This window comes from Halovivax ruber XH-70, assembly GCF_000328525.1.
GTDB classification, from domain to species: domain Archaea; phylum Halobacteriota; class Halobacteria; order Halobacteriales; family Natrialbaceae; genus Halovivax; species Halovivax ruber.
Genome location: NC_019964.1, coordinates 1,983,818 through 2,038,435 on the forward strand (window position 1 = coordinate 1,983,818; position 54,618 = coordinate 2,038,435).

At 63.4% G+C, this 54,618-nt stretch carries 59 protein-coding genes, 2 tRNA genes and 1 pseudogene (2 of these 62 only partly in view); 15 read left to right on the forward strand and 47 right to left on the reverse strand.

The window, feature by feature from the left end:
* The 22 genes in view from HALRU_RS09415 to HALRU_RS09520 are tightly spaced (at most 7 nt apart) and all read right to left on the reverse strand, a layout consistent with a single transcriptional unit that may run on beyond the window.
* Positions 1-532, reverse strand: partial view of a 30S ribosomal protein S5 gene (locus HALRU_RS09415; protein ID WP_015301160.1) — the 5' portion only. 122 nt of this gene lie to the left of the window's left edge; only the first 532 of its 654 coding nucleotides appear in the window; it begins with the start codon at positions 530-532; its stop codon lies beyond the left edge, outside the window.
* Positions 525-1,076, reverse strand: coding sequence for a 50S ribosomal protein L18 (locus HALRU_RS09420; RefSeq protein ID WP_015301161.1), 552 nt, complete (start codon positions 1,074-1,076; stop codon positions 525-527). The genes HALRU_RS09415 and HALRU_RS09420 overlap by 8 nt, the downstream gene beginning before the upstream one ends.
* Positions 1,076-1,525: a 50S ribosomal protein L19e gene (locus HALRU_RS09425; protein ID WP_007704228.1), complete on the reverse strand. Its 450-nt coding sequence runs from the start codon at positions 1,523-1,525 to the stop codon at positions 1,076-1,078. The genes HALRU_RS09420 and HALRU_RS09425 overlap by 1 nt, the downstream gene beginning before the upstream one ends.
* Positions 1,522-2,265, reverse strand: coding sequence for a 50S ribosomal protein L32e (locus HALRU_RS09430; RefSeq protein WP_015301162.1), 744 nt, complete (start codon positions 2,263-2,265; stop codon positions 1,522-1,524). Before HALRU_RS09430 ends, HALRU_RS09425 begins: the two co-directional genes overlap by 4 nt.
* A 2-nt stretch (positions 2,266-2,267) precedes the next feature.
* Positions 2,268-2,804: a 50S ribosomal protein L6 gene (locus HALRU_RS09435; RefSeq protein ID WP_015301163.1), complete on the reverse strand. Its 537-nt coding sequence runs from the start codon at positions 2,802-2,804 to the stop codon at positions 2,268-2,270.
* A 4-nt stretch (positions 2,805-2,808) separates the two neighbouring features.
* Entirely contained in the window at positions 2,809-3,201 is a 393-nt protein-coding gene (locus HALRU_RS09440) for a 30S ribosomal protein S8 (protein WP_015301164.1), read from the reverse strand.
* Positions 3,198-3,374, reverse strand: coding sequence for a 30S ribosomal protein S14 (locus tag HALRU_RS09445; RefSeq protein ID WP_007704220.1), 177 nt, complete (start codon positions 3,372-3,374; stop codon positions 3,198-3,200). Before HALRU_RS09445 ends, HALRU_RS09440 begins: the two co-directional genes overlap by 4 nt.
* A complete protein-coding gene (locus HALRU_RS09450) occupies positions 3,367-3,900 on the reverse strand; it encodes a 50S ribosomal protein L5 (RefSeq protein WP_015301165.1) in 534 nt (177 codons plus the stop codon). The genes HALRU_RS09445 and HALRU_RS09450 overlap by 8 nt, the downstream gene beginning before the upstream one ends.
* Positions 3,897-4,661: a 30S ribosomal protein S4e gene (locus HALRU_RS09455; RefSeq protein ID WP_015301166.1), complete on the reverse strand. Its 765-nt coding sequence runs from the start codon at positions 4,659-4,661 to the stop codon at positions 3,897-3,899. The genes HALRU_RS09450 and HALRU_RS09455 overlap by 4 nt, the downstream gene beginning before the upstream one ends.
* On the reverse strand, positions 4,658-5,014 hold the full coding sequence (gene rplX, locus HALRU_RS09460) for a 50S ribosomal protein L24 (RefSeq protein WP_015301167.1): 357 nt from the start codon (positions 5,012-5,014) through the stop codon (positions 4,658-4,660). Before rplX ends, HALRU_RS09455 begins: the two co-directional genes overlap by 4 nt.
* Before the next feature lie 4 nt (positions 5,015-5,018).
* A complete protein-coding gene (locus HALRU_RS09465; protein WP_007704216.1) occupies positions 5,019-5,417 on the reverse strand; it encodes a 50S ribosomal protein L14 in 399 nt (132 codons plus the stop codon).
* Complete coding sequence (locus tag HALRU_RS09470; RefSeq protein ID WP_007704213.1) at positions 5,417-5,866, reverse strand: 30S ribosomal protein S17; 450 nt, start codon at positions 5,864-5,866, stop codon at positions 5,417-5,419. Before HALRU_RS09470 ends, HALRU_RS09465 begins: the two co-directional genes overlap by 1 nt.
* Positions 5,857-6,321, reverse strand: a complete 465-nt coding sequence (locus HALRU_RS09475) for a ribonuclease P protein component 1 (RefSeq protein ID WP_015301168.1) — start codon at positions 6,319-6,321, stop codon at positions 5,857-5,859. Before HALRU_RS09475 ends, HALRU_RS09470 begins: the two co-directional genes overlap by 10 nt.
* Before the next feature lie 2 nt (positions 6,322-6,323).
* Positions 6,324-6,536 carry a 50S ribosomal protein L29 gene (gene rpmC / locus HALRU_RS09480; RefSeq protein WP_015301169.1) on the reverse strand — a complete coding sequence of 71 codons (213 nt, stop codon included), beginning with the start codon at positions 6,534-6,536 and terminating at the stop codon, positions 6,324-6,326.
* Complete coding sequence (locus HALRU_RS09485) at positions 6,536-7,480, reverse strand: 30S ribosomal protein S3 (RefSeq protein WP_015301170.1); 945 nt, start codon at positions 7,478-7,480, stop codon at positions 6,536-6,538. The genes rpmC and HALRU_RS09485 overlap by 1 nt, the downstream gene beginning before the upstream one ends.
* A complete protein-coding gene (locus HALRU_RS09490; protein ID WP_015301171.1) occupies positions 7,480-7,956 on the reverse strand; it encodes a 50S ribosomal protein L22 in 477 nt (158 codons plus the stop codon). Before HALRU_RS09490 ends, HALRU_RS09485 begins: the two co-directional genes overlap by 1 nt.
* Positions 7,957-7,963: 7 nt before the next feature.
* Complete coding sequence (locus tag HALRU_RS09495; RefSeq protein WP_007704203.1) at positions 7,964-8,386, reverse strand: 30S ribosomal protein S19; 423 nt, start codon at positions 8,384-8,386, stop codon at positions 7,964-7,966.
* Positions 8,383-9,105, reverse strand: coding sequence for a 50S ribosomal protein L2 (locus HALRU_RS09500; RefSeq protein WP_015301172.1), 723 nt, complete (start codon positions 9,103-9,105; stop codon positions 8,383-8,385). The genes HALRU_RS09495 and HALRU_RS09500 overlap by 4 nt, the downstream gene beginning before the upstream one ends.
* Before the next feature lie 2 nt (positions 9,106-9,107).
* Entirely contained in the window at positions 9,108-9,362 is a 255-nt protein-coding gene (locus tag HALRU_RS09505; protein ID WP_015301173.1) for a 50S ribosomal protein L23, read from the reverse strand.
* Positions 9,359-10,111, reverse strand: a complete 753-nt coding sequence (gene rpl4p, locus HALRU_RS09510; RefSeq protein WP_015301174.1) for a 50S ribosomal protein L4 — start codon at positions 10,109-10,111, stop codon at positions 9,359-9,361. The genes HALRU_RS09505 and rpl4p overlap by 4 nt, the downstream gene beginning before the upstream one ends.
* 3 nt (positions 10,112-10,114) lie before the next feature.
* The gene (locus HALRU_RS09515; protein WP_015301175.1) at positions 10,115-11,137 is read right to left on the reverse strand and encodes a 50S ribosomal protein L3; all 1,023 of its coding nucleotides are present in this window, start codon (positions 11,135-11,137) and stop codon (positions 10,115-10,117) included.
* Positions 11,138-11,141: 4 nt separating this feature from the next.
* Positions 11,142-12,017: a putative RNA uridine N3 methyltransferase gene (locus HALRU_RS09520; RefSeq protein ID WP_015301176.1), complete on the reverse strand. Its 876-nt coding sequence runs from the start codon at positions 12,015-12,017 to the stop codon at positions 11,142-11,144.
* Positions 12,018-12,315: 298 nt separating this feature from the next.
* Between HALRU_RS09520 and HALRU_RS09525 the strand changes: the two genes are divergently transcribed.
* Positions 12,316-12,386 (forward strand) — tRNA-Gly (locus HALRU_RS09525).
* Positions 12,387-13,031: 645 nt separating this feature from the next.
* A complete protein-coding gene (locus HALRU_RS09530) occupies positions 13,032-13,826 on the forward strand; it encodes a zinc-ribbon domain-containing protein (RefSeq protein WP_015301177.1) in 795 nt (264 codons plus the stop codon).
* Between the two features lie 282 nt (positions 13,827-14,108).
* Here HALRU_RS09530 and HALRU_RS09535 read toward each other — a convergent pair whose 3' ends face one another.
* The 3 genes and pseudogenes from HALRU_RS09535 to HALRU_RS16260 all read right to left on the reverse strand — a co-directional run bounded on the left by HALRU_RS09535 (position 14,109) and on the right by HALRU_RS16260 (position 21,008).
* Positions 14,109-14,831, reverse strand: a complete 723-nt coding sequence (locus HALRU_RS09535; RefSeq protein ID WP_015301178.1) for a M48 family metallopeptidase — start codon at positions 14,829-14,831, stop codon at positions 14,109-14,111.
* Entirely contained in the window at positions 14,815-17,772 is a 2,958-nt protein-coding gene (locus tag HALRU_RS09540; RefSeq protein ID WP_015301179.1) for a type I restriction endonuclease subunit R, read from the reverse strand. Before HALRU_RS09540 ends, HALRU_RS09535 begins: the two co-directional genes overlap by 17 nt.
* 312 nt (positions 17,773-18,084) lie before the next feature.
* Positions 18,085-21,008, reverse strand: a pseudogene (locus HALRU_RS16260) (AAA family ATPase).
* A 382-nt stretch (positions 21,009-21,390) separates the two neighbouring features.
* On the opposite strand from HALRU_RS16260, the gene HALRU_RS09550 reads away from it, so the two are divergent.
* Positions 21,391-22,413 (forward strand): eCIS core domain-containing protein, encoded by a 1,023-nt coding sequence (locus tag HALRU_RS09550; protein ID WP_015301180.1) that lies wholly within the window; start codon positions 21,391-21,393, stop codon positions 22,411-22,413.
* Between the two features lie 2 nt (positions 22,414-22,415).
* Positions 22,416-23,372, forward strand: a complete 957-nt coding sequence (locus HALRU_RS09555; RefSeq protein ID WP_015301181.1) for a hypothetical protein — start codon at positions 22,416-22,418, stop codon at positions 23,370-23,372.
* 252 nt (positions 23,373-23,624) lie between these two features.
* Here the strand turns inward: HALRU_RS09555 and HALRU_RS09560 are convergent, their stop codons facing one another.
* The 3 genes from HALRU_RS09560 to HALRU_RS09570 form a co-directional block, all read right to left on the reverse strand.
* Positions 23,625-23,879 carry a hypothetical protein gene (locus tag HALRU_RS09560; protein WP_015301182.1) on the reverse strand — a complete coding sequence of 85 codons (255 nt, stop codon included), beginning with the start codon at positions 23,877-23,879 and terminating at the stop codon, positions 23,625-23,627.
* A gap of 377 nt (positions 23,880-24,256) precedes the next feature.
* Positions 24,257-25,657 carry a restriction endonuclease subunit S gene (locus HALRU_RS09565; protein ID WP_015301183.1) on the reverse strand — a complete coding sequence of 467 codons (1,401 nt, stop codon included), beginning with the start codon at positions 25,655-25,657 and terminating at the stop codon, positions 24,257-24,259.
* The gene (locus HALRU_RS09570) at positions 25,650-27,131 is read right to left on the reverse strand and encodes a type I restriction-modification system subunit M (RefSeq protein WP_015301184.1); all 1,482 of its coding nucleotides are present in this window, start codon (positions 27,129-27,131) and stop codon (positions 25,650-25,652) included. Before HALRU_RS09570 ends, HALRU_RS09565 begins: the two co-directional genes overlap by 8 nt.
* Positions 27,132-27,420: 289 nt before the next feature.
* Between HALRU_RS09570 and HALRU_RS09575 the strand changes: the two genes are divergently transcribed.
* From HALRU_RS09575 to HALRU_RS09585, 3 genes are all read left to right on the forward strand, one after another.
* Complete coding sequence (locus HALRU_RS09575) at positions 27,421-27,768, forward strand: HalOD1 output domain-containing protein (RefSeq protein ID WP_007704172.1); 348 nt, start codon at positions 27,421-27,423, stop codon at positions 27,766-27,768.
* Between the two features lie 108 nt (positions 27,769-27,876).
* Positions 27,877-28,191 (forward strand): MTH1187 family thiamine-binding protein, encoded by a 315-nt coding sequence (locus tag HALRU_RS09580; protein ID WP_015301185.1) that lies wholly within the window; start codon positions 27,877-27,879, stop codon positions 28,189-28,191.
* A 120-nt stretch (positions 28,192-28,311) separates the two neighbouring features.
* On the forward strand, positions 28,312-28,521 hold the full coding sequence (locus HALRU_RS09585; RefSeq protein WP_015301186.1) for a heavy-metal-associated domain-containing protein: 210 nt from the start codon (positions 28,312-28,314) through the stop codon (positions 28,519-28,521).
* A 122-nt stretch (positions 28,522-28,643) separates the two neighbouring features.
* Here HALRU_RS09585 and HALRU_RS09590 read toward each other — a convergent pair whose 3' ends face one another.
* From HALRU_RS09590 to HALRU_RS09615, 6 genes are all read right to left on the reverse strand, one after another.
* On the reverse strand, positions 28,644-29,936 hold the full coding sequence (locus HALRU_RS09590; RefSeq protein WP_015301187.1) for an MFS transporter: 1,293 nt from the start codon (positions 29,934-29,936) through the stop codon (positions 28,644-28,646).
* A gap of 93 nt (positions 29,937-30,029) precedes the next feature.
* Entirely contained in the window at positions 30,030-30,803 is a 774-nt protein-coding gene (dph5, locus tag HALRU_RS09595; RefSeq protein ID WP_015301188.1) for a diphthine synthase, read from the reverse strand.
* A 97-nt stretch (positions 30,804-30,900) separates the two neighbouring features.
* On the reverse strand, positions 30,901-31,296 hold the full coding sequence (locus HALRU_RS09600) for a RidA family protein (protein ID WP_015301189.1): 396 nt from the start codon (positions 31,294-31,296) through the stop codon (positions 30,901-30,903).
* 114 nt (positions 31,297-31,410) lie between these two features.
* Positions 31,411-31,764, reverse strand: a complete 354-nt coding sequence (locus HALRU_RS09605) for a four-helix bundle copper-binding protein (RefSeq protein ID WP_015301190.1) — start codon at positions 31,762-31,764, stop codon at positions 31,411-31,413.
* A gap of 155 nt (positions 31,765-31,919) precedes the next feature.
* On the reverse strand, positions 31,920-32,285 hold the full coding sequence (locus HALRU_RS09610) for an aldo/keto reductase (RefSeq protein WP_342661884.1): 366 nt from the start codon (positions 32,283-32,285) through the stop codon (positions 31,920-31,922).
* Positions 32,286-32,318: 33 nt separating this feature from the next.
* Complete coding sequence (locus tag HALRU_RS09615) at positions 32,319-32,765, reverse strand: Rieske (2Fe-2S) protein (protein ID WP_015301191.1); 447 nt, start codon at positions 32,763-32,765, stop codon at positions 32,319-32,321.
* Positions 32,766-32,889: 124 nt separating this feature from the next.
* Between HALRU_RS09615 and HALRU_RS09620 the strand changes: the two genes are divergently transcribed.
* Positions 32,890-33,942 carry a class I SAM-dependent methyltransferase gene (locus tag HALRU_RS09620; RefSeq protein ID WP_015301192.1) on the forward strand — a complete coding sequence of 351 codons (1,053 nt, stop codon included), beginning with the start codon at positions 32,890-32,892 and terminating at the stop codon, positions 33,940-33,942.
* Between the two features lie 104 nt (positions 33,943-34,046).
* Positions 34,047-34,120, forward strand: a tRNA-Thr gene (locus HALRU_RS09625).
* Between the two features lie 451 nt (positions 34,121-34,571).
* Here the strand turns inward: HALRU_RS09625 and HALRU_RS09630 are convergent.
* From HALRU_RS09630 to HALRU_RS09670, 9 genes are all read right to left on the reverse strand, one after another.
* A complete protein-coding gene (locus HALRU_RS09630) occupies positions 34,572-34,871 on the reverse strand; it encodes a HalOD1 output domain-containing protein (RefSeq protein ID WP_015301193.1) in 300 nt (99 codons plus the stop codon).
* An 87-nt stretch (positions 34,872-34,958) separates the two neighbouring features.
* Positions 34,959-35,639 carry a helix-turn-helix domain-containing protein gene (locus HALRU_RS09635; protein ID WP_015301194.1) on the reverse strand — a complete coding sequence of 227 codons (681 nt, stop codon included), beginning with the start codon at positions 35,637-35,639 and terminating at the stop codon, positions 34,959-34,961.
* A gap of 136 nt (positions 35,640-35,775) precedes the next feature.
* Positions 35,776-36,480: an energy-coupling factor transporter transmembrane component T family protein gene (locus HALRU_RS09640; protein ID WP_015301195.1), complete on the reverse strand. Its 705-nt coding sequence runs from the start codon at positions 36,478-36,480 to the stop codon at positions 35,776-35,778.
* Positions 36,481-36,483: 3 nt separating this feature from the next.
* A complete protein-coding gene (locus tag HALRU_RS09645; RefSeq protein ID WP_015301196.1) occupies positions 36,484-37,191 on the reverse strand; it encodes an energy-coupling factor ABC transporter ATP-binding protein in 708 nt (235 codons plus the stop codon).
* Between the two features lie 43 nt (positions 37,192-37,234).
* Positions 37,235-37,891: a biotin transporter BioY gene (locus tag HALRU_RS09650; protein ID WP_015301197.1), complete on the reverse strand. Its 657-nt coding sequence runs from the start codon at positions 37,889-37,891 to the stop codon at positions 37,235-37,237.
* An 83-nt stretch (positions 37,892-37,974) separates the two neighbouring features.
* Positions 37,975-38,265 (reverse strand): DUF7545 family protein, encoded by a 291-nt coding sequence (locus tag HALRU_RS09655; protein ID WP_015301198.1) that lies wholly within the window; start codon positions 38,263-38,265, stop codon positions 37,975-37,977.
* 105 nt (positions 38,266-38,370) lie between these two features.
* Positions 38,371-38,826, reverse strand: coding sequence for a DUF5799 family protein (locus tag HALRU_RS09660; protein WP_015301199.1), 456 nt, complete (start codon positions 38,824-38,826; stop codon positions 38,371-38,373).
* Between the two features lie 129 nt (positions 38,827-38,955).
* Positions 38,956-39,336 (reverse strand): OsmC family protein, encoded by a 381-nt coding sequence (locus HALRU_RS09665; RefSeq protein ID WP_015301200.1) that lies wholly within the window; start codon positions 39,334-39,336, stop codon positions 38,956-38,958.
* Between the two features lie 140 nt (positions 39,337-39,476).
* A complete protein-coding gene (locus HALRU_RS09670; RefSeq protein WP_015301201.1) occupies positions 39,477-40,199 on the reverse strand; it encodes a metal-dependent hydrolase in 723 nt (240 codons plus the stop codon).
* A gap of 104 nt (positions 40,200-40,303) precedes the next feature.
* Between HALRU_RS09670 and HALRU_RS09675 the strand changes: the two genes are divergently transcribed.
* The 3 genes from HALRU_RS09675 (at position 40,304) to HALRU_RS09685 (ending at position 44,745) form a co-directional block, all read left to right on the forward strand.
* Positions 40,304-40,567 (forward strand): hypothetical protein, encoded by a 264-nt coding sequence (locus tag HALRU_RS09675; protein ID WP_015301202.1) that lies wholly within the window; start codon positions 40,304-40,306, stop codon positions 40,565-40,567.
* Positions 40,568-40,754: 187 nt separating this feature from the next.
* A complete protein-coding gene (locus tag HALRU_RS09680) occupies positions 40,755-42,941 on the forward strand; it encodes a DHH family phosphoesterase (RefSeq protein ID WP_015301203.1) in 2,187 nt (728 codons plus the stop codon).
* An 88-nt stretch (positions 42,942-43,029) separates the two neighbouring features.
* Positions 43,030-44,745, forward strand: coding sequence for a tRNA uridine(34) 5-carboxymethylaminomethyl modification radical SAM/GNAT enzyme Elp3 (locus HALRU_RS09685; RefSeq protein WP_015301204.1), 1,716 nt, complete (start codon positions 43,030-43,032; stop codon positions 44,743-44,745).
* A gap of 50 nt (positions 44,746-44,795) precedes the next feature.
* On the opposite strand, the gene HALRU_RS09690 is transcribed toward HALRU_RS09685, so the two are convergent.
* Positions 44,796-45,032 (reverse strand): hypothetical protein, encoded by a 237-nt coding sequence (locus HALRU_RS09690; RefSeq protein WP_148680494.1) that lies wholly within the window; start codon positions 45,030-45,032, stop codon positions 44,796-44,798.
* 132 nt (positions 45,033-45,164) lie between these two features.
* Here HALRU_RS09690 and rqcH point away from each other — a divergent pair, with 132 nt between their 5' ends.
* The 3 genes from rqcH (at position 45,165) to HALRU_RS09705 (ending at position 53,075) form a co-directional block, all read left to right on the forward strand.
* Entirely contained in the window at positions 45,165-47,378 is a 2,214-nt protein-coding gene (rqcH, locus tag HALRU_RS09695; protein WP_148680495.1) for a ribosome rescue protein RqcH, read from the forward strand.
* Positions 47,379-47,447: 69 nt separating this feature from the next.
* Positions 47,448-48,515: an mRNA surveillance protein pelota gene (locus HALRU_RS09700; RefSeq protein WP_015301206.1), complete on the forward strand. Its 1,068-nt coding sequence runs from the start codon at positions 47,448-47,450 to the stop codon at positions 48,513-48,515.
* A gap of 492 nt (positions 48,516-49,007) precedes the next feature.
* On the forward strand, positions 49,008-53,075 hold the full coding sequence (locus HALRU_RS09705) for an integrin alpha (protein ID WP_015301207.1): 4,068 nt from the start codon (positions 49,008-49,010) through the stop codon (positions 53,073-53,075).
* Positions 53,076-53,208: 133 nt separating this feature from the next.
* Here HALRU_RS09705 and HALRU_RS09710 read toward each other — a convergent pair whose 3' ends face one another.
* The 3 genes from HALRU_RS09710 to HALRU_RS09720 all read right to left on the reverse strand — a co-directional run.
* Positions 53,209-53,946, reverse strand: coding sequence for an MBL fold metallo-hydrolase (locus tag HALRU_RS09710; RefSeq protein ID WP_015301208.1), 738 nt, complete (start codon positions 53,944-53,946; stop codon positions 53,209-53,211).
* A 211-nt stretch (positions 53,947-54,157) separates the two neighbouring features.
* Complete coding sequence (locus HALRU_RS09715) at positions 54,158-54,484, reverse strand: hypothetical protein (protein ID WP_015301209.1); 327 nt, start codon at positions 54,482-54,484, stop codon at positions 54,158-54,160.
* 4 nt (positions 54,485-54,488) lie between these two features.
* Positions 54,489-54,618, reverse strand: the final stretch of a protein-coding gene (locus HALRU_RS09720; RefSeq protein WP_015301210.1) for a helix-hairpin-helix domain-containing protein. It continues 758 nt past the right edge of the window; 130 of the gene's 888 nt are visible here — the last part of the coding sequence; its start codon lies beyond the right edge, outside the window — the gene reads right to left on this strand; the stop codon is at positions 54,489-54,491.

A 54,618-nucleotide genomic window follows, 5' to 3' on the forward strand; every position in this document is an offset into this window, starting at 1 on the left:
CGTGGCTCTGTGTCCAGGCGTTCTCGATACCCGCGAGTTCGAGGACGGCGCGAACGGTGTCGCTCGCGGCCAGTCCAAGCCCCTCGGGTGCCGGGATGACGTCGACCTCGACCGAGCCGGCCTTCCCGCTGGTTCGGTGGGTCAGCGAGTGTGGCCGGTCCGATCGGTCCTCCCACGACCCGGAGCCGCGGGGAACCTCGATGATGTTCAGTTTCGCGATCTCGATAGCCTTCTGGATGGCCGATCCGACCTGGTCGTCTCGCCCCTCGGCGTAGCCGACGAAGCCGTTTCGGTCACCGACGGTGACGACACAGCGGAACTTCACGCGTCGTCCGGAGTCGGTCATCCGCTGGACCATGTTGATGTCGAGTACCTCGTCGTCCAGCCCCGGCAGGAGCTGGTCGACGAGCTCCGGCTCCTTCAGCGGAAGCCCGGAGTCGAGTGCGGCCGACATCGTGTCGATCTCGCCCTCCTGTACCTTTCGCCCTAGTCGTGTGACGGGTTCCCACCCGCCGTCCTGTCGGTTACTCATTGCTGATCTCCTCTCGTACCGTATCGAAGTGCTCGGGGAGGTCGGCCGCATCGAAGTCACCGCTGTACAGCGGTTCGTCGAGCGACTCGGCGTACTCGGCGATGTGTTCGCCGCGCGTGCGCGACCAGTCGGCGAGGACGCTGTCGTTGTGCGGGATCTCGAGCCCCGCGTCGATCGCACCCTCCTGAACCGCGAACACCTTGTTGCCCGGCGTCGCCGTGTGGAGACCCAGATCGAGAACCGCTTCCTCGACACCGGCCTCGACCGCTCGCGTGCCGGCCAGGAGGCCGGTCAGATACGCCGCAGGCAGGTTACTCGTGGGTGCTTCCCAGCCGAACTCGGCTAAGTCACCCGAGTGTGCGCTTGCATGTGTTTCGTCGCCCTGGGGGCCGGGAGTGATCAGCTGCGCCCTGACGTGCGCGTTGGACGTCCGCGCGACGAGGCGCGGCTTGCCCGATTTCAGCAGGCGCAACCTCTGATGGTAGTCCGTCCGGACCTCCCGGCGACGTCGCATCGGTACCTTATATCGTGGTCCTGTTGCCATTATTCGTCACCGTATTCGTTCTCGATGAAGGTCAGCATGTACCGGACGCTGCGGAACTCGCCACCGCCAGCTTTGCGGTAGAGTTCGCGGTACTCGGTCGGCGTAAGCTCGTCCGAGTCACGCAGTTCGCGCAGTTTCCGTCGCTGAGCCCGAATCTGATTTCGCCACTGTTCCTTGCTATCCTGACGGGCACCCGCCTTCCCGCGTCGCTTGCCCGGCCCCTTCTGGTGGCCGTATGCTCGCTTCGCGTTCCGTTCGCGGGCTCGACCGCGGGAGTTACCGCGGGCGTCCTCGGCACGGATCGTGCCGTCGTCGACGAGTTCGCGGATCTCCTCGCGCGTGATCGCCTGGGAGATCTCTCCCTGGGCGTCCGGATCGAACCAGATACGATTCTTGCCGACGTCGAGGACGTCTGCTGCGAGTCGCTTCTGTGCACTCAGGTCCGTCATTCGTCTACCTCCACTTCGACGTAGGTCGGGTTGAGAACGCGAATGCCTGCGTCCTCGGCCTGTTCTTCGATGCGTTCGCGCTTGCGAGCACCGACCGACCCGGCGATACGAACAGCTTCGGTGTCGCCGTCGACGCCGTCTAAGTCGTCCGTGTTCTCGACGCGGATTTCCTCGAATCCGCTCGGGTGCTTGCCGCGCACCGTCGTCGGCGTCCGGTAGCCGGCCTCGACTTTCGGGCCCTTGCCCTTCACGCCGCGGCGCTGCTTCGAGAGACCACCACGCGGCTTTCGCCAGGATTCCGGCGTCCGCTTTTTCTTGTGGTAGTCCTGTCGATTGAACTGCGGTTTGCCCTCGTGGTGCCGCTCGGTCAGGAGCCGCCCCTCCTCGTCGGAGAGATCGGGCTCCTTCTCGGTCAGACCCCGGGGCTGCAGTTCGGTCTCGACGTCTTCGGCCTCGTCCTCCGCTTCGGGCTCGGCCTCGTCTTCGATCTCGGCTTCGGTCTCCTCGTCGACCTCGAGATCGCCGACGTCAGCCTTGATTCGGGCCGCAAGCGCCATACCGACGCCTTCGACCGCCGCCAGGTCGTCCTGGGAGGCTTCTTTGACGTCGTCGACGGACTCGAATCCGGCCTCGCGAAGTGCGTCGGCCTTGCTCGCGCCAACGCCACTGATCTCCTCTAAGCTCTCGGGAGTTCCCTCCTCGACTGCTGCTTCGGCGTCGTCAGATTCGTCCTCGGACATGATCAGGCACCTCCCGTGCTGGGTTTGGCGGTGATGTAGACGCCGTCCTGGAAGACACGCGTGTCCTTCCCAGTGACCTGGGTCAGCTGCTCGATATCAGCTGCGGTCTGGCCGACGTGTTCTTTGTTCGGTCCGGAGAGCGTGATGGCCTCGCCATCGACGTTCACCTGGGTATCACCGTGGATAGTCGTTCGTCGCGGTGCTTTCTCGCCGAGGAAGTTCTCGATGACGACTTCGTCGCCTTCGACGTCGACCTGCATTGGGAAGTGTGAGTAGAAGACTTCCATCTCGTACTCCCAGTTGTCGGTCACGCCGTGGAAGGCGTTGCGGACGTGGCTCTCGAACGTGCCGACCGTCGCCGTCGTCTTGGCGTCGTCGGCGTCGCTCTCGATAACCACCTGGTCGCCATCTACCTCGACGGTGACGTCCGGGTACCAGAGGCGACGGGAGACCGTCCCTTCCGGCCCATCGACCGTCACGTCGAGATGGTCGACCTCGACTGTTACGTCGTCGGGTATGGTGAGTGTTGTTCGTGCCATTGCTCTAGTAGACGTACGCGATCACCTGACCCCCAATGGCCCGCTCACGAGCCTCGTAGTGGCTCATGATGCCCTCGCTCGTCGTGACGACGAGCGCACCGAAGTCCCGAGCGGGGAGGAATCGCTTCTCCCACTTCTCGAACTCGTCGGCGCCGGCACTGTAGCGTGGCTTGACGGGGCCGCACTCGTTGATCGCTCCGTTCAATTCAACCTCGAACTGACCGCCTTTGCCGTCGTCGACGAACTCGAAGCCGTCGACGTACCCGCGGTCGTAGAAGACCTCGAGTACCTGTCCGATCACGTTCGAGGCGGGCCGTACCTCGTGGCTCAGATGGCCCACGCTCTCTGCGTTGTCGATGCCCGAGAGCGCGTTGCTGAGTGGGTCGTTACCTGTCATCTGTACTTCTTGAATCCCATGTCGCGGGCGATCTCGCGGAAGCACTGGCGGCAGAGATTGATGTCGTACTTCCCGACAAGTCCCTGCTTGCGGCCACAGCGCTGACAGGACTCAAGCTGTCCCGTGCGCTTTGCGGCGTGCTCGCCCGTCTGTTCGTTCTCACTTTCACTCATCGTCTACCTCCACGTCGAACGCCGCCTCGAGGAATCGAATCGAGTCCTCGGGCGTCAGTCGATGGTTCGACGGGATCGACCGGGTTGCCTGATCGCGTTTCGCAACGCGATAGCCGGGACGGACCAGGTTGACGGTCACGTCCAGTCCGTAGATCCCGATGTTCGGGTCGTACTCCTGGCTGGGGAAGTCGGTGTGCTCGGCGACACCGAAGCTGAAGTTCCCCGTCTCGTCGAACTGGCGAGCGGAAAGGTCCGCGATCGGCAGCGCCGTCTCGAGGAACTCGTGTGCGTCGTCGCCACGGAGCGTGACTTTCGTCCCGATCGGCTCACCCTGGCGAATGCCGAACTCCGGTTCGGTCGCGGCCGCTTGCGTGCGGACGCTCTGCTGACCGGAGATCTCTTCGATGATGTCCTCGGCGTCGGCCAGTTCGCGACCGCCCTGCCCGACGCCCATGTGGACGACAGCTTTCTCGACGCGCGGTTCGCGCATCGAGTGGAAGTCTGCCGACGATTCGGCGTCGCTCATTCGTCATCACCTGCGCTCGCGGTTTCACCGCTCGCATCCGAGGCAGCAGCCTCGCTACCCGTGAAGTTCTCGTCGATGACGACGACGTACTCCTCGACGGTCTCGAATTCCTCGTCCGTCGCGGCCGCCTCGGCCGCTTCGACGGTGACGATGTTCGAGCCGCTCCCGGGCGTGACGTCGATCTCGGCGACCTGACCGATCTTGCCGGCGTGGTTGCCGCGAACGGCCGTCACGAGCGCCGATTCTTCGTACGGGAAGTGTGCGACGATCTCCTTCGACTCGTTGTCGACGACGACGGAGTCGTTCACACCGTAGGTGGCCTCGTCGTCGACGGTCACGTTGGTGCCGTCGTGCAGCGAGAGCTGCGTGACGCCGCCGGTGACCTGTCGTTTGCCCTCGACCTTGCCGAGTCGGCTCTCGGCCGATTCGGCGTCGATCGGGGTCAGCGAGAGGCGGCCACCCTCGTCCGGGAAGACGCGGTAGGCCTCCTCGCGGTCGGGGAACGCCAGAATGTCGAACATCCCGATCGGGCGCTCCTCGTCGCTGATCTCGTCGCCGTTGACGAGCACTGCGTCGTTCGCGAGTGCGTAGCGCGCCTCCTTTCGGTTGTCGACGTACTCGAGCACGTCCCGCAGCAAGATGAGCAGCGGAACGCCGTCTTCACCGTGCGGGCCGGCCCCAGCTTTCACCGTGAAGGTGTCGGTCTTTCGCTCGACCGGCCAGGACTTCGGTACCGAGAGTCGTTTCTGATGGTTGCTCATTCGCTATCACCTTCGAGTCGTGCCTCGCGACGCTCGTCGCTCAGGTCGAGGTCCGTGATGCGGACGTTCGACGCGTCGAGCGGGCGAGGGACTTCCTCGCCGTCGGCCGTCTCGACCGTGACGTCTTCGACGTGGATGACGCCGTCGCGAAGCGAGACGGTGAGAACCTCTCCCTCCGTCCCGGCGTAATCGCCGCGCATCACTTCGACCGTATCACCGGCGTTGACGCGCGTGCGACGGGTGTCGTACTCCTCGCGGAGCTCCTCGGTGAGCGTCGCGTGCAGCTGCGTGCCGCGCTTGTGCAGCGGGGCACGGTCCGTCTGCGTTCGCTGTGTGCGTGGTTGCTTGCTCATGGTTCTATACGATCATCGTGGCGGTGCTCGCGATGGCACCGAACCGTTCGGCGACTTCGCGAGCGATCGGTCCCTTGATCTCCGTTCCGCGGGGTTCCTCGTTCTCGTCGACGATGACGGCCGCGTTGTCCTCGAACTTCATGCGCGTGCCATCCGGGCGCCGAACGGTCTGGCGCTGACGAACGACGACGGCTTCGAGCACCTGGCGGCGCATCTCGGGCGTCCCCTTGGTGACGGAAACGGTCACCTTGTCGCCGAGGCCAGCCTTGGGCTGGCGGTTCTTCGTGCCGTGGTAGCCCGCGACGCTGATAACCTTCAGCTCTCGGGCACCGGTGTTGTCGGCACAGGTGACGAGCGACCCCTTCTTGAGTCCCTGCGTGACGTCGGCCTTGATCGCCTCCATCACTGCTCACCCTCGATTTCCTCGGCGTCGGCGTCCGCCGTCACGTCCTCGGCCGAGAGTTCACGGTCAGGCTCCTCCTGACGCGTGAGCTCGGCGACGTCTTCGGCAGTCGCCTCCTGTGTTACTTCGACGACCACGTGCGATTTCGTCTTCGACAGTGGTCGGGTCTCTGCGATCTTGACCGAGTCACCGACCGAGAGCGGCTCGAGCACGCCCGGCACGTGTGCCGGAATGCGCGAGCGACGCTTCATGTACCGATCGTACTTCGGTACGGCCACGTCGTACTCTCGCTCGACGACTACGGTCTTGTCCATGTCCGTCGAGACGACCTGCCCTTCGAGGACCTGTCCTCGAACGGGAAGCTCGCCGTAGAACGGACACTTCTCGTAGTCGTATTCCTCCGGGTTTGCCGGTTCCGGAGGGGTGTCTACATCTAGTCCTATTGCCATGGTGAATCTCCTGCCGTTTCGGTACGGCGGGCCGGTCGTTCGTTCAGGCGCGATCCATCGACCGTAACGTAGGCCACGCCCTCGCCAGCGCTGTCTGTGGTGGAAGCCGGTTCGGACTCCCCCGCAGGTTGAGTGTCGGCCAGTTTGGACGCGGTCCCCGGGGCCTTTTCGACCCCGGCGGCTTCATCTGTGATCGCGAATTCGAACGTCGTTCCCACCTTCGGTACCGTAACCACCCGAGCGCCGTCCGCGTCACGTGCGTCGGCGTCGTCACCGCCGTCTCGCGACTCGCGTCGCTCCGCCTCCGGCGAAGCACGCTCGATCCGGAGGGTGCTGGTCGTCTCGCGGACGACCCGTCCCCGGATCCCGACCCGACCAGGGTCGTCACTCTCGACGACCCTGACCGAAAGGCCAGTGAGTTCGTGTCGCGGGAGCGTCTCGGGTGTCAGTGGCATGATTATTCTTCGTCGAAGTCGCCTTCTTCTCGCTGGATCGTCTTGATCCGGGCGATCGTCTTGCCGAGTTCGTTGATGCGGCCCGGATCTTCCGGAGCCCCACCGGCTGCGAGGACGGACTTCTGGTTCAGCAGTTCCGTCTCGAGCTCTTCGAGTTCGGCTTCGCGCTCGGCGGGCGTCATGTCGCGGAGTTCCTCGACGTGAACGATCGCCATCAGGCGTCACCTCCCTCGTCTACGTCGTCCTCGTCGCCCTCCATCTCGGCGACGAGCTCCTCGGCCTCGGCTTCGATCTCTTCGTCGAGATCTTCCGTGACCTCGTCGGCAGCGGCCTCGGCGTCGTCGGCGTCTGCCTCGGTTTCGGCTTCGACCGATTCCTCGACGACCTCTTCTTCGATGGCTTCCTCGACGACCTCCTCGTCGAGTTCGGGTTCGGCCTCGGCGTCCTCGGCCGATTCCTCGTCGGCATCCGCTTCGGCTTCGTCTTCCGCAGGCGTGCCTTCAAGCAGTTCCTCGACGCCCTCGTTCGCTTCGACGGCGTCAGGAACGACCGCTTCGGGGTCGAGGCCTTCCTCGACGTGGAAGTCGTCCGGCAGCTCGGCACCCGGCGGGATGATCTTGACGTCCACGCCGATCGTCCCGAGTTTCATGACGGCGACGCCCTGACCGTGGTCGACGACCTCGTCGGCGGGCTCGCCGTTGTGCTTGATGTAGCCACGGTTGAACTTCTCCACGCGCGAGCGTGCGCCCGTGACCTTTCCGGAGAGGACGATCTCGGCACCGAGTGCGCCAGCGTCCATGATCCGGTCGATCGTCGTGTGGCCGGCCTTGCGGAAGTACCAGCCACGCTCTAGGGCGTTGGCCAGTCGGTCCGCGACGATGCGAGCGTTGAGGTCGGGTTCGTCGACCTCCTGGACGTCGATCTGCGGATCTTCGAGGTTGAATCGCTCCTCGAGGGCCGTCGTGACCTTCCGGATGTTCTCACCGCCCTTGCCGATAACCATCCCTGGCTTCTCGGCCTTGAGGACGATCTGCGTTCCCATCGGCGTCTGGGCGACGTCCATGCCGCCGTAGCCGGCGCGACCGAGTTCGTCAGCGAAGAACTCGTCGATCTGTGAGCGGCGCAATCCGTTCTCGATGAACTGGTGTTCGTCTGCCATCAGGCATCACCCTCCATGTCTTCGGTTTCGGCGACGACGATTTCGACGTCGACCTCCGGCGTGTTCCAGGCCGTCGCTCGGCCCATCGCGCGGGGTTTTCGACCCATCGACTCGCCGACCTTGTGGGCGGCGACGTGGGCGATCTCCATCGTCTCGCCGTCGAAGCCCTGGTGGGCCGCGTTGGCGGTGACGTTCTCGAGCAAGTCGAGGAAGGCGTTGCTCGCCTTCTCCGGGTACTTGCCGGCGTCCCAGCCGTCGATGTCCGAACGGTGTCCGGCACCGGTGTTGTGGGACTTGAACGGGATCGAGCGTTCACCCTCGATGACGGCGGCCAGGTACTCCTGGGCGTCACCGACGGTCATGCCCTTGATCTCCCGGGCGATTTCCTTGCTGTGCTTGTGGCTCATGTGACGCTCCCGGAGCATGGCTTTCGCCGTGGAGTCCGGATCCGCGTCGACTGAGTAGTTGATTCCCATTGGACGATCACTTCAGTGGCACGAACTTCGAGGAGCGTGTTGCGCCAATACCGGCCTGTCCGTGTTCGACGGACGTCCGGGTGAGCTGGAACTCGCCCAGGTAGTGACCGATCATCTCGGGCTCGACGCGAACGCGACCGAACTCCTGGCCGTCGTAGACGGCGAAAGTCAGGTCGACGAACTCCGGCAGCACCGGCATGTTGCGCAGGTGCGTCCGGATCGGATCGTTCGCAGTCTCCTCTTCCGTTCGGTTACGGGCCTTCTCGAGCAGCTTCTCCTGCTCCGTCGAGAGCCCGCGTCGGATGCTTCGCCGCTTACGTGCGGGCAGCAGTTCCGCGACCTCGTCGAGCTCCATCTCCTGCAGCTCGTCTAACGTGTGGCCACGGTAGGTGAACTCACCCTCGCGGCCGGTTCGGTACTCCTGGGTCATTTGTTACCACCGCGGCCCGTTCGCCGCGACGAGATGTCGCCCACCTTCCGTCCCGGCGGGGCGTCCCGCGAAACGGACTTCGGGCGACCGGGATGCTGGCGACCGCCGCCACCGAACGGGTGGTCGACGGCGTTCATGGCGACACCACGAACGCGGGGCCACTTCGTCCCCCGTGCGCGCATCTTGTGGTACTTGTTTCCGGCTTTGACCATCGGCTTGTCCGTACGGCCACCGCCGGCCACGACGCCGATCGTCGCGCGGCAGTTGGGATCGAGACGCTTCGTCTCGCCGCTCGGCAGCTGGACGACCGCAGCGTTGCGGTCGTGGGTGATCAGGTCCGCGTTGACGCCCGATGCGCGCGCGAACTTCCCACCGTCGCCGGGCTTGGCCTCGACGTTACAGATCTGAACCCCTTCCGGGATCTCCGAGAGCGGAAGCGTGTTACCGGGCTTGATCTCCGCGGAGATGCCGATCTGCAGTTCTTCGCCGACGGTGATGCCCTCGGGTGCGAGGACGAGGCGCTGATCGCCGTCGTCGAACTCGACGGCGGCGACCGGCGCCGATCGAGCCGGATCGTGCTCGATGTCGACGACCGTCCCGCTGACGAGGTCCGTCTCTTCGGGCTTTTTGTGCTCGAGGTCGGCCTTGTATCGGTGCGACGGTGCGCGGAACGTCGAGGTCCCGCGACCACGTCGCTGTCCCTGAATTCGTCGTCCCATGGTCAGAACACCCCGATTCGCGAGGCGACTTCCTGCGCGTCGTCGTCCTCGCTCAGTGTGACGATCGCTTTCTTCTTTCCGTCCATCTGTATCTGCGTGTTGACGTCCGTGACGGTCACGTCGAACCGCGACTGGACGACCTCACGGATCTCGGGTTTCGCCGCGTCGACGTCGACGACGAACTGGAGCTTGTTCTCGAAGTCCATGTCGTTCATCGCCTTCTCGGTCACGAGCGGGTAGTCGATGATCGAACTCATCGATCGCTCACCTCCGCGAGTGCGGCTTCGGTCCAGACGGTCAGTCGACCCGGATGCGTACCGGGCGCAAGATCCTCGGCGTTTACCTCGGCTGCGGTCGCGACGTCGGCGCCCGCGAGGTTGCGAGCGGCCCGCGACGGACCGGCCTCGCTCGAGGTCACGAAGAGGATCGACTTCGGCTGCTTGTACTTGCGACCGCGGGTCTTACCGCGGCCGGCTCGGACGGAGCGTCCCTCGTCGGCACGCTCGATGTCGGCGTCGAGCCCGGTCCCTTCGAGGAACGAGACGACCTCCCTGGTCTTCTCGAGATCCTCGAACTCGTCGTCGACGACCAGTGGAAGTTCGAGGTCGTCGTCGAACTCGTGACCGCGCTCGGCGACGCGCTCGGCGTCCGCGGTCGCCGCGATGGCACTCCGCGTCGCGAGCTTTCGTTCGTTCGTGTTGATCGACTCGGTGCGGTCGGCCTCGGCTTTCGGCGGGTGGGCCTTCCGTCCACCGACAGCCTGGGGAACGCGACGTGCGCGTCCACCCTGCTGTGGGACGTGAGCCATCCCCCGGCCACTGCCGGGACTCTCCGCCGACGTTCGCTTCCCGGCGAACTCGTCGGCGCCGTAGGCCTGTGTTCGGTTTGCCTGGGCGACGCGTACCGCGCGGGAGATCAAGTCCGGGCGATACTCCGTCTCGAAGATCGCCGGGAGCTCGACCGTGTCCGCCTCGGCGCCGTCCAGGTCGTGTACTGTTGCCTGCATAGATTATCCCTGGTTCGATGCGGTGGAGACGAACCGGACCTCGGGATCGAGGCGCGGCTGGTCTCCGGGTCGGATCGCCGGGCGGAAGCGAATGAGTCGCTGTGATGGCCCGGGGAGCGAACCCTTGATCAACGCGTGCGGGCCGTCGACCTCGCCGTAGTTGACGAAGCCGCCGTCGACCGTCGCGTCGGCGCCGTCGCCGATGGCGAGCAGGCGCTTGTTCAGTTCGGTGCGCTGGTGGTACCCGGTCTGGCCCTGCTGGGGAACCGTCGAGCGAACGCGGCTCGGGTTCCACGGGCCGAGGTTACCGATGCGGCGACGCCAGCCCTGACGGGCGTGCTTGCCTTTGCGCTTCTGGACGCCCCAGCGCTTGACGGGACCCTGGGTGCCCTTTCCTTTCGTGACACCGCTCGCGTCGACGTACTCGCCGGCGCGGAACACGTCGTTCATGACGTGCTCGCCACCGTCGGCCTCGAGCAGATCGAGACCGAACTCGACGCGGTCGTCGACCGAGCCGCCGCCGATGCGCGTCTCCATGACGTCCGGCTTCGTCTTCGGCACGGACTGGATCTCGTCCGGCGTCGTGTACGTGATCGCGCGGACGTCGTCCACACGTCCCGCCTCGAGGGCGGCGGTGAACTCGTCCGCGGCTGCGTCACGGTCGTAGTCGTCGCCAGGCAGGTCGAGTGTGCGTTCGAGCTCGTCGTCGAGCTCGTCCGCCCAGACCTCGGCGACCGGTTGCTGTCCGTATGGCGATTCTTCGTACGCTCGCAGGGCCGCGATGGCCATCGGCGGCGTCTCCACGATGGTGACCGGGACGGTCGTCTCCATCCCTTCGGTCGGCGAGTTGGCCGCGTCGTCGACCGTCACCACGTGGGTCATGCCGGCCTTGTAGCCCGCGAAGCCCTGTAGCGTCGGCTGTCCGTCGTCATCCGGCCACGAACGGAAGCGCGGGACCTCGCTGGTCGCCCGCTTGCGTGGGCCGAATCCGAGTGAGCCTTTGCGTGGTCTATTTGCTTGTGGCATTCTATCACGCTCTCAGTGAGAGGCAAGCGAGGGTGGCGAACATCGCTTCTTCCGTTCGCACCACCTCGCTGCCCTGGTTCGGAACCGTGTTCAGCCAGAGGTCGAACCCCGGATCGCCGCTGGGTTCGACTCCGTCTGCCGTCCCGCCGTCCCCGCTGGACGACGCGCCGGCACGTGACTCCTCGATTCCGAGGATGTCCGGCAGCCCTCTCTCGGGCGCACCGAAGGCGACGGTCATGCCGTCGCGCTCGACGCGTCCGGCCAGTGTCTCGAGTCGCCCGGTGGTGAGTTCCTCACCGTACCGGGACGACGCGATGCGAACACCGGCGTCCTCACGGCCGAGTGCTGCGGAGAGGTCCGTCCGCTCGATCGACAACCCCGCAAGGGGCTCGTCGACGAGCTTCGCCCGGACCGGTCGTCGCGAAGAGATCCTGACGGTCACGCGCTCCCCCTCATCGACCACCATTTTCGGTGGTACGTTGAGGGAGATCGGGTGTTGCAGTCCGCAATTGACCCGGACGCGGCCTTCAGGTCCGACCTCGGTCACGATCCCTCGTCTTAACGACCCCGAACCGTTCGATTCGGAGCCGGTCCGTGATGAAGCGCGGAGCGGCGGCAGGACGCCCACGTACTCCAGTTCGTCCCGCTTGCCCCACGCCTCGGTTTTGAGGTACGGGGGCGTTGCGGCGTATCGCAGCACGGTTTCGACGAACCCGCCGTCGAATCGACCCGTTTCGCCGTCCCCGTCGGGGAAGACGATCAGGCGGTCGGCCCGGAAGATCGTCGCCGCACGGGCGACGTATCCGAGTTTGCGAGTTGCCTCGCGTTTGTCCTCGGCTTCACGGGCTATCGACGACGGCACGAGTACGCTGACGGTCATACCGTAGCGCTTCGGCGCCTCGTCACTAGACTGTAGCGATTCATTGCGGACAGGGTCTTAAAAGCATGGCGAAACGATTCGGGCCTGTGACGGCCTCACACCCACGAAAACGTGATAGACAGCGACAGGGTACCCACGAGGGAATTGTCAGCCTGAGAAGGAGATCCCGATATATTGCATTTTCCGGGCGCACACGCGCCAACTCCTCCACCAACGACAACCGTGACACGGCGTGGCGAAACGCCCGCCTTTCGCAACCCTTATACCCCCATCGGCGATTAGATGAGAGTGCAACAGGGCGCTGGTAGTGTAGTGGTATCACGTGACCTTGCCATGGTCACAACCTGGGTTCAAATCCCAGCCAGCGCACTTCTACGGTGAACAACCCTCCCGAGCACCGCGTAGCGTGTGCTCGGAACCCGTGAGCCATAGAAGTCGCCCTGGATTTGAACGAGAGAAGTCGCAGCCCGCACAGCGAACGGAGTGAGCGAGCAGGACCGTCTTCGCGTTGTTCAAATCCCAGCCAGCGTTCTTTTCCGAACCCAACTCCCATGAGCACTGCTACGCAGTGCGAACACCCGGGTTCGGAAAATCGCCCTGGGTTTGAATCAGACCAGTCGCGCGCAGCGAAGCGAGCACGTCTGGGCGTGGTTCAAATCCCAGCCAGCGCATCTCCGTAAGATACAAACCCTTTTTAAATCGAGCCTCTGAGACTTGGGTTCATCGAATTAAGCTTCCCCCCTACCACGTTATTTCCACATAGCGACGTCCTGCCCTCATCGAGGCTATTGCACTGGCCTACTTTCTCGATCTTACCCAATTCCCTTGGCTACCGCTCGATTCTCGTTCGCGCCATCCACGGGTGGATTCATCTCACTTAGTTCGGGATCCCGAGGTTAGCCCACTGTAACCCTCGTACCCCTATGACCTCTATCCAACAGGAACGAAACTCAAGCAAATGTTACACTAACTATACTTAGTCGTGGAGAATAGCGATCATGTGGGTTGGTAACAATGGCCAAGAAATCTCCAAATGCGAATTGCTACCAATGTGGGAAAGCACTGGAGGAGACCGCACAGTTTTGCCCAAATTGTGGGGCAGATCAGACCGTTTCACGCACCGACCAGGCCAATACCGAACGAAAAAGCGGATCCAACGAGGGTGAAGCAGAAATCCGTAATGATGGATCTAGTTCGTCAAAGGAGAAGAAAATTACAATCGGTCGCATACTCGCTTGGATTATCGCACCGTTGGTTATCCTCGTTGGGTTAGCGATGATTCAAACGGATCCAGTCGCTGGCGCGATTGTGGTAGCGGTTGGTATATTTGCTCTCCCAACAACCCGAGGTCGAATCAGAGAAGATTATGACTTAACATTTTCACGTTGGGTCGTCCTTGGCGTGGTGGTCATTGGATTAGCCATAGCAGGCGGACTCGTAGGTCAAGATGGGGTTGAGCCAGAATCAAATGTAGATGATGCAGGCCCTTCTGCGGCTGAAGCTGAACCAGCTACTGACGATACGGTAACGGACGCCGAGGAGGGAGTCGAAGGCAACCAGATACGTGTCCGCTACGACGGCGAGTGGTCAGGTGCCATCGGTGAAGAAGGTGCCACCCGCAGTGTCGATGGCAACGGAGATGACACGCTCGACGTAGCCGACGATGCAATGATCATCAGCGCAACGATTCAAAAAGAAGACGATTCAAATACCGAACTCACTGTACAGATCCTCGAAGACGGAGAGGTTGTAGCGGAACAAAGTACGACCAGCGAATTTGGGGTAGTCAGCGTCACTCACGGGCCGTAGTTCATTCGGCTCGGCCAGTCGTTTTCGGTACCCTCTTTTGCTACACACCGCCATAAGAGATCCACCACTTTCTATACTTATTCTGGAGTTGCACGTACGTTCGACTATGGAGACCAATTTATTTCGTGAATGACCCCCGACTCGTGTACACGTCCCTGAAAATGCGCCCGCCCAACTGCCGGTGAGTAACAACCGTTCATTCCTGGATCAACACTTCCCGGACGATTCTCCCTCGTAGAGGGCGTTCCTCACCTCTACAAGACGAAGTTGGCACGGATTCTGTTACAGATCGTCGGGTGAGAAGATTAGCCGCGCACTGTGTTCGTCGAGCCACTCGGCGTGTTCTCGGTAGGCCGGATCGTGATCAGCGACGAGAGCCCAAAACGCATCCGTGTGGTTGGCCTCGCGAAGATGGGCCAGTTCGTGGATGCAGACGTAGTCGATGATCGCCGGCGGTGCCATCAGCAATCGCCAGTTCAGCCCGAGCGTGCCGGTCGTCGAACAGCTCCCCCAGCGGGTTCGCTGGTTTCTGATTTCCAGCCTGTCGTACGCAACCCCCATCTCGTTCGCGAAGTGATCGAGCCGGTCGGAGAGGTACGCACGGGCCTGCCGTCGGTAGAAGTTCCGCAGCGCCCGCTCGACTGACGACTGGTCGACCGCACTCCGTCGGAGGCGAATCGTCCCGTCTTCGACGGCAGATTTCTGCCGTGGCTCAACGAGCAGTTCGTGCTCGTCGCCCAGATAAGGAAACAGCTCGCCGGCCTCGAAGGTCCGATCTGGAACGTCGTCTCGATAGCGGTCGAATTTCGCCTTCTTATCGAGGACCCACGTCGCGTTTTCGGAGAGGATCGCCTCAGGGTCGTCGTCACCATCTGCAGGAAGGACCACCGTGATGCCATCGATTCCCGCGTCGATTCGAGACTGCGAGGCGTCGGCACTCGTCGTGACGTCGTAGACCACCTCCTCACCGGCCAGCGTCGTCGTTCGCTCACTCGTCCGCGACATAGTTCTGAATCAGGTAGGTGTGAACGGCGTCGATGAACGCGTCGGTGACCAGGTCGCCACGCTGGTGGGTTTTGACCAGGACGTCGAGCAGGACCAGTTCGATCTGCTGGACGGTTTTCGGGTTCGTCTCCCATCCCTGGTAACTCGTGTCGATGCGGTCGTCGAACTCGGAAACGATGTCCCCTGCGAGTGTGGCTGCGGTGTCCTCGGAGAGTTCGGTGTCTCGCTCCTCCGTGAGGTCGGTGAAGATGGCGAATTCGGCGTCCGTCATCCCCCGTTCGTTCGCCTCCTCGTCGACTTCGAGGACCGCCGCCTCGACTTCCCGCAGGGCCTCGACGGTTTCGGGATCGGTCCGATCGCCGGCCCGCCACTCGTCGACGATGTCGGTCACGCGCTCGCTCAGTCGTTCGTAACGCGGATTCTGCCCCATCCGGGGCTGGGTACTCTCCTTGATCGCGTGAGCGATGGTCGTCGCCTTCGCCGCGTCGCTGCTGAGGTGATCGAGATCGTCCAGGTACTCGGCGCCGAGTTCGTAGACCGGGTACTCCCGTTTGATCTCGCCGATGTTGACGTGCTCCTCGATGATCTCACGGGTCTTCTCCCGCATCTCGTCTTCGGGACGCTTCGAACGGTTGGCCGTCCGCTGGAACGCCGTGTGGATCCGGCCGAGCCAGCCGTAGTCCTCGACGATCCCCTCCTCGACGAGTCGACGGTCGGGCGAGACGGACTCGTAGAGGTCCTGGAGTCGGCGAAAATTTCGTTTGAACTCGCCTTTTTCGGGCTGGGAACTCACCCGGTCGAGACAGGCGTCGACCGTCTCCTGGCTGTCCTCGCGGGGGATCCCCTCGAAGATGTCGAGCACTGCGTCGAGTTGGTTCTCGAGTTTCTCGAACAGCTTCTCCCTGTCCTGGGCGGCGTACTGCCTGGTCGTGTCGTCGTAATCGAGCGCGTCGTCGATGTTCTCGAAAACGCCCTGAAAGTCGACGATCTCGCCGTTTTCCTTGCCGTCGGCGGGTCTGTTCGTCCGCGCGATGGCCTGCATGAGGGTGTGATCTCGCAGTTCCCGATCCAGGTACATCGTCTTCAGGACGGGTGCGTCGAAGCCCGTCAGGAGCATATTGTGCACCACGAGCAGTTTGGGCTCGTCTTTCTTTTTGAACCCCCGGACGATCTCGTCGCGCTCGCCGGAGTCGGTGTGGAACTGCTGGAGCAGGTCGGGATCGTCGTTGGTCGCGGTGAAGAGCACCTCGACGGCGTCCTCGCCGCGTCGGTCGATCAGGCGTTCCCCGTACATGGCTGCCGACTCCCGACTCGGAGTGACGACCATTCCCTTCCAGCCGTTCTTCGCGACGCCGTCGAAGTGGTCGTCGATCTCGTCGACGACGCGCTCGACGCGCGGTTCGATCTCGGCGAGCATGCGGCTGGTGACGTGGTCGCGGATGACGGCCAGTTTCTCGTCTGTGGGGAGGGTAGCGAACGCTTCGTCGAACTCCTCGTCTAGTCCCGTCTCGTCCACGTCCCACTCCATCTCGTGACGGAGGCGGAAGAAGACGGGGAGGATCAGCTCGTCGTCGATGCCGTCCTTGATCGAATACCGGTGAAGGTACTCCTCGCCCTCGGGGGAGAACTCGTCGAACGTGTTTCGATCCTTGTCCCGGTCGCCTTCGCGGACTGGCGTGCCGGTGAACCCGAACTGGTAGGCGTCAGGCAGGGCGGCGTCGAGTCGGCTCTTGAGATCGGCCTCCATGAAGCGATGGGCCTCGTCCGACAGCACGACGGCCTCGTCGGTCGCCCCCACGCCGGGGTCGACGTCCTGAAACTTCTGGATGGTCGTGACGACGAGTTCGCTCCGCCCTGCGGCGATGGTGGCTTCCAACCCCTCGATGCTCTCGGCTTCGGTCCAGCGCTCGAAGGAGAGGTTGGCGAGCTGGTCGCGCATCTGGCTGTTGAGTTTGTCCGTGTCGACGACGATGAAGAGTTGCGGGGCGTCGAGGATGTCGCGTTCGAGGAGGTTCTTCGCCGCGAACAGCATCGTGAACGACTTGCCCGAGCCCTGGGTGTGCCAGATCAACCCCTTGCGGTGCTCACCCCGGTCGACCCGCTCGAGAATCTCCCTGACCGCGTAGTACTGCATGTGTCGCGGGACGATCTTCGCGTCCTGGTCGGCCTGGCGCTCGTAGAAGACGAAGTGCTTCAGGATGTCGAGCAGCGTCGTCGGGTTCAACAGCGCGTGCACGGCCTGCTCGACATCGTTCTCCGATTCGTAGGCGTCGGGAGCGGTCGTCCAGCCCTGGTAGAACTCGCGGGCGGCGCCGACGGCGCCGTACTGGAGGGTCCGCTGGTCGGCGGCGACGTTGAACAGCGTCGGGACGAACGCCCGCGGGACCGTCTCCTCGTACTCCTGGAGGTCCGAAATCGCGTCGTAGACGTCGGCGTCCTGCGTGACGGATTTGAGTTCCAGCTGGACGATCGGGATGCCGTTGACGAGCAGGGTCACGTCGGGTCGGATCGACCCTCGCCGGGTGATGGCGAATTCGTCGACGGCGTGCAATCGATTTTTCTCGGGTTCGTCGAAGTCGATCAGGTCGGCATAGATGGTCTTCGTGCCGTTGTGTTGCTGATCGACGGTGTGTTTCTTCCCCTTCGTCAGGAGTTCGTGGAACGCCTGGTTGCCGTCGAAGAGGTTGTCGTGATCGAGGTCGCGCCGGAACGAGTTCAGGAAGCGGTCGACGTTGTCCGCCGTCAGTTCGTCGTTGAGGTCGACGACGGCCTCGGCGAGCAAGTCCCAGTAGATGACCTCAGAGCGCGTCCGCCCGTAGCGCTCGTCGAGGACCGTCGCCCCGTGGCCCTCGCCGAGTCCGTACGTTTCCCACCCGAGGCCGTCGAGCCACTGGAGGACCGACCGCTGGAGCCCGCCCTCGGTGGGAACCGATTTTGTCATTTAATGTCCCTTTTGATGCGAGCCCGAAGTTTCTATCGGTAGTCGTGATCAACGTCGAGGATTCTTTGATGGGGGCGGCTCGGGGCAATTTGGGTTAGACGGACCGACGAACCAACCTGTCTAATAAATATTACGCACGCTGCTGGCGCTAAGCCAAAAATTCGACCCCACAATTTGGGTTAGCGGAATTTCCGCTCAGCTAAGCCAAACGTGGAGTACCAGTTCTAGCGAGGATTCCGTTTCGTCTAGATTTTGGCTGAACGACCAATTTGTTACCGGATTCGAGATAATCAGCGGAGAAGTTTTCTCAGCTCAGTCGGTCTCGGCCGGCGCGTCCTGCCTGATCGTGTAGAGGCGCCACCGGCCAGCGTCGTCGGGCTGACACTCGATCTCGATCGTCAGATCGTGGGTGTTCGAGGCTTCGACGAACTCGAGAACGACGCACTCGTCTTCGTCGACGATTCGCTCGATCGAGCTCGCGAGTTCGACGTTGGATAGATCCATCGCCATGACGTCCCGTTTCGAGAGGACCTCGACGTCGGCGTCGGGATGATACAGGGCGCTCAGGCCCTCGCGGTCCTGCGCTCGGATGCGGTCGTAGAAGTGCCGGACGACGGCTTCGGGAGTGAGTGAGTCGTCGGCTATTCTGGTGGGGCCATTTTCCGCATCGACCGACTTCGTGTCAGACTCGGATGCATCATCGTCGGTCGCGTTCGATTCCTTGTTTGGTGATTCCGCGCGGGTATCTTCGGTCGGTTTTCCGCCGCCATCTTCCGCCTCACCGCCGACCGCACCAGATTCGTCGCCGTCGTCTCCGTTCGCCACGTCCTCGAGCCCCTCGCCATCGAGATAGCGCATCCGGAATCTGGTGTCGAAGTCGCGGATGACGTGCTTCGTCTCGTAGGTTCGCAACCGATCCTCGTACTGATAGAACTCGTCGTCCTGCAGGGCGACGCCGCCGGCCTCGCTGGCGTACTGCAACCCGATGATGACGTGATCGAAGGTGATAGTGACGTCGTCCAGCGAGGTCGCCTCGCCGTCGAGTGGCTGGCCGTCGTGAGCCTCGGTGGCGGCGATGTAGGCGGCGTACTTGGCGACCTTGCGGATGACCGCGGGGGTCAGCGTTTTCATCCCCAGGAAGTCGATGTCGAGGGAGTCGACGTCGACGCTCGCTTCGTCGGGGAAACTCTCGCGCCAGAGGCGCCGACGCAGATCCTCCTGCGGCACGTCGAAGCGGATGGCGTGGGCGATACGCCGTTTGAACGCGGGGTCGATGCCCGAGCGTTTGTTCGTCGTCAGGAGGGCGATGCCGTCGAACGATTCCAGGCGCTGGAGGAGGAAGTTGGTGACGTTGTTGGCGTGGCGGTCGGTGGCGTCGCCGACGTCCGTTCGCTCGCCGAACAGCGAGTCGGCCTCGTCGAACAGAAGGATGGCGTTGGAGCGCTCGGCTTCGTCGAGCAACGCGGCGAGTTGACTTTCGGTCTCGCCGATGTACTTGTCGACGATCTGGGCGAGATCCACGCGGTAGAGATCGAGGCCGGTTTCGTTCGCGAGGATTTCCGCGGCCATGGTCTTCCCGGTGCCGGGCTGGCCGTAAAAGAGCGCGACGACGCCGTCGCCGCGGCTGCCGGGCTCGCCGAAGCCCACTCGCTGGTGACAGCGCCGCGGTACTGGAGGTGCCCACAGAGTTCCCGGAGGTGGGTCTTGGGCCTGTCGTTCAGGTAGAGGTCGTCCAGCTCATAGCCGGGTTCCATCCGCTCGGCCAGCGCTTCGAGATTGGAGGCGGAGTAGCGCTTGCACGCCTCGTAGAGGTGGTCCCGTTCGAGAGCGGCGTCGACGGGGGCGAAGGCGTCTGCGGCGTACGCTTCCGGCGCGTCGCCGGGTGCCTCGACGACACCCTGCTCCGATCGGCAGAGATACCGGGCCGTCTGCACTGCTCGACGGATGTCACGCTGGGGAAGTCGGAAGTTGGTCGCGACGTTGTCGATCAGGTAGGATTCGGAAATCTCGTCGGCGTACTCCTCCCAGATGGCCAATCGAGTACTGTACTCGGGGGGCGGGCAGTGGGCGGTCTCGATACGGTGGTGGGCGAGGTCGACATCGGGTTTCCACGAATCGATGTGGGAGAGGAAGACGTCGCCGGGCGCGTCGTCGAAGCGCTCGACGACTGAGTCGACGGTGGGCGCGTCGAGATCGGGCATCGAGATGCCGCCGTCTTCGTCTAGGCCAATCGCGGGTGTCTCCGTCCGTTCGGTGACGCGTTCGAGCCCCGTGAGGTGGATCGCCGCGTCCTGCAGGGCGGCCTCGCGGATCAGCCGAGTACATAGGTCGTCGTTCTCGACGATCTCAGTGGCGTCCACCCGCAGGATGGCTGTGCCACTGTCGGTGAGGGCGGCTGGGAGGCGGTCTTTGCCGGTGCCGTCCTCGCCGGCGAAGTGGTAGATGGTGGGCGCCTCGGCCACAGCCGAGCGGTCGCGAACGGTTTCCAGCGTCTCGGTCGTCTCGTCGTCGAAGACCAGGTCGGAGAGACTGCCATCGGCCTGCTCGATGGAAACGAGATCGGCGAGCGCGCGGTCGAGGCTGTCGTCGCCTTTGAGATAGTCGACGATGCGCTCGTCGACGGTGACGGTGTCGTAGGACGAGGGTGTGCCCGGAGATCCTTCGTGCCGGAGAAGCAGTCGATACTCGAACAGCGGTGAATGCGGTGAGTAACTATCGTTGATGGTGACGTCGCCAGGAGTCTCGGCGTGTCCCATTCCGATGAGAACGGTTTCGAGTAATTGGATCGTCGGCGCTGTCTGCTGATTGTTTCCCTGAATGGCGCCGTAGATCGTGTAAACCTCACGGTCGAGTATCGGCGCGAGCGCGAGCAGGAGCGTGTCCAGTTCCACTCGTGAGAGGTCGAACGCTTTCGTCAGGTGGGCGAGGCGGCGGTCTGCCCCCGCTTTGGAGTTTGTGAGTGCTTCGTCGATCGTCTCGGTCTTCGTCCGGAGGTGACGCTGTAACTCGGTCACCTTTTCGGGAGCGGCGCCCGTTTGGAGTCCGTTTAGTGCGCCGAGACGCGACCCGGCGGTGAGCAATCGACTCTTGGGTTCGGAATCGGTGGTTCCGTCTGCATTCGTGTCCTCCAACTCGGGCACTCGTTCGAGGATGTGCGGCGTTTCGGCGAGCGTCGTCAGTGCGAAGCGTACCCGATCGAACTCGGACTGCAGGTGGTCCCCGAACCGTTCGTACATTTCGATGATTATTGATTCTGCTCCTCTCCCACATAATATTTCGTTTCACATACAGTCACCACCCGTCAAAACAGTGTGAACAAGTACCCGCACAAATTCCAATCTACAGCGGTCGAGCACTCCCGTCCGCGGTTATTTCATGAAAACAATTATAGCAATACAATTCAATCCACAACGTATGCAACTGAAGTTTGGCCTGATGAATACCCTCCTCGCGGTCGGGGAGTGGTGAGGGATGCGTAAGCGCAAGCGACGGGATCGAACAAGGCAGTCGAAACGCGCCAGGAAGAACCGCGAGCGTGAGTCGACGGACGCTCGGTCCCGATCGAGCATGCGGCCGCAACGGGGGAGTACTCGGGAGGGGTCGGGTGTACCGAGCCCGATGCCTGATGTCGCCGTGCCCGTGTCGCCCGCCGAACGTGCGCGACGTGTCCGCGAGGGGAACATCCAGCGTGCCCTCAAAGACACGGGGACCGACCGTGGGGACGTCCCGGAGTCGGTGAGGGACGTGCTGGAACGCGGCGGGATGCCGCTCGATTTCGACCTGCAGCGGTCGCTGGCGTCACGAATGGACGCCGATTTCTCGGACGTGCGAATCCACACGGGACCGTCGGCAGCGAAGGCCGCGGATGCCCTCGACGCACGGGCGTTTACCTGTGGGAACTCGATCGTGTTCAACTCCGGCGAGTACGAACCTGAGACGTCGGAAGGCCAGTATTTACTGGCACACGAACTCGCGCACGTCAAGCAGCAAACCGGGGCGGCGATCTCGATGATGCCGCAAACGGATGCGGACCTGGATCTCGATCCGGACCCGCAACTGGAGCGGGAGGCAGATCAGGCTGCCGAAGAGGCGTTGGCGGGTGAGGAGCCGCTGATCGTGAACCGACTGGGAACTGACGTACACATCCAGCGAATGCCCGAAGGGGAGCAGCTCGACCGGGCTCGGCAGGAGGCCGACGAACGGTTTGGTTCGGACGTGCCGGTCGACCCGGAAGTCCTGGCGAAGGAAGTCGAACAGCTCAAAGCGAATCAGCAGCAGGTGCTTGAAGTCCTGAGCCAAGCGCAACCGGGTACACCGTCCGAGGGCGAGTGGGGAGAGACGGCGACGAAGGGACTCGTTGGCTCACTGGCGAGCATGGGAACGGGCGCCGCAGTCGGCGCAGCGGTTGGCTCGATCTTCCCCGGTCTCGGGACCGCAGCTGGCGCGGCCGTCGGAACAGCCGCATCCGGCGTCGTCGGTGATCTCGTGAAACAGGGCATCGGCTGGGCGTCGGACAATCTGGCCGACGAGAAGGCCGCGAACCTCGAACACATGTACGAGGAGATCTCGCGGATGTACGAGGAACTGAAGGATGAGAAGAACACCCACGGGGGCTACGATCCCCTATCTAATCAAAAGTGAGTATGAACGCTGAAATAACAGCAGAGGGCGAAGCCCATATTGGTGTTAGCATATTCGACAATTTGGATAGTGAACACGATTTGACAATTAAAAAGAGTAATGGAGAGATAGTCTACCACCAATGTGAGGCATATGCCGACGACCCTGACGACCGAACCGAGGACGAGAACGAACACAACAACCAGGCCCGTCGCTTCGCGAAGTACCACGTCTTTCGCGAGCGCGGGTACGATACCGTCGAGCACGCCGAGAACCCAGCGTACGTGAACGCAGTCCGACTGGCCATCAAGGACCTTTCCGACGCCGAGTTCGAGCGCTACTTCGGCGCACTCCGTCAGCAACTGCGCAGTCACCACGCGGACGTCGACCGACCCGTCGACCTTCCCGCGGGCGTCCGGGCACCCGACGCGGTGGTCTACGAACTCGACGGCTGGCTCGGCGTCGACATACCGGAAAGCGGCCTCGAAAAGCAGGCCCGTGCGCTGGCGGAGGCCCACGGCCTCGACTACGACGACGGCACAGGGGCCACCAGTCCCGCCGATATCTCCGATTCGGACCTTGCAGAGTGGGAGGCCTTCGGTGATCACCTCGTCGACCTCGCTGGTCCCGACGACCTCGAGTTCGACGTCGCTGCGGTCTCGGGCATCCACGTCGGCTACCCGAACGCACAGGGCCAGCACGAGGTACAGCGATTTGACCGGCCGCTCGACCGCCAGCCCGACGCCACGCTCGAACTGATGCCCGCCGAACCCGGACCACTCGACGAGTTCCGCGCGTACCTGGACCACCACCTCCGGTGTCAGGTGCGCGATTGCTTCGTGGGGATGGGCCTGCTCCCACCGGAGGCTTTCCGCGTGATCGGCTTTGGAAAGTTCATCTACGCCCGCCGGTACGACCACTACGACCTGTATCCGCAACTGCACCTGCGCGACGGAGATCACTCCGTCGTACTCGGATAACTGGGCGATAGGTTCGGCTCTTCGTCACTGGAGTGGTGCGACGATCACGACGATTTCTCAGTCGCTTGTCGATCTGGAAAGCGGGCTGGACCTGAAACACGAGATTCCGGACGACGAGTCACGCCAGCGCCTGGTGCCACTCCAGCACACCACGGACAGCCACGAGTTAGACACCGACGCTAAGAGCGGGGCACCAAACGGCGGCGGACACGACCCAGGGCGTGGCGCGACGGCGCACGCCGCGGGCCGCGGTCACTTCGTCGCCGAGTTCCCACTCCGACCAGCGCGGGCTTTCAGTTGCTCCGAGAACTCGGAGAGGTTCATGCCAGCTGCACAGTCCGGACAGCAGAATCGCTCCGCGGTCTGGTAGTCCTGCGAGAGCGACGCCGGCGGCTCGGTGGTGATCCGAAAGAGCCGCCGTGGTGCCACGTCCCGATCACACCGATAGCACTCCCGGGCGGGAGTCTCATCGCCGGCGCCGTCGCTCGTTCGCTCGACGGATTTCATCCGAGTACCTCCCGGTCCGGCAGTCCGAACCGATCGGAGGGACTCGGCCCCCCATCCCCGAAAACGAAGGTCAGCGACGGATAGCGATACGACTCTCTAGGCAACGGGCGTGCGAGACCTTTTTGTCTCGATGGTGTCTTGCGGAACATGGCGACCACAATCCCTTGGGTGGGATTTGGAAGCCACGTCTCGGGTGTTCCTAGCACCCGGGGCACTTTCGTACCCAACGGACGGGGCTTCCGTCTGGTTCATTGACGTGAAAGGTAATATAGTTACTGGTGAGAGGGCGGAATCAATTGGTCAAGTGAGGGAGAATACAGTTCGTCTCTTGTTTAGCGCGCCGTTTCCAAGTAATCGCAGTAACGGAATGTCGATCGTTAGCCGTGTTGAAGGACTTCGTCCACGATCTCGATGTCCGTGTCGTGAGTACGGACTTCGCCTGAGAGAAGGTCTTGCATGAGGCCCTGTTTGAGACGTTGGAGGCGGTCGCGGTCTCTTTCGTTCACGCGAATTGACCGCTCTACATCATTTATTCTCTCTACAATTTTATCCTGTTCGTCAAGGGGCGGAACGGGAACGTTGAACCTCTCAATTGCGCCTACACTCAGGTTATAGTTTCCAGCTGAACTGCGTACCCACCCAGACATTTCGCTCCGGCCACGCTGTGAGTTCAGGAACTCACGGATAAACGCCGGTCGAACTCGTGACTCGTCAACTCGAAGTCGGATTAGATATGACGCGAAAACGAACGGTTCCTCCTTATTGGAGAAGGTTGCACACCGACCAACGTAGTTTGGATTTCCATTGGTCCTAATAACGAGTATATCACCCTCTTTCAATCGAAGACGCTCCAACTCGTCGTGAGTCAGTGGCGTGTGTTTGAGATCGTCCGTCGTAATCCGTTTTTCGACGATATTAGGTATCCTGAACGTTGGATACCCATCTTTATCGGTATTCGACTTATTATCCGTCCCATAGCGCGTGTCTTCAATTAGATTCTCGAACTTAACGAGATTCCATTGATCTGGGTATTCGCCTGAGCCCGTCGTTTGGAAGGTATCATGAGATTTGGTTCCACGCCGGAACACGGTTTGGACTACACCGGTTTTAACGCAGTTCAGTTGCTCAATGATTTCATCCGTCTTCTGGATCGCCCGATCAACGGTGTAGAGCACGCTGGCGATTTTGCGCTGTTCTTCTAGTGGTGGAAGCGGCACTGGAAGAAGATCGAGTCGAGTTTTGGAGAGTTCGATTTGTCCAGTGGACCCGTTTACACACATTGAATAGAGAAGCGCCTGTCCGAGGTGACTCTCCAGAAAGTACCTGTGAAAGTGAGGACTCAGTTTGTCATCTGTTCTGAGAAGAGTGACGTGGGAATCAATGGCTCGCCGTTCACCATCAGGATACACCTGCGCGCGGCCGAGTGTCCCCTGCCCAGTTGAATTAAGAATTACGTCACCTTTTTGTGGAAAGTATTTGTCCTTCCAGTCTTCTGCAACGTCTTGATCCAGATAACGAAGGTTCTCGAAATGCCAGCCGTCCCAGTAAATGCACTCCTGATTGATGACTGGAACTCCCTCATCAGCGTATGTTGGTTGCTTCCCCCTCGTGATGAGTCGTTTAATGTCCCCCAACCGCTTCGCTGTCCAATCGCCAGGGGTGGACAGAGTGAACGGTCCAAAATCTTCCTGATCCAGCTCATCGGAATCCTCGTCTATTGGCTGACCATGTTCGTTCTCCTCGTCTACATGTTCGTTGACGTTGGCCTGCTCACTCATAGTCCAGCGCCTCCATGTGCTCGGTCATGCGCGTCTCGATCTCGTCGCGCTCGGCCTGGAGCTCTCGCAGCTTCGCTAGTTCCTCGGCGACGTCGATGTCCTCCTCGGGTTCCGTGGTATCGACGTACAGCGCGATGTTCAGGTTGTAGTCGTTCTCGCGGATCTCGTCCAGTGAGACCGTCCGGCTCACGCGCTCCTCGGTCGTCCAGTCCTCGAAGTTCTCCTCTATGTGGTCGAGTCCCGCCTCGGTCAGTTCGTTCTGGTTGCTCAGTTCCTCGTAGAAGTCCTCGTCGGCGGCGTGGATGAACTGGACCTCGTCGGCGCGGTCGTCGGGTTTGTCCCGGTTGAGGACCAGGATTGCGCTCGGGATCGAGTTGTTCTGGAAGAGGTTCTCGGGCAAGCCGATCACGGCCTCGACGATGTCGTCGTCGATCATCGGCTTGCGATACCGCGCCTCGTGCTTGCGAAAGAGCACACCGTGGGGGACGACGATCGCCGCCTGGCCGGTCGCGTTCAACTGCTCGGCCATGTGCATGATGAAGGCGTAATCGCCGCGGTCGGCGCGGGGTAGCTTCTCGTGCCAGTCAAAGCGGCCGAAGGTGTCGTCCTGGAGGTCGTCCTTCTGCCAGTCCGCCGAGAACGGGAAATTCGCGAGGACGAAATCGAACTGGGTCAGCGAGCCGTCCTCGGTGAACTGCGGCCGCAGGAGGGAATCCTCGCGCTCGATCCGCCCGGTGAGCCCGTGGATCGAGAGGTTCATCTTCGCGATGGCGGCGATATCGGGATTGATCTCCTGGCCCGTGAAGGTGAGCTTCGACGGATCCTCACCTTGCTCGTCGCGATAGTGGGTGGCGGCCTCGACGAGCATCCCACCGGAGCCCACCGTCGGGTCGTGGAAGGTGTCGCCGTCCTCGAACGGGGCGAGCAAGCGGACCATCAGCTCCACAATGTGCGGCGGCGTGAAGAACTGGCCGCCCGACTTGCCCTCCTCCTCGGCGAAGTGACGCACCAGATCCATGTACGCTTCGCCGAGCATATCGGCGGGGATGCTCTCGGTGTCCAGATCGTACGTCGAGAGGTGCTCGATCAGTCGCGTGAGTCGATCGTCGGTCAGCGCGTCCTCGGCGACGTAGTCGGCCCGGAACACGCCCTCGACCTCGCCGTCGTTCGCCTCGCGAAGCGCGTCGAAGGCGTCGTTGATCGCCTCGTCCACGTTCTCGGTGACCGTCCGCAAGTCAGCCCACAGGTACCCCTCGGGAACGTACGGCACGTCGTAGAGGTTCGGCCGCTGGGCGTGATCCTCGCCGTACTCCTCGGTGTAGGCCTCGTACTGGATCTCGAAGTTGTCCGAGATCGTCTTGTAGTAGACCAGCGGGAGGATGTAGTCCTTGTAATCCGTCGAATCGACGGCGTCACGGATGATATCCGCACACTTGAAGAGGTGGGAGTCCAGCTCCGGAAGACTGAGAGACATAGGACACCCATTCCATCCATCCGTCTTATCTCCCGTGGATTTCACCCGCAGCCGGGCTCGGGAACGGAGCGACGACGCAGCGATTCGCCGCCAGTGTCGGAGTGGTCACCACGTTGCTCCCAATGACAGGTGCGACAACGCCGATCGGGGACGTGGGCAGTGACCACCCGATCAACCGTGCCGGTCGACTCCCGTGACTGTCACGGGAGTCAATGCCTGCCAAAGCCGATTACCTTTTGTACGAGGATGAGGTACGGAGTGGTGAGCGATCGCAGATCCTGTAGCGCCAATGCAAACCGAAATCACCCGTAATTCCGAGACGAGCGAGCTTTCGTACGACGAGTCGAACGACCGCTTCGAGGTCGACTACGATCCGGACGGCAGCGCGACACTGCTCTCGACGATCGTCCACGGCCTGACTGCGGTCGTCGACGTCGACGTCTCGCAAGGCGAGTTCTCGCTCTACGATAGCGTCGATCCCGACGCGTTAGAGCGCATCTTCAGTCCGAAAGCCGACGGCGAGGAGCGAACGGGCGGCCACGTCGCGTTCACCGCCCTCGAGTGTGAGGTCTACGTCTACGCAAACGGCGAGATCTACATTTACCCACCGCCGCAGGTCGAGCGGCCGACCAACTAATTCGGACCAGTTCAGCTCACGCCTGTTCTCCGTTTCACCAGGAGTCTCTGGGCTGCTCGCACGATGCCGACCCACGGTTTTAGGTCCGGTCGAGCAGTAGCCGCCGGTATGACAGTCATCGGATTCCTCAGCACCGCACCGGCGACCGACGAGAGCATGGCCGCGGACGTCGCGGGTGCGATCGAAGCGCTCGACGAGACGGGACTGACCTACGAGACGGGACCGATGGGGACGACGATCGAGGCCGAGTCGATGGGCGAGTTGCTCGACGCTGTCGAAGCAGCACACGAATCGATCGATGCGGATCGAGTGAGTACGTTCCTCAAGGTCGACGACAAACGGACGAGCGACGAGCCGGCGAGCGAGAAGGTCGCGGCCGTCGAAGAACACCTCGGCCGCGATGCCAAGCGCCGTAGCGAGTGAGCGATTAGACGGGTGCACACGTGCCGGTCGCCGACGGCCAATTACTCGATCGACGCCAGAGGGGCCGACACAGCATACCGGAAGCGGTACAGCTATCCGAGTATCGAGCAAACGGTGTGTATGGTTCAAACGACGCTCTCAGTCGACGGCATGTCCTGTGGCGGGTGTGAACAGAACGTCGTATCGGCTCTCACGGAGCTCGACGGCGTCTCGGACGCGAGCGCCGATCACGAAACAGGTGACGTCTCCGTCGAACACGAGTCTCCCGCCGTGGACGAAGCAACGATCAGCGCGACGATCGAAGACGCCGGATACGACGTCGCGAACTGACGAGGCGACGGCGTTCTCATCGAGAGATCGACGCTTGGTAGCGGCAGTAACGAGTCCGACTGATGGCGATTGCAGGAACCGTTCGGCGAAGTTGCTCGTGCGAAACCAGTCCGAGACAGTCACTACTCGTCCGCAGTGGTCGCTGCCTGCTCCGGGCCGGTTCCCAGGAACCGATCCACGCCCACGGAGAGACCGACCGAGAGGGCGACCCCAATCACCGCGAAGGTGGCCATCGTCACGAGGAACGCCGGCGTCGAAATGTCGAGGACGTAGCCCCCGATGGCGATCGAGGCCGCACCGAATCCGAACTCACCGAGGTAGGTATATCCGTAGGAGAGGCCACGCGATTCGGGTGGCGTGTAGACCGCGACGGCCTCCTGGTAGAACGGCTGGATTGCAAAGAGGAAGAAGCCGAAGAGCGCGCTGAGCCCGACGACGGCAACCAGTCCGGCCGTCCCGCCGGCTTCGATCGAGAGGATCGGCACGAACGAGAGGGCGAGAACCGCCAGGACGGCGAAGAACGCCAGCAGGCCCGTCGCCGGCCGGATCCGATCGGTCAGCCGACCGCCGACGTACTGCCCGACGATGCCGACGACGAGCAGGCCGACGTAGATGTAGTGACCCGGTTCGAAGCCCTCGAGCGACGGCCCCGGAGCGACGCCGGCCAGCACGGACGAGCCGTGCAAGATCTCGGGCAGGAACGTCAACATCCCGCGGTAGAACAGCCCCTCGAAGGTGACGATGACGAAGACGAGCGCGAAAGCACTCGCGAAGAGGACCCGGCTGTTGCCGACGAGGTCCGAGAGCGAAAGTGCCTCGTCGGCTCCGGCGTCGACGTCCGGGTCGACCGCGGCGGTCGGATCGAAGTCCGCGCGGAGGCCGTACAGTGCTGCGAGCGCACCGGGTATCGCGAGGATCAGCGCCGCGGCCTGCCAGGTCAGGCCCAGAAACATGAGCGTCGCGGCGACGAACGGGCCGAGGGCGATCCCCGCGTTGCCGGCCATGCCGTGCCAGGCGAAGACGCGGCCCCGTTGCTCGACACCCGTGCTGATCAGCGAGAGTCCGGCCGGGTGATAGATGCTCGCCGCGGCGCCCCAGCACACGAGGCCGATCGCCACCCCGGCGAGCGAGCCGCTAAGGCCAAGGATAACGAACGATGCGCTCATTCCGGCCAGACACGCGACGACGAGGGTTTTGGCGCCGAATCGATCGGCGAGGATCCCGGCCGGAAGCGCGCCGAGGCCGAACGGCGCGTATCCCAGCGCGACGACGAGGCCGGCGAGCAGGGTCGACACCTCGAACTCGGCGAGCCAGACGACCAGAAAGATCGGGATCGAGGTCTCGAACCAGTGGACGAGCCCGTGGCCTGTCATCGCGAAGCCGGCGATCGCCCGATCGTTTCCGGAGAGGCCCATTGTGATCTCGCCTAGAGGGGATCGATGTGGCTACTTATCGGCTTGGAAAGGGGCTGGAGCTACCGTCAAGGAGGATAGTTCCCACGGACTCGATCAAGCGACGTCCAGCGCGTTCCGGTCGACGCCTGCCAGCGTCTCGAGTGCGTCAGCCTCCAGGAGGTGGCACTCGCCGGGAACGACCAGCAGATGGAGCGGGTCGCCGAAGTCACGCTCGGCGAGCTCGGAGAGCGGCCCACCATCCACCAGCGGATCGGGTGAGCCAGCCCGGGCGACGACGATGCCCACGAGGTCCGGGTACGCCTCGGCGAGGAGGGTTGCCGCGGTATCTGCGCGCATGTACTCATCCTCAGCGGCCTTGATGTCGAGGAAAATCAGCGTGTGCAGGCCTCGATCGCGGTTCTCGTCGATCGTGTTCGTCACACTCGCCGGGAGCCCGTCCGCGCCGTGGGCCCAGGGGAACGGAAGCGTCGTCGAGGGACCGAACCGGTAGTTCTGCAGGCCAGTGAGTCCGCTCGCTGCGGTCTGGGCGGTCACGCCGTGGACGATTCGCGTCTCGATACCGCGTTCTTCGGCCCGCAGACGGAGGTCGACGTGCGTCGTCGAGATCATCGTATCGCCGGCAGTGAGAAAGACGGCGTCGCCGGACGCGGCCGCGTCGAGGATAGGGTCTGGATCCTGCTCCACGCCCGCACGATCGCGCACCTCGATCTCGACGCCGTGATGATCGGCGAGCGCCTCGACGGTCGTCCCGATCAGTTCGCTCGTGTACCACTCTGCGAAGACCCGGTCGGCGTCGTGGATCGCCTCGCGACCCTCGACGGTAATCGAACGCTCGTCGTAGAGGCCGAGGCCGACGAATGTGAGCATACCCGATCGTGGCCGCGGATCGTCTTAGGCGAACGGATCCATCGCCGCGGACCCGCGGCGGTTCGACGCCGACACCCGACCCCTCCACCCGACCGTCTCAGTTCTCGCAGATCGCCTCGAATTCGACCTCCACGAGGTGCTCGGGGTTGATCAGCCGCTCGACCTGAACCATCGTCGTCGCCGGGCGAACGTCGTCGAAAAACTCGGCGTGTGCAGCCCCGATCTCGGGCCAGTCGTCGATGTCGGTCACGAACAGGCGCGTTCGAACGACGTCGGCCGCCGACGCACCGGCCGCTTCGAGGGCCTCGATCCCCAGTTCGAGCGCGTACCGCGCCTGTTCGCGCGGCGCACCGACGCCAACGACCGCACCGTTCTCGTCGGTCGCGGTGGTTCCCGAGACGTGGACGGTGTCCCCGACGCGGACGGCCCGCGAGTAACCCACGGCGTCTTCCCACTCAGTGCCGCTCGCAACCTGACGGCGTTCCCGCGACATGCGAGTGAACTGGTCGGAGGCGACAGAATAGCTATCGATATCGACCCGCCCGGCGATCGGATCGTTCCGTTCACTGGAGTCGGACAAATACGGACTGCGATCGAACGACCCGACCTACGCCGATACCATGTCGCGACAGGCGTCCGCGCAGGTTCGCAGTTTGTCTGCACAGACTTGGCAGTGTTCGTGGTCGTGTTGCTCGCACTCGTCCGCACACTCCTCGGCGGCATCGATGACGAGCTCCGAGAGGTCGATGCTGTACCCGGAGTTTCGCGACATGAACCGTGCGTTCATCGACGTCAGGTCGGCCACGTCTCGACAGAGTCGGATGCAGTTGGCCATCTCCTCACCCATCCCGATACACTCGTCGGCGCACCACTCACAGGCCTGGGAGGCTTCCGAACAACTGTCGATACACCGCTCCATTCGCTGGTCGTCGGCGACGTGTTTGATCTCTTGTAACGCCATCGCCGCTCACTCCACCAGCGGGCACCCTAATAGGACCCGTAGCGTATGCAACGGGCCGGGCCGACGTGTCGCAGTCAGATCCCTCTTCACACAGCTGAAGCCGCCGTCGTGACTCGCCCGACCGGCTCGAATCAGGAAATTCACAACGACGCCACTCATTCGTGACCTTCGATCGGAACCGGTTCTGACGGTTCCGCGATGCACTCGAGATCGGGCGGCGACAACGAGATGTCGACCGCCTCCACGGCCTCCGCCAAATGATCGGCGCTGGAGACGCCGACGATCGGTGCCGTGACCGGGTCTTGATGGAGGTGCCAGGCAATCGTGAGTTGCGCCATCGAGACGAACCGTTCGCGACCGAATCGTTCGCTCGCTTGCAGCGCCTCGGCGAACTGGTTGTCCACATCGCCGGACGTCGTGTGTGGGTACGCGTGCGTGAGTACCAAAACTGTCGACCCTCCGGAACGCGTCGCCGCCGAAATCACGACAAAGTCCCGTACCACCTCGGTTCGGCAGAACACACGCCGAACAGGTTCCGCACCGCGCTGAAGCCCTCAAAAGCCGATGTGCGAGGTCGACGACGGCAGGTCGTCCTCGTCGTCCACGTCGTCAGCGGGTGACGTCGTCGCCTCGTCGATGCCGCCCTCGTTCGCGAACGTCACGCTAGAATCGGACAGGTAGACGTCACCGTCCTCGACGGTCGTCTCGATCGGGACGAGTCGGGTCCCCGCCGCGTCGCCGTTGTCGCAGTCGCCAGCACACGAATCGAACGTCGAGCCGTGACGCGGACAGATGATCTCGCCGTCGCGCATCGCCGCGCCGCGGCCCACGTCGAGTCGCTGGGCTTCGTGGGTACAGCGGTTGATCCAACCCTCGACCCGGTCGTCACAGGGCACCAGGATGACCTCGTCGAGTTCGCCGTAGGCGTCGCGGACGGTGAACAGCCACGAGCCCGCGTCGTGGACGGTGTCTACGGTCGTGAGGTGTGCGCCGTCGGTCATGAGGACCCCTATCCATCGACACGACAAAACTCCGGCGGGTCGAGACACGCGGTGAGCCTAAAGAACGCCTGCCGAAGCCTGGCGAAGCGACATCGTTAGGAACGCCCGCCCGCGAGGAACGGGCATGGAAGTGCCGTGCGTCCAGGTGCGACGTGAGAACGGCGAGACGACGCGCCAGCGCCTCGCCGACGACGACCTCGTCGCCGACGGGTTCGAGATCACCCACGAAGACGGCTGGCTGTACATCCCCGTCACGGACGAGGCGGCGGTACCGGGCGACTTTACAGTCATCGACCGCGAGGCGCCCGAGCGCGAGACGCAAACGGCACCAGCGGATCTGCTGGGATTCGAGCCCTCCTACGAACGACTCGGACGGGCGGTCATCGTCGACGAGGACGATGTCGATCGGGCCCACGAGATCGCCGACGCCATCGTCGCCTCCGACCTGCCGGTCGACGTCGTGCTGAACAAGGCCTCGAAAGTAAAAGGTGAAACGCGCGTGCGGGACTGGGAGGTGCTGGCGAGCGAGCGGGCCAACGACAGCGAGCCGACCGACGGCAGCGTGAGCGACGACGAGCGCGCGAGCAGCGACGATGGGCCGAGTACCGAGGTGATCCATCGCGAGTACGGCCACGCGTTCGCACTGGACCTCGCCGAGGTGTACTTCTCGCCCCGTCTCGCGACGGAACGCCATCGCGTGGCCGAACAGGTCGCGGCGGGCGAGCGCGTCTTCGACATGTTCGCCGGCGTGGGCCCGTACGTTATCCCGATGGCCGCCCGCGGCGCCGAGTGCGTCGGCGTCGACGTCAACCCACGTGCGATCGAGTACCTCCGGGAGAACGCCGCGCGCAACGACGTGGCCGAGCGAGTGACCGCGGTCACCGACGACGTGCGCGACGTCGCCGGCGAGTACGCCGACTGGGCCGACCGAATCGTGATGAACCTGCCCCACAGCGCCGACGAGTTCGTCGACAGCGCCGTCGCCGTCGCGGACGACGACTGTACGATCCACTTCTACGACATCCAGCACGAGGACGACCCCTTCGGACCCGGCGAGCGCGCGATCCGTGCCGCCGCCGAACCCGACTACGAGGTCACCGTCGAGACCCGACGCGAGGTCAGATCCTACGCGCCCCACGAGCTCAACGTCTGTCTCGACGTTCGCCTCACCCGGTGACCGCACCGCGACGATTCGCAATCCTTATGGCTGGCATCGGCCCTACCATTGAGTGAACGCGGCCCACCCGAGACGCACGACGCGTCGGCGGGCGGACCGCACGCGCCGGTGTAGCTCAGACTGGCAGAGCGAATCCTTCGTAAGGATTAGGTCGAGGGTTCAAATCCCTCCACCGGCTCTTTCTGCGACGAACGGACGTGAGGAGTGAAAAGTATGACTGGAGGGATTTGAACTACGGAACGAGGGAGCGAAGCGACCGAAGTTCAGGTGGTTCACAATCCCTCCACCGGCTCTTTCTGCGACGAACGGACGTGAGGAGTGAAAAGTATGACTGGAGGGATTTGAACGAGACGAGTCGCAGCACCGAACGAAGTGAGGTGATCGTCTCGGCGTTGTTCACAATCCCTCCACCGGCTCTTTTTGCGACGAACGTAGCGTGGTTCTCACTTCGCTTCGAACCCGAATAGTGAACGGCGGAGCCGTGAGCAACATGTCTCAGTCTGCCCTGTCGAGGCACAATCGACGTCGGTGGTGTCCAGCGTCGGGGAGCCGATGGAGATTCGATCGCGTCGAACGGGAGACCGCCAACGCAGAACCGTGAGGTGGCCGCGCCGGGGACCGATCGCAGATCAGACTCGTTCGACGGTGATCTCGTCGCCGTCGATCGTAATCGTACAGCCGGTGTACTCGAACGTGAGGAGCGGACTCTCGCGGCTGGGTTTCGAGAAGATCGCGTCGAGCGCGTCCGGATCGATCGCGTCGTACAGCGGTGGGAGTGGATCGGCCCCAGCGTCCGGAAGGATCGGTCGGTCGAGTGCCGTGGAGACGGCCTCCAAGACGCCCTCAGTTGGTGTCTCGGCACCGGACCGCTGGTAGGTGAACGAACGCTCGTCGCGGACGGCCGATTCGGAGTCTGTGTCTGCGTACATTGAGAATCTGTTTCCAGTTAGTCGGACTGGGAGGGTAGGTGGCGTGGTTGATCGATCAATACTTTAAGTGGCCTCGGCTATTTCACCTTACGCGTCCTCGGCAGCACCAATCGGCGACAGATCGCTCGCGACGGTCTCGGCGAGCAGGTTCGACTCGCCGCGTCTGATGATCGCCGAGAGGGCTTGCTCCGAGATGTCGAAGTTGGCAGCCAGTGACTCGAGTGTCGTCTGCCGTGGAACGGCGAAGTAGCCGGCTTCGAACGCCGCACGCAACACCTCCCGCTGGCGATCGGTCACGGCAGCCGGTTCGACGCTCCGTGACTCGTCCTGATACAGGCCGAGGAGTCTGAATTCGAGATCTCGATCGGCGCACAACCGACGATAGGCCGTCAACGACTCCCTGTCGGGAACGCGAACGCGATACCGAACTGACTCTCCCGAGCCGACAATCTCCAGGAACGTCAGCCCCTGGTCGACGGCCTCGGGGTAGGTCATTCCCGCCGCACCCTTGGGCGTCAGTTCCAGGCGGTAGAGTCGTCGATCCTCCATATTCGCCAGCAGGCACGCTGTCGAGACCGTCGGGTCCGAGCCGATCGCCTCGTGGAAGTCCGCGAGGTCGGATTCGTCGCCCATCGCCCACGCCGTGAGGATCGGAGTGCCCTCGATCGAGATGAACTCGTCTTCGACCTTGAAGTCGACGGACGGAACGGTCGTACGCGCCTCCGCGCCGATCGGCGTGTTCAAGGTAAACTCGGCGATGAGACTCATCGGTGCGACGCCTACCACACCATCCGATAAAAATTGACTGGTGGGTGCAAGGATCGGTCGGGACGAGCAGGTCACAGCGTCTATGGGGAGAGGAGGCAGCGAAGAAGCAATCGGGAGCGTCGAACGCGGGAGCAGGCTACCAGAGCGGGACGGTCACGAGGAGCACCGAGAGCACGAGAACCAGTCCGTCGGCCCGGGCGAACGACAGTGGTGGGAGCGTCGGATTCCAGGCGAAACACCGCGCCTGCAGGGCGACGGAGAGGCGATCCGCGCGCACGAAGGCCCTGGTGAGTCCGCGACTGCTCAGCACCACTGCTCGCTCGGTGGCGGTGCGCTCGGTTCCCAGGCGGGCTGCCATCGCGTCCCTGATCGTCCCGATGTCACGCCGGAGGATAGGGACGAAGCGGAAGACGAGTGAGACGCCGATCCCGAGGAGCCGCCCCGGCGTTCCGGGGACGAGCGACTGGATCGCCGCACGGGAGTGGCGCACGGGTGTCGACCGGACGTAGGCGGCACTGACGAGGAGGACGAGTCCGACTCCGTACGCCGCGTGCGCAGTCCGAACCGCGTCCGCGAGGTCGATCCACGGCGGCCCGATCGTCACCGCAGCAATCAGGACCGAGAGACACAGAATGCCGAATGGGTAGCGATAGCCGAACAGTACACGAACGGGCGACAGGTTCGCACTCAGCAGGACACCGAGTGCGAGGAGCGTGAGTGCTCCGAGGGGCGCCAGCGCTGGACGAGAGATGGCCGCAACCGCGAACGCGACCTGAAAGGCCAGTTTCGCACGCGGATCGAGCGCGTGTGCGACCGTTTCGTCGGGTTCGTACGAGAGCATCGGTCACCCCACCGAACCGGCGTCGAATACGTCGGACAGCGATGGGTCAGGGAGTTCGTCAGGTGTCCCGTCGTGGACGAGTCGACCGTCTTCCATCACGACGATTCTGTCGGCCAGGTCAACGACACTGCCGGGTGCGTGTGTCGAGACCACGATGCTCGTTCCATCGCGTGAGAGGGCGCGAAGCTGGGCGTGAACGGATTGGCGCGACGGCCGATCCAGACCGGTGAACGGTTCGTCGAGTACCAGATGGGTCGGCTCCATAGCGAGCACGCCAGCGATAGCGACGCGGGCCTGCTCCCCGCCGGACAGTTCGTCGATTCGGGCGGTCGCGCGCGCCTGCAGGGAGACAGCTTCGAGCGCCCGCTCGACCCGGTCGTCGATCTCCGCACGGTCGAGGCCGAGATTCTCCGGGCCGAACGCGACGTCCGAGCCGACGGTCGCCGCGACGAACTGGTCGCGTGGGTGCTGAAACACCATCCCGACTGCGGCACGGGCGGCGACGACGTTCGCGTCGACGGCCCGTCCGTTCACCCGGACGGTTCCCGAATCGGGAGCGAGTAACCCGTTCGCGTGCCGGAGGAGTGTCGTCTTGCCGCTGCCGTTCGGGCCGACGAGAACGACGAATTCACCGTCGTCGATCGTCGTCGAAACTGAATCCAGGACGGGCGTATCCCCGTAGGCGAACGAAACGGTATCGTATTCGATCATTGGATGGGTAGCGTGGCAGTTCGAATCCGCCGGAGGAGTGTGTTCACGACAGGTCGAACCGACCGTCTCTGACGATGGCTATCGCTGCTGCCATCTTCAGCACTTCACCGACGACGAACGGAGCGACGTACTGGGCGGCCGCCTCGACAGGTGAGAGCGACAGCAGCCACATCGCGTATCCTGCACCGATCCCGTACACGACGAGCGTTCCGACCGCGAGGGCGACGACGAGTCGTCCCAGTCCCACAGTCGCGGGGTCGCCAACCGCGAGCGAATCGAAGAATCCGCCGGCGGGTATCTCGTCCGCGGTCGGATCGATCGGCCCGAGCCCGAAGCCGTTTCGTCCGTGTACGAGCGCCCCGATGACGAACGCGGCGATCGGATACGACCAGAGAAAGCCACCTGTGACTCCGAACAGATGGCCGACCCCGGCGTGACCGCCGGCGAAAACCGGTGCCCCCGCACCACCCGCGGCGAGGTACAGGAGCAACGATACCGACCCCCAGATCGGGCCGAGATAGAGGCCAGCGAGAAAGACGAACAGGACCTGTAGCGTAATCGATGCCGGAGAAAACGGATTCGGAATGGCGACGAACGCCGTCGCTCCGGTCAATGCAGCCAGCAACGCCGCCCGGGCGAACGGGCGGACGATCGACTCCGGGACGAGCGCCACGGAGTCGTACTCGTGTTCGGTCGACATGCCCGGCACTGTCTCGTAAACCGACCTAATAGCTTCGGTTTACGAAAGGGCAATCGTGTGAACGCCGTCGAAAACCGACGCTATCAGTGGTGGTGGCCCGTCGCTTCGGCGTAGCTCACGCCGAATCGCTCTTCGAACAGCTCCATGACGAGTTCTTCCTGCGCTTCGAGGTCGTCGTCGGCGTCCTCCCCGTGGTGAACGAGGTGATGCGCGCGACTCGCGAACGACAGGAGGGTGATGTCGCCGACCGTCTCGGCAGGAGACTGGTCGCCCTCAGCGAGCAAGTCGACGAGTCCAGCGGGAATGGTCACGTCGTCGGCGTCGCCCGCTTCGGATTCGATACTGAACGTCGTGGTCTCGATCTGATCTGCCATACGGCTACACTGACGGCCCAGCCTAAAGGTCCTGCGGCTACGCGCCGGAACACACGCGAACGCGCCACCGGTCATCGCTCATCTCGCCGAAATGTCGAGATCGGCTCACGCCGAGGCAGCGAGTTCCCGTACCTCGTCCCAGCGCCCGTTCGATTCGAGTTTCGTCTGGAGTTCGCTCGCGTACTCCTGGGCGAGCCGATCTGCAGCCGTACGCTCCGCATCGGTGATGCCGTCGTCGTCACTCCCCAGTCCGAATGCGGACTTGATCGAGTCGAAGAGCCCACCGCCAGAATCGGCGGCGTCACGCCGAGCAGTCCCGCCGAAACCGGCCGGCTGGGACGCTGCCGAATCGAACTCAGCGAGGACGTGTTCGACCTGCTCCGTGTTCGCGACCAGCGTCGCCTGATCCGAATCGGTTGGGCGTTCGATCTCGAACGTCGTCGCCGTCATGATGAGCGACCACTCCTGATTCGAAAACTGCGAGTCGACGACACGATCGGCGAATTCGCGATCCAGTGCCATCCGTTCTCCGACGATGTGATCCGTCCAGGATTCCGACATGGGCGTGCTTTCCCGTGAGCGGATTTCAGGGTTTCCCCGATGGCCGGGGAACCACACCCGGGCGACGAGACAAAAACTGCCAAAAACGAACCGCGACTGCGGACCGAGTCGAAGTCGGTGTCGGTCGGGTTACAGAGAGATGTCGGCGTGCAGCTGGGGCTTGACCGCGTCGTGGACCTTGCACAGTTCGTTCGCCCGGTCGATCACCGCGTTGGCCGTCTCCTCGTCCAGTTCGGGGTCGACGCCGACGTCGAACAAGACCGACGCCAGTTTGTCGTCGTCGTTCAGTTCGCCGTCGGCGTCGATCTGGATACGACCGAGGTCGCCCGCGTCTCGCTGTTCGGCGGCGACGCGAAGCGCGGGAACGTAACAGGACGCGTACGCACCGAGCAGCGCCTCCAGCGTGTCCGGCCCCGTTTCGCCGGTCGCGTCGACCGTCCACTCGAAGTCGTCGGTGCTGTTCGTCGAGTCGTAGCCCTCGTCGGAGACCGTGGTCACGTTCTTTGACATGCAGGTCTGACTGACGACGGCCCGACGTGTAAACGTTGTTCTCTGGGGCGGACTACCAGCGGTCCAGAGAACATGCCGAGCGGGTCCGCGTCGATGGTGACCGGAAACCAGTCGAACGAATTTCGAACGGGTCGGCCGGGTCAGGAGAGGTCGAACGACTCGTCCCCGTCGAGCGTGACGACCGCGGCGTCCGAACCGGTCCGCTCGACGGCGGCGGCGAAGTCGGCCGGATCCTGCTCGATCGGCGGGAACGTGTCGTAGTGCTGCGGGAAGGCGTAGTCGACGTCGAGCCAGTCGACGGCGATCGCGGCCTGGGTCGGCCCCATCGTGAAGTGGTCGCCGATCGGGACGGCGACCGCGTCCGGATCGAGAGACGGCGCCACGACGTCTCGGAGTTCGCTGAACAGGCTCGTGTCGCCAGTGTGGTAGAACGTCGTCGTGTCCGCCTCGTCGTCGGTCGGGTCCGCGTCGCTGATCAGGAAGCCCGCAGGCATCCCGGCGCTCGACTCGTAGTCGGTCATGATGCCGTTCGTGTGGTCGGCGCGCTGCATGGTGACGAACGCGTCGCCGCACTCGACGGTCCCGCCGAGATTCATCCCCATCCCACCGACGGCGTCCTCGAACCCGAACTCGTCCTCGCAGTAGGCGACGAGTTCTGGCGTCGCGACGAGCGTCGCATCCGCGAATTCGCTCGCATCGGCGATGTGATCCGCGTGCCCGTGCGTGAGGAGCACGTAATCCGGTTCCAGAACGTCAGTCGGATCGAGGTCCGTCTTCGGATTGTCGAAGAAGGGATCGATCAGCAGGTCGGTTTCGCCGACCGTGACGTGCCACGTCGAGTGGCCGTGCCAGGTGAGTTCCATAGACACGAGGGACTTTTCCTCATATCAACTTAAAACTACGAGATGGGCAAAGGGATCCCGTCGAATAGGCCGATTTATTCCCCGGGGTGACGAATCGGTGGCCGATGCTCACGCTGGACCTCGACCCGTTCATGGTCGAACTGAAGGAAGGCTCGATTCGAAACGTCGGGCCGACGAACAAGGAGACGACGGTCAAGCTCTTCGACGTCGAGGACGCGACCGCTCGCGAGTTCGGCGATAAACGAGTCAAGCTCGCGTTCACCGACGGCGAGGGAAACGAGGTGGAAGTCGCCCTGTTCCCAGCGGAGATCGAGTCGCTGCAAGCGGCGTTCGACGAGCTGGTCGAGGAGTCGCCAGTCTTCGAGTAGGGTGCGCTCGGCCGTCCGTCCAGTCGGCAACAGGCCATGACGAGGCCCCATCTGAGACGGGAGCGACGTAATAGGGGTGTTCGACGGAATAAGGCTTTCTGCGGCCTGAGGAGTCCAGATCTCAGTCGCCAATGTCGCGAGCGTGATTCGACAACCGTTTTACGCTCAACCCATTCTACCCGGGTAGATGGGTACCTGCATCATCTGCGACACGCCTGTCGACGGTGAGGTTTGCGAGGTCCACGAGGAGGACGTCTGTTTCGTCTTCCGTGGCGACGAACCCTCGCAGCTGACCCCGAACCGATACTACCGGGGCACCGTCGACGGCTACGCCGACTTCGGCGTCTTCGTCGATATCGGCCCCCGTGTCACCGGCCTGTTGCATCGAAGCGAACTGGACAGTCGACTCGAGAGTCTCGACTGGGAACCGGGCGACACCGTGTTCGTCCAGGTCCTCTCGGTCCGCGACAACGGAAACGTCGACCTCGGCTGGTCCATCCGTGAATCGGCCGACGAGTTCCGCGGCACGATCGTCGACGATCCCGACGAGGGCGAGCACCGCCTCGAGGACGAGGCGGACGACACGCCCACAGACGGGACGACGGCGGACGCCGAAGCGGAATCGGCAGCCGAGGCGGAATCGACGACCGGAACGGACTCGACGGCCGAATCGGACGATCGTGAGGCGCCGAATACCGAATCTGCGGCACAGAACCAGGACGCGACCGCCAGTGCGGCGACCGCCGGGACGGCCGGCGGGACCAGCACAACCGACGCTGGCGCCGTCGCAACCGGGAGCGCCGGAGCTGTGGCCGTCACCGAAGAAGACGACCCGGATCGGTCGGGCTCCGACGACGCCGACGCGAAACTCGCCCGCGCGACGGTCGACTCGCTCGAGGACCGCCTCGGGACGATCGTTCGCCTCGAAGGTGAGATCACGAGCGTCCGACAGACGAGCGGACCGACCGTCTTCGAACTCAAAGACGAGACCGGCATCGTCGAGTGCGCCGCCTTCGAAGAGGCTGGCGTCCGCGCGTATCCCGACGTCGACGTCGACGACATCGTCTCACTCGAAGGCGAGGTCGAACGACACAACGGCGACCTCCAGATCGAGACCGAGGCGCTCACCGTCCAGACGGACGAGGACGCGACCGAGATTCACGACCGACTCGAGGCCGCGATCGAAGACGAAGCCCGCCCGGCGGCGATCGAGCCGTTCGGCGAACTGGACGCCGTCACCGCCGTCGAATCCGAGCTGGCCGACGCCGCGACCGCGATCCGACGCGCCGTCATGGAGAGTCGACCCGTCGTGATTCGCCACAGCGATACGGCCGACGGCTACACGGCCGCCGCGGGGCTCGAACACGCGATCCTCCCGCTGATTCGCGAGAAACACACCCGGGACGACGCCGTCTACCACTACGTCGAGCGCCGCCCGTTAGAGGGCAGTCGCTACGAGATGAACGACGCGACCGGTGACGTCACGTCGCTGCTCGACGCGCAGAACCGCCACGACGAACTGGTTCCGCTGGTCGTCGTGGTCGATGCCGGCAGTACCGACGCCTCGCGTGAGGCCTACGAACTGCTCGACCGCTACGGCGCCGACCACCTCGTCGTCGACGGCGGCCGTGCCGACGACCTCTCCGACGCCGTGACGACGACCGTCACACCGGCTACCCAGGGCGCCTCCGTCGACGACTGTACGACCACGGCACTGGCCGCGACGCTCGCGTCCGCCGTCAACCCCGACGTCCGCGACGACCTGGCCCACCTCCCGGCGCTTTCCTACTGGGAGGAGCCGCCGACCGCGTTCGTCGACCTGGCGACCGACGCCGGGTACGACGCGACCGGCCTCGAAGACCGTCGCAACGCCGTCGCGCTCGAGGCACACTATCAGTCGTACAACGACAAACGCGAACTGATCGCCGATCTGCTGTTCGACCCTGACGGCGATCTCGCAGCCCACGTCTCCGAGCAGTTCCGCGACAAACTCGAGACCGAACTCGAGACCGCTCGCGAGAACGCCGGCGTGCGCGGGACGAACGGCGTGACGATCACCGTCCTCGACACGGCGAAGTACACCCACCGCTTCGACTTCCCACCGACTGGCCTGCTCTTAGACGAGCTCCACCGTCGGGAGCGCAACCGGACGGAACCGCCGTTCGTCACCCTGGGCGTCGACGAGACCGAACTGCACGTCCGGGCGACCGACGCGGTCGACGTGCGTGACCTCGGCGACGCGATCGCGAGCGCCGTCCCAAACGCCGGCGTCCACACCGTCGGCGGCGCCGACGGCCACGTCGAGTTCCTCAAAGGCGAGCGCGCGGCCGTCCACGACGCGGCGATCGACGCACTCGGCGAGCTGCTCTCCTAGGATCACCACCTCCTGCGGATCGAGACGCCCGATAGCTCGTGCTATCGGTCCGATACGCTTATTCGCGGTCGTCCACCACCATGGCGTAGTGAGTACCGAGACGTCCGATCCGACCGAGACGGAGGCGTTCGAGCGGGTCTGTGAGACGCTGGTCGAGCGGATTCTCTCGGGCGATGTCGAGCGCGACGACGTCGAGTCGGCGAAACTACAGGCGTGTTCCGAGCACTCCGCGCCGAAGGTGCCGAAGAACGCGGAACTGCTCGAGTACGCCCCGAACGAGCATCGCGAGACACTCGAATCGGTCCTGCAACGAAAGCCGGTCAGGACGGCCTCGGGCGTCTCGCCCGTCGCGATCATGACCTCGCCCGAGCGCTGCCCGCACGGGAAGTGTCTGTACTGCCCCGGCGGTCCCGACTCGGAGTTCTCCTCCTCGCAAAGTTACACCGGACAGGAACCAGCGGCGGCTCGCGGGGTCCAGAACGATTACGACCCCTACGGCCAGGTCACCCTCCGCCTGGAGCAGTTACGCCAGATCGGCCACCCCGTCGACAAGGTCGAGCTCATTCTGATGGGCGGAACGATGACAGCACGGAGTCACGACTATCAGGAGTGGTTCGTCAAGCGGGCGCTCGAGGCGATGAACGACTACGACGTCGAGAAAGCGCCCGAGCCCGCCGAGGGAGTGAGCTTCGCGCAAGATCCCGACGAGTACGAGTGGCGGTACACAGAAGACGTAATCGCCGAAAACGAGACGAACGAGATCCGTAACATCGGGACCACGTTCGAGACCAAGCCCGACTGGTGCGACCCGGAGCAAATCGACCGCATGCTCGATCTCGGGGGGACGAAGGTCGAGGTGGGCGTCCAGACCACCTACGAGCGCATCAACCGCGAGATGCACCGTGGCCACGGTATTCAGGAGTCGATCGACGCCAACCGCCGACTGCGCGACGCGGCGTTCAAGGTCGGGTTCCACATGATGCCCGGCCAGCCGGGGATGAGCAAAGAGATGTGCCTCGAGGACTTCCGCGAACTCTTCGCAAACGACGACTGGAAGCCCGATTACCTGAAGATCTACCCGACGCTCGTCGTCCGCGGCACCGCCACCTACGACTGGTGGCACCGAGACGAGTACGACCCCCTGACGAACGACGAGGCGGCCGACCTGGTCGCCGAGATCAAGGACATGATCCCGCGCTACACGCGCCTCCAGCGCGTCCAGCGGGACATCCCCGCGGACTTCATCGACGCCGGCGTCTGGAAGTCGAACCTGCGCCAGCTCGCCAGACAGCGCATGGACGAACACGGCTGGTCCTGTGACTGTATCCGGTGTCGCGAAGTGGGGATGAACGACGCGGAGCCCGAAACCGTCGACCTGGACGTGATGACCTACGAGGCCTGCGGCGGCACGGAGCACTTCATCTCCATCGAGGACTTCGACCAGGACCTCCTGATCGGCTTCTGCCGGCTTCGCTTCCCGAACGACCCCGTTCGCCCAGAACTCGAGGATGCCGCGTTGATCCGCGAGCTTCACGTCTACGGCAGCGAGGTGAGCGTCGGAAGCGAGCCGCGAAGCAGCTCGGACGCCGCGAGCGGACAGGGCCCGCAAGCGAGCGACGCGGAGGGCGGCGGCCAGCACCAGCACCGGGGCTACGGCCGTCGGCTGATGGAGCGAGCCGAAGCGCTCGCCACCGACGCCGGATTTTCTAAGCTCTCGGTGATCTCCGGTATCGGCGCCCGTGAGTACTACCGCGAGAAACTCGGCTATCACCAGGACGGCCCGTACGTGAGCAAGCGGCTCTAGGCAGGCTCCCTCGCGTCTCGGGCGATCGACGGACTGCCCCTGCTAACCGCCTAACACCGCTCGCCCCAGTCACGCCAATCCAGGTCGTCGTGGAGCGTCACCTCGATCTCCATGCTGCAATCGGGACAGTAGAATACCACCGAACGGCGACCGGGATCGAACACGCGCCACTCGTCGTGGCGCTCACAGCCGACGCGCATCCCGCGTTCGGGGTCGGCGAGCGGCTCGACGCGATACGGGCCGACGTGGGCGGTCGCATCGGGATCGTGGTCTCGGGACACTGTCACGGACACCCGGAGGCGCTGCACCGACCTAATTCCCCGGCCGGAATAGTCGGCCCGGTCCCGGATCCATCCACGGACGACCTGGGTGCGAGTCGGAGCGACACCCCTTTTTGGGGCGGAGCGACAGTGGACAGTATGGATCCGAAGCGGGAACTCTCGAGCGTCGACCTCGCCGCCGTCGTTGGCGAACTCTCCGACCTGGAGGGGGCGAAGGTCGACAAGGCCTACCTCTACGGCGACGACCTCGTGCGCCTCAAGATGCGGGACTTCGATCGCGGACGGGTCGAACTCTTCATCGAGGTTGGCGAGACGAAGCGCGTCCACACGGTCGCCCAGGAGCGCGTGCCGGACGCGCCGGGCCGACCGCCACACTTCGCAAAGATGCTCCGGAACCGGCTCTCGGGGGCCGACTTCGCCGGCGTCTCGCAGTACGAGTTCGATCGCATCCTCGAGTTCGTCTTCGAGCGAGAGGACGCCAACACGCGGGTCATCGTCGAACTGTTCGGCGAGGGCAACGTGGCCGTCACCGACGGCGAGTACGAAGTCGTGGACTCGCTCGAGACGATCCGACTGAAATCGCGAACCGTCGCCCCCGGCGCTCGCTACGAGTTCCCCGAGTCGCGGGTGAATCCGCTGACCGTCTCCCGCGAAGCCTTCGACCGGCAGATGGACGACTCCGATACGGACGTCGTCCGAACGCTCGCGACACAGCTCAACTTCGGCGGCCTCTACGCCGAAGAGCTCTGTACGCGCGCCGGTGTCGAAAAGACGATCGACATCGCCGACGCCGGCGAGTCCGAGTACGACCGGCTCTACGGTGCCATCGAACGGCTGGCGATCGACGTCAGGAACGGCGCCTTCGACCCGCGTCTCTATCTGGAACGCGATGACGAGGACGAAACCGAAGACGACAGCGGGGCCGACGACGAGGGTGGCGCAACAGCAGACACTGACGACGAAGACGAGACCGAGGCCCCCGGCACACCTGTCGACGTGACGCCGTTCCCGCTCGAAGAACACCAGCAGGCGGGTCTCGAACCCGAAGCGTTCGACTCCTTCACCGAGGCACTCGACGAGTACTTCTACCAACTTGAGCTCGCCGAGGAGGAGCCTGCAGATTCGGCCAGCCAGCGCCCGGACTTCGAAGCCGAGATCGCGAAACAACAGCGCATCATCGAACAACAAGAGGGTGCGATCGAGGAGTTCGAGCGCGAGGCCGAGGCCGAACGCGAGCGCGCCGAGTTGCTCTACGCGAACTACGGCTTCGTCGACGAGATTCTGACGACGGTCCGGGATGCCAGAACCGAGGGTACCCCCTGGGACGAGATCGAGGAGCGATTCGCCGCCGGTGCCGAGCAGGGGATCGACGCGGCCGAGGCGGTCGTGGACGTCGACGGCGCGAACGGCCGCGTGACGATCGAGTTGGACGACGAGCGGATCCCGCTCGACGCCGACGACGGCGTCGAGAAGAACGCCGACCGCCTCTACACCGAGGCGAAACGCATCGCCGAAAAGAAGGAAGGCGCTCAGCAGGCGATCGAGAACACCCGCGAAGAACTCGCCGACGTCCGCGAACGCAAGGCCGCCTGGGAGGCCGACGACGAGGGTGGCGACGATATCGGGGGCGACGACTCGGACGAGGACGAACCGGACATCGATTGGTTGGCTCGCTCCTCCATCCCGATCCGCGAGAACGAACCCTGGTTCGACCGCTTCCGGTGGGTCCAGACCAGCGACGGCTTCCTCGTCATCGGCGGCCGTAACGCCGACCAGAACGAAGAACTCGTGAGCAAGTATCTGGAGCCCGGCGATCGCGTCTTCCACACGCAGGCCCACGGCGGGCCGGTGACGGTCCTGAAGGCCACGGATCCGAGCGAGTCGTCGCGTCCCGACATGGAGTTCCCGGAGACGAGCATCGAACAGGCGGCCCAGTTCGCCGTCTCCTACGCCTCGGTCTGGAAGGACGGTCGCTACGCCGGCGACGTCTACTCCGTCGACGCCGATCAGGTGACCAAGACGCCAGAGAGCGGCGAATATCTGGAGAAGGGCGGCTTCGCGATTCGCGGCGACCGGACCTACCATCGGGATACACCGGTCGGCGTCGCGGTCGGCATCCAGTGTGAGCCCTGGACCCGCGTCATCGGTGGGCCCCCGGCCGCGATCGCAGACCGGGCGGTGACGACGATCGCCGTCGAACCGGGCCAATTCGCCCAGGGTGACGTGGCAAAGCGGATCTACCGCGAATTGCGCGAGCGCTTTTCGGACGAATCGTTCGTCCGCAAGATCGCCAGTCCGGACCAGCTCCAGCACTTCTTGCCGCCGGGCGGGAGTCGTATCGCAGAGGAGTGATACCGGTCCGGACGAACGACGTGTTCTCACATCGGTGGCCACTTAGCCCTCCCCGGCGAACGCCCGCGCATGCAGGTCAGAGACCGGGAGCGACTCGATGGCGGTCGGGAGCGACTGACCGTCGTCCCGGAGAACGTCGACGACCTCTGGCACCTCCAGTACGTTCTCGAACCCGGCGACCGCGTCGCCGGCGACACGACCCGGCGGATCCAGCGCAACGACGACAAGATGCGCGATACGGGCGGCGAACGCGAGCCAATGTGGGTCGCGCTGGCGGTCGAGGACATCGAGTTCCACCGCTTCGCGAACCGGCTCCGCGTCGGCGGCGAGATCGTCGCCTGCTCCCGCGAGGATCAACTGGGCTTTCAGCACACACTGAACGTCGAAGAGCGCGACGAGCTCTCGATCGAGAAGTACTGGAAACCCGATCAGGAACGGCGCCTCGAGGAGGCCGAGGAAGCGACCGAGAATCCCGACGTCGCCATCGCGACGGTCGAGGAGGGACGAGCCCACGTCCACAGCGTCGCCCAGTACGGCACCGAGGAACGCGCGACGATCACCGGTTCGACAGGGAAGAACGAAGACGCGCAGGATCGCACCGCGCTCTTTTCGGAGTTGACAGACATCCTCCGCCGGCTCGACGTGGACGCGATCATCCTCGCCGGGCCCGGCTTCACCAAGCAAGACGCCTACAAGTACGTCGAGAACGAGGCGCCCGAGGTCGCCGAACAGATCACGATGGTCGACACGGCGAGCGTGGGTGACCGTGGTGTTCACGAGGTACTCAAACGCGGCGCCGTCGCAGACGTCCAGCAGGAGACCCGGATCGAGACCGAGGCCGAGGCGATCGACGAACTGACTCGCCGGATCGCCGAGGGGGCGAAGGCCGCCTACGGACCCGACGAAGTCGAGAAAGCAGCCGAATTCGGCGCGATCGAGCGGCTCCTGGTTCTCGACGACCGCCTCCGGAAGGAACGCGGTCCCGACGGCGAGTGGGCCGTCGACATCGACGACCTCGTCCGGACGGCCGAGCAGAAAGGTGGCGAGGTGACCGTGTTCTCGAGCGAGTTCCCGCCGGGCCAACAACTCTCGAATCTCGGTGGAATTGCCGCACTGTTGCGGTATCGGGTCCAGTAACGTACCAGAGACCCGATCCATCGAAAGCAGTTTCACCCGACATTTCACCGACTATTTCCGGTCGATAGCCAGCAGTCGACCGAGTGTCCGTCGTCGGTAGACATCGGGACGGAACGACCCGAATCCAGTTTCCGATGGTTATTGCGTTCGCCATCGTAATGTGCCAAATAGAAGACACGGACAGTTGTCCTGATTTATCGAACGATATTTACCATCCGGTAGCGGGGCTGAAACGGTCGGAAACAGTGGTTCGGATCGGTCGGATGTCGTTGAATCCACCGTTACCGAGTGATAACAATTCACTCATTTCGGGCCGCGCACTTCCACGTCGGATTGCCGTGCTGTCAGCCGACCATAACAATGTGGGGATTCGTCCAGTATCGCTCCGGGTTTCGCATGACAGATTCATCTGATAAGGGGCCGGATAGCTTATGGGCAGGTCGGAGCACTCGATGGCTAACGGTACTGATAACGGTACTTGCAGTCATCGGGATGTCACTCGGGCCGGTGGCTGCGGCGCCGCTCTTCGTGAGTGAACCGACTCCCCAGGTATCGAATCCGACTGATCACGCGCCAGGGACCGGACAGACACAGCTGGACGAGCAGGCGGCAACCGGTATCCACGGTGACGTCCAGCTCGCCGACGCGCAGACGACGGTCCACGGTGAGGCGAGCAACGACACGCTGGGTGAGACGGTCGTCGGCATCGGTGACGTCACGGACGACGGAACCGATGACGTCGCCATCGGCGCACCCGGAGCGGCAGACGGTGCGGGCGCCGTCTATCACTTCTTCGGGCCGGTCGCCGAAGGCGACCTCGACGCGTCCGACTCCGATCTGACGCTCACTGGCGAGTCGTCCGGCGACTGGGCCGGCGCCGACGTCGCCGCCGCCGATCTCACCGGGGACGGGCTTCGGGACCTGATCGTCGGCGCACCGATGGCCGAAAACGGCTCCGGAGCGGTCTACGTCTTCTACGGCACCGATCTGCAAGCTGCCGTCGGAGAGGGGGCCAGCGAGCTCAGTCTCGCGGACGCGTCGGTCACGATGACCGGTGCCAGCGACGGAGATCAGTTCGGCATGGCCATCGCGGCGCACGGACACGAGCACGCGGATACCAACGAGTCGCTACTCGCCGTCGGCGCACCGGGTGCCGACGCCGAGGCGGGCGCCGTCTACACGTTCAGTGACGTCGGCGCGGACGGCTCCACTGCAACGGTGGACGCCGTCGTGACCGGGCCCGCCGAAGGGGATCACGCTGGCTGGTCACTCGCCGCGGTGGGCAACTACACCGAGGATGGAGGCGTGGCACTGGCCGTCGGTGCACCGAATCACGACGACACCGGTGCCGTCGGGATCCTCACGGACGTCAGTGAGGATCAGTCCCTCGGCGACGCCCAGGTGTTGCTCCTCGGAGAGGGCGACGGCGACAGAGCCGGCTGGGCGGTCGACGAGGCGGGCGACGTCGACAATGACGGACTGACCGACCTCGCCATCGGCGCACCGGAGAACGACGAGTCGGGCGATAACGCCGGTGCGGCCTACGTCGTTCTCGCAGGGTCACAGCACGAGGGAACGACGAGCCTGGCCGACGCGGACGCGATCGTTCGTGGCGAAGAAGCGGGGGACACCGCCGGCTACAGTGTCTCCGCCGCGGGCTCGGGTGACGTGACGTGTGACGAATACGACGACATGCTCGTCGGCGCACCAGGTCACGACGCCAGCGGGCAACAGGACGCGGGCGCGGCGTACATCGTCGCCGGCGGCGACACGCTGCAGGGCGATACCAGCCTCTCGACGGCGCAGGCAAAACTCCACGGCGAGAACGCGGGCGACCTGGCCGGCTTCGCCGTCGCCGACGCGATGGACGTGACCGACAACGGCGACGAAGACGTCCTCGTGGGCGCACCGGGCGCAGACGAGAAGGCCGGCGCGGCGTACCTCGTCGAGGGCGAGTGCGCGCCCGAGGAGGTCGAGGAGGAACCCGTTTCTGAACCGCCAGCCGATGAGGAAGAGCCTGTCGACGAGAACGTCTCCGAACCGGTGGAAGAGGAGGAACCGGCGGAGAACGAGACCGAAGCGGGCGTTCCCTCGACCGAAGAACCGACTGACGAGGAGAACGTTTCCGAACCGAAAGAGGAGGAACCGGTTGAGGAAGAAGAACCTGACGACAAGGAACCGAAAGAAGCGGAAGAGCCTGCCGAGGAGAACGTTACCGAGCCTGAAGAGGAACCGGTTGAGGAAGAAGAACCCGACGACAAGGAACCGAAAGAAGCGGAAGAGCCTGCCGAGGAGAACGTTACCGAGCCTGAAGAGGAACCGGTTGAGGAAGAACCTGATGACGAGAAGCCGGATGACGATGAAAAGCCTGACGATGAGCCGGAGGCAGACCTCGAATCACTCACACTGAACCTCGTGTGTGCGGAGGATGGCACCGTCACCGCGACGTTCACCAACCCGAACGACGAGGCCGTCACGGTGAGCGCTGAGCTCAACGGCAGTTCGTTCGACACTATCGAGGTCGGTGCTAGTGAGAAACTCACGCTGGACGGACTCCCCGACGGCGACTGGTCGTTCTCAGCCGAAACCGAAGGCGGCGAGACGGTCCAGATCAACGGCAAGAACGTCTTCAGCGCGTCGATCGACTGCGAGGAGCCCAAAGAACCGCCGGCTGACGACCTAGAGTCGCTCACGCTAGAACTCCAGTGCGACGACGACGGTAACGTCACCGCGACGTTCACCAACCCGAACGACGAGAACGTGACGGTGAGCGCTGAGTTCGAAGGCAGCACCTTCGCCACCCTCGAGGTCGGTGCCGACGACACGCTCACGGTCGAGGACCTTCCCGACGGAGCGTGGGCGTTCTCCGCGATGACGGAGCAGGGCGACCGCGTCCTGATCAACGGCGAGGAACGCTTCTCCGCGACGATCGATTGCGGTGAACCGCCCGTCGACGAACTCGAGTCACTTACGCTAACCCTCGAGTGTCAAGACGATGGGAACGTTACCGCGACGTTTACCAACCCCAACGACGAGAACGTCACGGTGAGCGCGGAACTCGACGGTAGTTCCTACACCTCGTTCCAAGTTGGCGCCGGCGACACGCTCACGCTCGACGGATTGCCAGACGGTGACTGGTCGTTCTCAGCAGAGACCGAAGACGGCACAGTCGTTCAGGTCAACGACGAGGACACCTACAGCGAGACAATCGACTGTGGAGAGGAACCACCGGCCGACGAGTTCGACCCAGTCGGCCAATTCCCCTCCTGTACGGAGTTCTACGTCACCGACTTCGACAACGCGACGTCGGTGACCCTGGAGTTCCAGGATGGGACGAACCAGACCTTCGACGTCACGCAGCAGATGCTCGAGGAAGGGCAGTGGACATTCCCGAACGAAGGAAGCGAGAACTTCGGGAAAACCATCGTGAGCGCCACGATAGAGCGGGATGGAGAGACGGTCACGTTCGATCAGACCAACGACTGTGAGGAACCGGTCGACGAATTCGAACCAACTGCCGAATTCCTCAACTGCGAGCAGTTCCGTGTCACCAGCTTCGACAATGCGACGGCAGTGACGCTGAGTTTCCAGGACGGGACGGACGCCACCTACGAGGTCACCGAACAGATGCTCGAGGAAGACGATTGGGTCTTCCCGATGGTGGGCGACGAGAACGAAGGCAAGACGATCGTCAGCGCGACGATCGAACGCAACGGCGAGTCGGTTAGCTTCGACCAAACGAACGACTGCGAGGAGCCCGTCGACGAATTCGAACCCGTCGGTGAGTACCTCTCCTGCACAGAATTCTACGTCACCGACTTCGACAACGCGACGTCGGTGACCCTGGAGTTCCAGGACGATACGAGCGAGACGTTCGATGTCACGCAGAACATGCTCGACGAAGGTCAGTGGACCTTCCTCGGAACGGGCGATAACGAGGGAAAAACCATCGTCAGTGCGACAATCGAACGCGATGGCGAGTCAGAAACGTTCGAGCAGACCAACAACTGTGAGGAACCTGATGAAGAATTCGAAATTCTGTTCATTGGGTGTGGGAACTATGAAGTTACAGGACCCGACGACCAGTTCCCGATGGATGTGACGCTCCTGATCTACCAGCAGGGTAGCAACGAGGTTACTGAGGTCCAGAGAACGATTGATGAAGGACCGGGAATGGGTAGTCCGGGCGGCCAGTTAGTCGGGATGGAAACGCCATTTGGGACGTTCACCAATCCAAACTTCGACTTCGACGAGGAGAATTGTGGCGACTCATCAGGACGAGTAGAAGGAGTACCCGGTGACCCACGCGATCAACTCGACGGAATGGGAGAAGCTGGATCCACGCAAGAGGATTCAAGAAACAATACCTCTGGCTCGGACGACGAATCAGCGAACGAAAACACAGAAGCAGACTCTGTACAGGATACCCCAGAACAGGAAACGACCGAGGGGAACAATTCCAGTAGCAACGCGAGTGGAAACGAGGCTGGTGAAGCAACGAGTAGCGAAGTGACGAACGACGGGGAAACCGACGGAGGAGAGAACGAAAGCGACGAGTAGAATCACGAAATCGGCTCGAGCCCGGAGGATTGGCAACCAGAATCCGAACGCCCGCTTTTTGAGAGCGATGAACGGATAGCGGTTCGTGAGAAGTGGGACGATCAGGCGGACAGCGCAGAATACCTCCCGCGAGTCACTCGATCGACACCATCGCCAGGTCCTCCGCAAACCGCACGTCGCCGTCGAAGTGTTCGGCGATCGAGCGGCGCATCTCCTCGTGGCGGCCCTCCGTGTGCGGATACAGATGTGTGAGGTAGAGTCGGCCGATCTCGACGCCCGAGAGAGCCTTCCCAAGTGATTCCGGCGTCGGATGGTTCGACACGTCGACATCGTCTGGGAACGAACAATCGTGAGCCAGGATCGCACAGCCGTCAGCGAAGTTCGCGAGACCTGCGAAGGCCTCACTGTCGCCGGCGAAGGTGAACCGGTCGTCGAAGCGGTAGGCCAGACAGGGCACCGAGTGACGCGTCTCGTAGGAGGTGACGTCGAAGCCGGCGACGGCGAACTCGTCGTCCGGGACCACTTCGCGGATCTGGAGCTCGAGGCGTCCGTCCAGGTACTCGAACACGGAGAGGAGGTCGTCCACCAGCGCCTTCGTTCCCTGCGGGCCGACGATCTCCAGGTGCTCCTCGCCCGCGAGCCAGCGGGCCTTCATCAACGGGAGGAGGTCGGCGACGTGATCCAGATGGTGATGGGTCAGGAGGACCGTCGAGACGGCCTCGTAGCCCACGCCCGACTGTTCCAGCCGCTGTAGCACGCCGGCTCCACAGTCGATCAGGACGGTCCGGTCGTCCTCCTGAACGAGGATCCCCGTCTGATACCGGTCGCCCGTGGGCATGGCGGCACCGGTTCCGAGGAAGGTCACCTGCATACGCGCATGTGGGTGTGGACCGAGGAAAAACGTTGCGACGGCGCGGGTTTCGATCGAGAAGAACTTGCATCAATCGGCAGACGTGAACGGCATCGATGGACGACATTCAGACACCGTCACTCGACACGCAGACCCACGTCGGGTTCTCTCCGTGATATCGAGGGACCCAGCGGCTCGAGCCGGGCGACACGACGAGCAGCGCAGCGACCGGCTATTTCACGTCGACGTTGTCTAGCCCGTCGGTCTCCGGTTCGAGTTCCTCGGTCGGGTTCTGTGCGACGGCTGTCCCCAGGGCGCCGATACCGCCGTTTTCGCCCCCGATCCAGCTAATGCTCCCGTCGGGTTCGAGGAAGCCGAATCGGCCACCATCGTCGTCGATCACGAGGACGCCGGCGAAGAAGCCGTCTTCTCCCTCGGCGATCGTCGCCTCGTAGCCCTGATCCGCCAGTTGGTCACGATACCGCTCGAGCCTCGTCTCGAGGTCGGCTCGATCACTCATCGTCAGCGTCTCGAAGTACGTTCCAAGGTTCCCTGTCATCGGTCTAGGTTTCGTCAGTCACGTCGGTTTCTGCCGACGGCCGGTCGTCGGCCGCCGCGTTCTCCGCCGATTCGAGTTCCGCGAGTAACGCGTCGGCTTCCTCGAGCCAGCGAGCGGTGCGATCCGGTGAAACG

Excerpts from the sequence above, each read along its gene's own strand:
- HALRU_RS09535 (WP_015301178.1), bottom strand. The coding sequence starts at position 14,831 with ATGTCGCGGACGAGTGAGCGAACGACGACGCTGGCCGGTGAGGAGGTG.
- HALRU_RS09615 (WP_015301191.1), bottom strand. The coding sequence starts at position 32,765 with ATGACCGACGGCGCACACCTCACGACCGTAGACACCGTCCACGACGCG.
- rplX (WP_015301167.1), bottom strand. The coding sequence starts at position 5,014 with ATGAGCAAGCAACCACGCACACAGCGAACGCAGACGGACCGTGCCCCG.
- HALRU_RS09445 (WP_007704220.1), bottom strand. The coding sequence starts at position 3,374 with ATGAGTGAAAGTGAGAACGAACAGACGGGCGAGCACGCCGCAAAGCGC.
- HALRU_RS09675 (WP_015301202.1), top strand. The coding sequence starts at position 40,304 with ATGCTCACGCTGGACCTCGACCCGTTCATGGTCGAACTGAAGGAAGGC.
- HALRU_RS09485 (WP_015301170.1), bottom strand. The coding sequence starts at position 7,480 with ATGGCAGACGAACACCAGTTCATCGAGAACGGATTGCGCCGCTCACAG.
- HALRU_RS09590 (WP_015301187.1), bottom strand. The coding sequence starts at position 29,936 with ATGGGCCTCTCCGGAAACGATCGGGCGATCGCCGGCTTCGCGATGACA.
- HALRU_RS09505 (WP_015301173.1), bottom strand. The coding sequence starts at position 9,362 with ATGAGTTCGATCATCGACTACCCGCTCGTGACCGAGAAGGCGATGAAC.
- HALRU_RS09450 (WP_015301165.1), bottom strand. The coding sequence starts at position 3,900 with ATGAGCGACGCCGAATCGTCGGCAGACTTCCACTCGATGCGCGAACCG.
- HALRU_RS09630 (WP_015301193.1), bottom strand. The coding sequence starts at position 34,871 with ATGTACGCAGACACAGACTCCGAATCGGCCGTCCGCGACGAGCGTTCG.
- HALRU_RS09475 (WP_015301168.1), bottom strand. The coding sequence starts at position 6,321 with ATGCCACTGACACCCGAGACGCTCCCGCGACACGAACTCACTGGCCTT.
- HALRU_RS09635 (WP_015301194.1), bottom strand. The coding sequence starts at position 35,639 with ATGAGTCTCATCGCCGAGTTTACCTTGAACACGCCGATCGGCGCGGAG.
- HALRU_RS09600 (WP_015301189.1), bottom strand. The coding sequence starts at position 31,296 with ATGTCGCGGGAACGCCGTCAGGTTGCGAGCGGCACTGAGTGGGAAGAC.
- HALRU_RS09665 (WP_015301200.1), bottom strand. The coding sequence starts at position 39,336 with ATGTCAAAGAACGTGACCACGGTCTCCGACGAGGGCTACGACTCGACG.
- HALRU_RS09650 (WP_015301197.1), bottom strand. The coding sequence starts at position 37,891 with ATGTCGACCGAACACGAGTACGACTCCGTGGCGCTCGTCCCGGAGTCG.
- HALRU_RS09560 (WP_015301182.1), bottom strand. The coding sequence starts at position 23,879 with ATGAAATCCGTCGAGCGAACGAGCGACGGCGCCGGCGATGAGACTCCC.
- HALRU_RS09640 (WP_015301195.1), bottom strand. The coding sequence starts at position 36,480 with ATGCTCTCGTACGAACCCGACGAAACGGTCGCACACGCGCTCGATCCG.
- HALRU_RS09715 (WP_015301209.1), bottom strand. The coding sequence starts at position 54,484 with ATGACAGGGAACCTTGGAACGTACTTCGAGACGCTGACGATGAGTGAT.
- HALRU_RS09440 (WP_015301164.1), bottom strand. The coding sequence starts at position 3,201 with ATGACAGGTAACGACCCACTCAGCAACGCGCTCTCGGGCATCGACAAC.
- HALRU_RS09500 (WP_015301172.1), bottom strand. The coding sequence starts at position 9,105 with ATGGGACGACGAATTCAGGGACAGCGACGTGGTCGCGGGACCTCGACG.
- HALRU_RS09540 (WP_015301179.1), bottom strand. The coding sequence starts at position 17,772 with ATGACAAAATCGGTTCCCACCGAGGGCGGGCTCCAGCGGTCGGTCCTC.
- HALRU_RS09515 (WP_015301175.1), bottom strand. The coding sequence starts at position 11,137 with ATGCCACAAGCAAATAGACCACGCAAAGGCTCACTCGGATTCGGCCCA.
- HALRU_RS09620 (WP_015301192.1), top strand. The coding sequence starts at position 32,890 with ATGGAAGTGCCGTGCGTCCAGGTGCGACGTGAGAACGGCGAGACGACG.
- HALRU_RS09605 (WP_015301190.1), bottom strand. The coding sequence starts at position 31,764 with ATGGCGTTACAAGAGATCAAACACGTCGCCGACGACCAGCGAATGGAG.
- HALRU_RS09470 (WP_007704213.1), bottom strand. The coding sequence starts at position 5,866 with ATGGCAATAGGACTAGATGTAGACACCCCTCCGGAACCGGCAAACCCG.
- dph5 (WP_015301188.1), bottom strand. The coding sequence starts at position 30,803 with ATGCTCACATTCGTCGGCCTCGGCCTCTACGACGAGCGTTCGATTACC.
- HALRU_RS09490 (WP_015301171.1), bottom strand. The coding sequence starts at position 7,956 with ATGGGAATCAACTACTCAGTCGACGCGGATCCGGACTCCACGGCGAAA.
- HALRU_RS09585 (WP_015301186.1), top strand. The coding sequence starts at position 28,312 with ATGGTTCAAACGACGCTCTCAGTCGACGGCATGTCCTGTGGCGGGTGT.
- HALRU_RS09520 (WP_015301176.1), bottom strand. The coding sequence starts at position 12,017 with ATGACCGTCAGCGTACTCGTGCCGTCGTCGATAGCCCGTGAAGCCGAG.
- HALRU_RS09700 (WP_015301206.1), top strand. The coding sequence starts at position 47,448 with ATGCAGGTCAGAGACCGGGAGCGACTCGATGGCGGTCGGGAGCGACTG.
- HALRU_RS09705 (WP_015301207.1), top strand. The coding sequence starts at position 49,008 with ATGTCACTCGGGCCGGTGGCTGCGGCGCCGCTCTTCGTGAGTGAACCG.
- HALRU_RS09645 (WP_015301196.1), bottom strand. The coding sequence starts at position 37,191 with ATGATCGAATACGATACCGTTTCGTTCGCCTACGGGGATACGCCCGTC.
- HALRU_RS09430 (WP_015301162.1), bottom strand. The coding sequence starts at position 2,265 with ATGTCCGAGGACGAATCTGACGACGCCGAAGCAGCAGTCGAGGAGGGA.
- HALRU_RS09420 (WP_015301161.1), bottom strand. The coding sequence starts at position 1,076 with ATGGCAACAGGACCACGATATAAGGTACCGATGCGACGTCGCCGGGAG.
- HALRU_RS09555 (WP_015301181.1), top strand. The coding sequence starts at position 22,416 with ATGAACGCTGAAATAACAGCAGAGGGCGAAGCCCATATTGGTGTTAGC.
- HALRU_RS09670 (WP_015301201.1), bottom strand. The coding sequence starts at position 40,199 with ATGGAACTCACCTGGCACGGCCACTCGACGTGGCACGTCACGGTCGGC.
- HALRU_RS09680 (WP_015301203.1), top strand. The coding sequence starts at position 40,755 with ATGGGTACCTGCATCATCTGCGACACGCCTGTCGACGGTGAGGTTTGC.
- HALRU_RS09580 (WP_015301185.1), top strand. The coding sequence starts at position 27,877 with ATGACAGTCATCGGATTCCTCAGCACCGCACCGGCGACCGACGAGAGC.
- HALRU_RS09495 (WP_007704203.1), bottom strand. The coding sequence starts at position 8,386 with ATGACCCAGGAGTACCGAACCGGCCGCGAGGGTGAGTTCACCTACCGT.
- rpmC (WP_015301169.1), bottom strand. The coding sequence starts at position 6,536 with ATGGCGATCGTTCACGTCGAGGAACTCCGCGACATGACGCCCGCCGAG.
- rqcH (WP_148680495.1), top strand. The coding sequence starts at position 45,165 with ATGGATCCGAAGCGGGAACTCTCGAGCGTCGACCTCGCCGCCGTCGTT.
- HALRU_RS09570 (WP_015301184.1), bottom strand. The coding sequence starts at position 27,131 with ATGTCTCTCAGTCTTCCGGAGCTGGACTCCCACCTCTTCAAGTGTGCG.
- HALRU_RS09455 (WP_015301166.1), bottom strand. The coding sequence starts at position 4,661 with ATGAGCAACCATCAGAAACGACTCTCGGTACCGAAGTCCTGGCCGGTC.
- HALRU_RS09565 (WP_015301183.1), bottom strand. The coding sequence starts at position 25,657 with ATGAGTGAGCAGGCCAACGTCAACGAACATGTAGACGAGGAGAACGAA.
- HALRU_RS09660 (WP_015301199.1), bottom strand. The coding sequence starts at position 38,826 with ATGTCGGAATCCTGGACGGATCACATCGTCGGAGAACGGATGGCACTG.
- HALRU_RS09550 (WP_015301180.1), top strand. The coding sequence starts at position 21,391 with ATGCCTGATGTCGCCGTGCCCGTGTCGCCCGCCGAACGTGCGCGACGT.
- HALRU_RS09575 (WP_007704172.1), top strand. The coding sequence starts at position 27,421 with ATGCAAACCGAAATCACCCGTAATTCCGAGACGAGCGAGCTTTCGTAC.
- HALRU_RS09530 (WP_015301177.1), top strand. The coding sequence starts at position 13,032 with ATGGCCAAGAAATCTCCAAATGCGAATTGCTACCAATGTGGGAAAGCA.
- HALRU_RS09435 (WP_015301163.1), bottom strand. The coding sequence starts at position 2,804 with ATGGCACGAACAACACTCACCATACCCGACGACGTAACAGTCGAGGTC.
- HALRU_RS09425 (WP_007704228.1), bottom strand. The coding sequence starts at position 1,525 with ATGACGGACCTGAGTGCACAGAAGCGACTCGCAGCAGACGTCCTCGAC.
- HALRU_RS09465 (WP_007704216.1), bottom strand. The coding sequence starts at position 5,417 with ATGGAGGCGATCAAGGCCGACGTCACGCAGGGACTCAAGAAGGGGTCG.
- rpl4p (WP_015301174.1), bottom strand. The coding sequence starts at position 10,111 with ATGCAGGCAACAGTACACGACCTGGACGGCGCCGAGGCGGACACGGTC.
- HALRU_RS09655 (WP_015301198.1), bottom strand. The coding sequence starts at position 38,265 with ATGGCAGATCAGATCGAGACCACGACGTTCAGTATCGAATCCGAAGCG.
- HALRU_RS09710 (WP_015301208.1), bottom strand. The coding sequence starts at position 53,946 with ATGCAGGTGACCTTCCTCGGAACCGGTGCCGCCATGCCCACGGGCGAC.